Source organism: Effusibacillus consociatus (assembly GCF_042652925.1).
In the GTDB taxonomy this organism is placed as follows: domain Bacteria; phylum Bacillota; class Bacilli; order Tumebacillales; family Effusibacillaceae; genus Effusibacillus; species Effusibacillus consociatus.
Window position 1 is genome coordinate 55,650 of sequence record NZ_JBHSHC010000119.1, and the last position, 56,624, is coordinate 112,273.

The following is a 56,624-nucleotide window of genomic DNA, read 5'->3' on the forward strand; positions in this document are numbered from 1 at the left end:
CATTCCAAAATTTTCAAAGACCGTAAAAGCGGTTTGGCCCATTTGGTGATCTTTTACGGATTTATTATTTTGCAGTTTGGTGCCCTTGAAATTATTGTGAAAGGCTTCATTCCAGGTTTTCATTGGCCGTTAGGTCCGTTTCATCCCTGGTTTGGTTTGTCGCAGGAAATTACGGTCGCTGCAATTTTCCTTTCCGTAGGCTATGCCGCTTACCGGAGGTTTGGAGAAAAGCTGCGCCGGTTAAAACGCGGAGAAAAAACGACGATTCTTTATTGGTTTATCTTTACCCTGATGTTGAGTGTGGTGTTGACACTTGCTTTTGAGAAAATTTGGTTAGGACATGGCGCATCCGTCTACAGTCCCTTTTCCTCCTTCATCGCGGGATTTTTTGCAGGAATTGGCAGCAGTGCCGCATACTGGCTCTTTTATGTATTTTGGTGGGCGCATCTCCTCATTTTGCTTGCTTTCCTGCTTTATGTACCTCAGTCGAAGCACGCCCATCTGTTATTTGCACCATTTAATATCTTGCTTTCCAATATGGGTCCGCCGAGCAAGCCGAGCGTACTGGATTTCTCGGACGAAACGGTTGAAGAGTTTGGGGTAAACAAGGTAGAAGACTTCACCAAGGGGCAACTCCTCGACCTCTATGCCTGTGTGGAGTGCGGCAGGTGCACCAATATGTGTCCCGCCTCGAATACCGGAAAAATGCTGTCCCCGATGCACTTGATGACCAAGATTCGTGACCATTTGAACGAAAAAGCGGAGGCAATGCTTGGTCTGTCACCTTGGGCTCCCGGCAGAATCATGACCGCGCCCGCAGGCATGGTCCATGTTATGACCGAGGTTCCTTTTGCCCACGGAGAACCTGAAGGATTCGAACCCAGTCCTCATTTGCACACCGATATAACGCCCACGATGCATCGCCAGGAAGCGACATGGCAAGTGCAGGAAAGAGATATAAACGAAATTTCGTTAATCGGGGATGTGATTTCCGATCAGGAACTCTGGGCGTGTACAACCTGCCGGAATTGTGAAGATCAGTGCCCGGTCGGCAATGAGCATCTTGGACTCATCTACGGCATGCGCCGTCATCTGGTTATGACACAGGGAAGCATGCCTGCTGAGGTGACACGAACCCTAAACAACATTGAACGTCAAGGAAACCCGTGGGGGATCAATCGAAACGACCGTGTCAAGTGGCGGAACGAGTTTCCCGATCTTACCATTCCTACCGTAGATGAAGTGGACACATTTGAGTATCTTTTCTGGGTGGGGTCCATGGGTTCTTATGATAACCGAAACCGCAAAGTGATCCAATCCTTTGTGAAGATTATGAACGAAGCGGGCATTTCGTTCGCTATACTGGGGAATGAAGAAATGAACTCCGGCGATACTGCTCGCCGTGTCGGGAACGAGTTTCTATTCCAGGAACTGGCCCAACAAAATATTGAAATCTTTAAGGAGTACGGTGTAAAGAAGATCGTTACATGTGACCCGCACGCGTTCAATTCATTCAAAAATGACTATCCGGACTTTGGTCTCGAAGCGGAGGTCTATCACCATACGCAATTGGTCGATCGGTGGATCAAGGAAGAACGTATCAAGTTAGGCAACCGGGTTGAAGAACGGGTGGTCTATCACGATTCCTGTTATTTGGGCCGGTACAATGGCATCTATGATGCTCCTCGCAATATATTGAATGCGATTCCGGGTGTTGAATTGGTTGAAATGGAGCGCAATAAAGAAGACAGCATGTGCTGTGGAGCCGGGGGCGGCAGAATGTGGATCGAGGAGCATGAGGGTGTCCGCGTAAATGCAAAACGTGTCGAACAGGCTCTCGATGGGAAACCTTCCGTGATCGGAAGCAACTGCCCGTATTGTCTAATAATGATGGGGGATGGGATCAAACAGTTCGATGCCGATGAACAGGTTCGTGCACTTGATCTGGCAGAACTTGTTGAGATGTCCTTAATTAAAAAATCCACCTAAAAGCTAAAACAGTCAGTTTGTATTAGTGAATTTAGAAATTTTAAAAATGTAAGGGTTTACATTTTTAAAAAGGTTGTCTATAATCAAGACAATAAGTGAATAGATCTAGCTGTGAGAATATGAGAACAGCCGATATCTGAAGAGGAACCCCTTTTCCGTGGATGATATTGGCTGTTTTTTGTTTGTCTGAAAGGGGGTGGCAGTGGGCGCCATCAGTGGAGCTCATTTAAACCCGGCCGTGACAATCGGACTGGCTTCAATCGGAAAATTCCCGTGGAAACAGGTTCCTACTTATATTCTCGGACAAATGATTGGAGCATTCCTGGGGGCTGTTCTGGTGTGGCTGCACTATCTGCCGCATTGGGGTCAGACGGAAGAAAAAGATCTGAAATTGGCAGTCTTCTGTACAGGGCCAGCGATCCGCAGCACAGGAGCCAATCTGATTAGTGAAATCTTTGGTACTTTTATTTTGGTATTGGCGATCTTGGCTATCGGTGCTAACAAATTCACAGAAGGTCTGAATCCATTGATCGTAGGGTTTTTGATTGTAGCAATCGGTCTTTCTTTAGGCGGAACAACTGGATATGCCATCAATCCGGCGCGTGATCTTGGACCGCGAATTGCACACCTTGTACTCCCGATAGCAGGGAAAGGACATTCTGACTGGGGCTATGCTTGGATCCCAGTCGCAGGTCCAATCATCGGTGGTGTTTTAGGAGCACTTTTCTACGTGGCTGCTTTTGGTGCCTAAATCTTTAACCTAAGGGGGAATTACAATGGAGAAACAATACGTATTGGCACTTGATCAAGGAACCACCAGTTCTCGAGCGATTTTATTTAACAAAGCAGGGAATATTGTGGGGATTGCGCAAAAGGAATTTACGCAGATCTATCCAAAAGCAGGCTGGGTAGAACATGATCCGATGGAAATCTGGGGAACGCACGCGGGAAGTTTTGGAGACTACCGGGATTTGGCCGCAAGAGGTAGTTGCGATCGGAATCACGAACCAAAGAGAAACGACGATCGTTTGGGATAAAACCACGGGGAAACCGATCCATAACGCGATCGTCTGGCAGGATCGCAGAGCAGCAGGGATTTGTGATCAATTGAAGGACAAAGGGTTTGAGCCCTACATCCGCGATAATACAGGCCTTGTAGTGGACGCGTATTTCTCGGGAACCAGAGTAAAATGGATTCTTGACAACGTTGAGGGTGCCAGGGAAAAAGCGGCGAGAGGCGAGTTACTGTTTGGAACGGTCGATACATGGTTGATCTGGAATTTAACCAGGGGCAAAGTCCACGTGACCGATTACTCGAATGCTTCGAGGACGATGCTCTATAACATTAAAGAACTCAAATGGGATGAGAAAATGTTGAATGAGCTTGGCATTCCCGCTTCCATGCTGCCGGAGGTCAAGCCATCAAGTGAGGTTTATGGCGTTACCCATCCCGAAACCTTTGGTGGGGCAGAAATCCCAATTTCCGGGGTGGCAGGCGACCAACAAGCAGCGCTATTCGGACAAACCTGTTTTGAACCAGGAAAGGCTAAGAACACATATGGAACCGGTTGTTTCATGCTGATGAATACGGGTGAGAAGCTGATTGCTTCCAAATCAGGCTTACTTACAACAATTGCTTTGGGTTTGGACGGTAAAGTGGAATATGCACTGGAAGGAAGTATTTTTATTGCCGGTGCGGCGATCCAGTGGCTGCGGGACGGACTAAAAATAATCGGTTCGGCGCCTGACTCCGAGTACTATGCGGGTAAGGTGAAGGATACTGACGGGGTTTATGTCGTTCCGGCCTTTGCAGGACTTGGAGCTCCTTACTGGGATATGTATGCGCGAGGCGCTATTTTTGGATTAACAAGAGGTACCACCAAAGAACACATTATCAGAGCTACTTTAGACTCTCTGGCTTATCAAACGAAAGATGTCTGGGTGCAATGGAAAGCGATTCAGGAATTCGTCTGCAAGCTTTGCGGGTAAATGGTGGAGCAGTTGCGAATAACCTGTTGATGCAATTCCAAGCTGACATTTTGGGAGTCAAAGTGGAACGTCCGAAAGTAACAGAAACAACTGCTCTCGGTGCAGCCTATCTGGCGGGAATATCCGTCGGGTTCTGGAAGAAAGAAGAGTTGGCCAAGAATTCTCAATTGGACGCAGACTTTGAACCCCGTATGGATGAAGAAAAACAAGAAGCAAGCTTTATAAAGGGTGGAAAAAAGCGGTGAAGCGCACAATGAATTGGGAAAAAGACGAGGAATAGAAAGAATCACATAGCAGGTAAGGTCTGAGAAATTGAGAGACCGCATCATTGGAACTGTTAACTAAAAGACGGATTCCCTTGTTGGGGTCTTTCTTTATATCGGTACGTTTGAAAGGAGACGGCAATTTGTCGGAGATATTAAAAAGCCTGTTGGCTGTTGCCCAAATTTTGAATAAGGGTCTTGTCATTGATTGTATGGTTGTGATTACGGACACGGAGAAATATTTAGCCTATTATCCGGCTACTGCGTTCGATCTAAAGATCCAAGTTGGTCATCCTTTGCGACCGGGTGGGATTAACTATACGGCCGTACATGAAGGTAGACAAGTAATCAAGAGAGTTTCCCGGGATGTATACGGTGTTCCCTACATTGCTTCCGGTTTCCCGATTGTGGAGAATGGACAAGTTGTAGGCTGTCTGTCAACCGGTATGTCAATTGACTTGGAAGAACGGATCGAAAGTATGGCCAATCAACTTAATGAGGCAGTCGAGAGCATTGCGGGAAATGTCGAAAACCTTGCCAAGAGTTCGCAAGAACTTGCCTGTACGAGTCAACAAGTAAACGCATCTGCCAGTTTAGTCCAAACCAGAATCGAAGAAACCTCAGAAATGAGTGAATTGATTAAAAAGATTTCAAGTCAGATCAATATACTTGGTATCAATGCGGCAATTGAGGCTGCACGAGCAGGTGTGCACGGACGCGGGTTTTCCATCGTTGCAGAAGAAATTCGACGGCTGTCGGATACTACTTCCCATTCAACTAAAAATATTACACAGCTCTTAAATGAGATGAATCAGCGGATTTCAATGGTCGTAAGGGAGATGGAAAAGACAACAAATTATACGATTGAACAATCCACGGGTGTGCAGGAGCTGTTCTCCGTCATCCAGCTGCTCAAAAACATGACCCTGGAACTGAGCGATATAGCGAGAACAGATACTCGAATCGAATCTTAATTCCCGCTAAGTCTTAAAATCGCACCATTGGCATATAAATGTTGGGAAATTCCATCGAAGGATGTGAAATCCCTTGCAAGTTTATATTGCTCTTGACGGAGAGACCTTAAGAATCATCGCTTCAAAACTCCGTATTGAATTAGAGCAGCTAATGTCCCTCAACCCGGATATTACCGACCCTGATAGGACAATTGCAGGACAAAGAGTGAATTATCTAAATCTAACCGATATTCCTGTTTGCTTTCCCCCGCCTCCAACGACCGATCAGAAGCACTGGATCCCACTTACTCCATTAGAGGAAATGGAAAAAACAGATTATGATGTGCTGATTGTGGGAACCGGGGCGGGAGGAGGAGCTGCGCTCTGGAGATTATGTGATAAGTGGGCAAGAAGCGGCAGACGGATAGGGGTGGTCGAACAAGGGGATCTGTTGCTGCCAACCCATTCATTTAATGTTGCAACCATGAATGCACAACGGAAGCATAATTTTTTCTGGAATAACGTGAAACCACTGGGAAAATTCCTTCCTGACTTTCCGGGGGCCATGCAGCTATTTGCTTTAGGGGGAAGAACCTTGTTCTGGTGGGCGGTTACCCCCCGCATGCACCCGGTCGATATTGCTCAGTGGCCTGTTACCTTTGATGAGATGGAACCCTATTATAATATTGCTGAAGGGGTTCTGAACGTTTCGAGACTCTATTCGCAAGGTTCTAAGGTAACGGAAATATTGCTGACTCGCCTTCGGGAAAGGAGTTTTCCAGACGTAATAGAACAGCCGATGGCTGTTGATCTGTCGGAAACGAAATTTGGGCAACTCCGTGCAAACCCATTTTTCAGTTCCATCGTGTTCCTTGCCACAGCTTTAAACCGTCACCCCTTTGATCTTGCGGTTCAAGCACGGGCAACCCGGGTGCTATCTGAACATGGGCGAGCAGTCGGGATCGAGGTCATGACCCCTGAAATGAAGTCTTATGTGCTCAGAGCAAGGACCGTTGTGTTGTCGGGAAGCACATGGGAAACGCCACGTTTGCTGCTTTATTCCGGAATCGAAGGCAGAGCGATCGGGCAGTATTTAATGAATCACTCCAAAATCTTTGCAAGAGCAAAAGTGAAGCGTACCGATTTTCCTGAGGTATTGGGGACGCTCAGTATTTTGATCCCCCGTGCAGACAATCGTCCCTATCAGATCCAAATCATGGGCCCGCACTTCGAAAGATTTTACTGGCATCAGCCTTATGATGTAGAACCCCTGTTACCGGAAGTGGGTTTTGAAATCCATTCATTCGGTGTTGTTGAGCCGCGGTATGAAAACAGGATGTTCCTTGACCCCACTAGAGCGGATGCATATGGGGTTCCGGAAATACAAGTGAATTTCTCCTATAGTGAAAGGGACAAAGCAGTGATTCGTGAGCTTGCTGATGCGGTAAAACAAGCTGTTCACGACATGGGAGCATCGTTTGTTTTGAACAACGGGGAACCTGATCTTTGCTTAAGGGTTCCGGGAGACGATACACATGAAGTTGGTACTTGTCGCATGGGGGATGATCCTTCTACATCCGCAACAAACCGTTTTGGTCAAATCCATGGTATACCAAATCTCTATGTGGCCGACAACAGCGTGCTGCCTACCAGCGGAGCTGCAAATCCAACATTGACAACGATTGCCCTGGCGATTCGGACGGCGGATCATATTATCCATCAGTTGAGATAGCTGCCAATGAAAAAATTAGAGGGAACCGAAAAAACTTCCATTTGAAAATGGTATGCCATTCGGGAAAGTTTTGGTTATGGGACTGGTTGCTAGATGGTGTCCTCTTGATCCTCCTGTTTCCAATATCCCTCGTAATCGAAGTACTCCTGGCTGATTTGCTTTAAATCCCGCAGTTTCTCAATCAGCCCGTCAATGTCACAGGTATGAATCGTATCGGTAAGTTTGGTGCCTTCTTCCGTCTTTGAATGAAGGTGAATTTCCATACACCCGTCCCATCTGACATTTGCATCAAACCAGCCGTCCGGGTCATGCAGCTCAATCGCAACGGTTTGTCCATTATCTCCCAAATGTTGATTCGTTACCTGCCATAGCTGGAAGTTCAGTCCGCGCATATGCTCACCCCATCCACATTTTCCCCAAAATCAGCAATAATACTCGATCACTGGCCTTCCATCTTCCTTTGCGCCTGCAAATAGACATCGAGAGGTACTATTTGGTATCCTTTCCGCTGCAGATCGTCCAAAATCAGTGGAAGAGACTGAACGGTAAGCGTCCGGTCAAGCTCTCCGTCATGCGCGAGCAGGATCCCTCCGTTTCGCTCATCTATCAATTTCATTACTCTTTGTCTGACCTCTTCGGGTGTCTTTGTGCTGTGGTTTTCTACACAAACATTCCATAACACCATTTCTTTATTCATCTCTTCGACTGTGTCAGTGATGGCGGAACTCACTTCGCCACGCGGCGGGCGGAAGTAATGCGGAGTTGGAGTGCCCGGACCCAGAACGGTCAGGAGAGCCGTGTCGGTCTCCGACAGTTCCTTATACACCTCATCCCGTTTCAAATCTTCAAGGTGCGGATGAGTGAACGAGTGGTTGGCCACTTGATGACCGTTTTTCACGATTTCTCTTGTCAGATCCGGATGCTGTAACACATGCTCTCCAATCAGAAAAAATGTTCCGGTCAAATGTCGTTCCTTCAGCATTTGCAGGATAGCGGGCGTAAAGCGGGGGTCGGGCCCGTCGTCAAAAGTTAATGCGACCATTTTGTCGGGTATATGCGCTAAGGTGGATTGTGCATGAGGCGTTCGTTGTACGAGAAACAGCAGTACGGCGGCGACAAAAAGCAAACAGGCGAATAACGGCCACTTTTTCATAACGAACTTCCTCTCTGAAATTAATGGTTTTAATTTCACTTTACTTTTTACATAACAAAGCCGGCAAGCTGCAAAATTTGCCTGCAGCAAAAAGCCCACCTTGCTTGAAGGTGAGCTTTCGTCTGCTGTTTTATCGTTGTTTTTTCTTCTTGTAAAGTCCATAGAGAATATAAGCAATGGTCAGAAGAATTGCCCCATAAATTACGGGTTGGACATAAGGCTTCGCAATTTCGTTAATTTGTTTCCAATTGCTCCCCAGTTCTTTTCCCAAGTAAAGAAAAAAGATGGACCAGGGGATCACAGCGAGAGTGGTATAGCCGATAAATTTGATAAATGACATCTTTGCGATGCCGGCGGGTATTGAGATAGCATGCCGGACAACCGGTATGAAGCGGGCTGTAAAAATCACCCCGGAACCGTATCGGTTAAACCAATTTTCTGCCATGTCGATATGTTTCTTATGTATGAGGATATACTTTCCGTACTTCTCCAAAAACGGTCTTCCCCCATAATATCCCATCCAGTAGAGGAACAGCTGGGCCAGTACACCGCCGATTGTTCCGGCAATCACCGCACCCAAAAAAGAAATCTTTCCTTGTGACACCATGAAACCGCCGTAGGCTAACACGATTTCACTTGGAATAATTTCGATCATCAGACCAATTGCAATTCCAAGGTACCCTAAGTCTGTCAACGTGGTTAAGACAGTGTAAATGAATTCTTTCATTCTCTCCTCTTTTCATCCTCTCAATTATTGGCAAGGATTTTCTTTACTGCTCAGGTGCGATTTTGAAAATACTACACCCAGAAGTACTCCTCTAAGTGATTGTACTCACAATCCTTGTAAGTTGTCTACTGCTTTCGCTTGGATTCGCCGATAGGAGGAATTTGATGCGGGACGGGCTGATCTCAAAAGAACATCTGATTCTGATCATCACCGCCATCATAACGGGAACGTTGGCGAGATTCCTGACTTTGAAAGAGGACTACCGCCAGTACCCGACCTACCCGAACGGGTATCTGATCCATTTGCTGACTGGATTTGTCGCGGCTTCTCTGGGAGCGGTTGCGGTTCCGGCGATTATGACGAAAAATTTTATTGCGGTAACGTTTCTTTCACTTGCGATTCAGCAATTTCGCGATGTGCGAAAAATGGAGCGGGGAAGTTTGAAAGATCTGGAAAATACAGAGTTCACACAGCGTGGGGACGCGTACATAGACGGGATTGCAAAGACATTTGAAGCCCGGAACTATTTTGCGTTGGTAGTGGCTCTTTTTACAGGAATAGGGTTTCAAGTCAGTCGAAATTGGGTGGATCATATCGTCTGGCAAGCAGTAATTGGGACGGGTATGGGGGCTTTGGTATTTTTCTTCATCACCGGTTTTACCAAGGGACAGACAGTCGGGGATATTGCCGACGTTATACCTGCCAAAATTCAAATGAAGAACAACCAGTTATATGTGGAGGATATATTCGTGAGCAACCTGGTCGGAACGAAAGATGTGCAGAATTTCGTCGAAAAAGAGGGGGTGGCCGTATTGATCCGGCCCCATCACGAACTGTACCGAATCAGTTTGGAAGTAAACCTGTTTCGAGGAGATGTGTCGTAATGCGGCGCGATGCAACGAATCCGAATTATCAAATCCTGTCGATCGTTACGCCTGACGAATCAATCGTAAAGAACGGGAAGGCCACCATGTTTATCTGCAAGGATGAGCAGGAACAGGAAATTCTGGTCAAGGAAGTGGCAAATGCTTTACGCGGTGACGTTGCCAGGCTGTCAAACGGTGTTTATTTGGTTGTCAGAGCGTAACAGAGCAGTGCGCGAAAGATTCATCTTGGTGTATACTATGTATAAGGGCAAAAACTGAATGGAGGAATCGGGGTGCTGAATAACTCTATGGCTGAGCTTGGGTGTGATCGACCTGAAATCATTCTTAAGCTCGCCCGGAACCAAATTCCCGCCGGGGAAACGCTTTTAGGCAGCTTTTTATTCTGGCGGGAGTTCATGGAGCGCACTGACACTGCCATTGAAGTTGAATTTGTGTTAAAGGCTCAGCTGAATGACGAAGTAATCGAAGAAAAAATCGACGAGTTTCAGACCGAGAAACCATGGACTTCCGAAGATGGTCAGATTGTGGAGTTCAGTTTTTCGTATGAGATTCCCCAGTGGCTTCCTGTCTCCACGCACGCCATTCGCTACTATGTGCGACCGAAGCTGTCTTTGAATGAGCCGACACGTTCAGCAGAAGAGTTTTTAAACCTCGAAGCGATTATTGTTCAGCCGAATCAGGATCAAGTGCGTGTTCTACAAGCGCTTCATAAGCTGGGATTTCAAGAAAAATTGGATTCTCGCTACTGGAATGGAAGGTATCAAGAGTTTGACTTTACGGCGGGAAAAGAATCAAGCTTTGGTATCAGGGAGTTGACAGTCTTGTTCCATCCGGAACAGGACAGTACACAAGTGCACCTTTATCCGGACCAACGTGAACCGATCAGCTTTACACTGCCTGAGAACCAGGATCTGGTTGCTTCCCTCGGGAAAGTGTTCTTGCATCGATAAAATATATGCAGCAAGCGAAAGACCTGTTGAGGTCTTTCTTTTTTGTTGTTTCTCTCCCTATGCCCAGTCCCGAGCGAAAATCCCGGGTGCACCTCCTGTGTGCCAAAAGAGTACGCGATCGGTCGGCTGTATGGTTCCTTTTTTTACATAGTCGAGCAATGCCGCCATTGTCTTGCCCGTGTAAACTTGATCCAAAAAGATGCCTTCCGTCTTGGCGATCAATCGGACCGCTTCCAAACACTCGGGCGTTGTAATGCCGTATCCTCTTCCGAGGTAGTGGTCGTCAATTTGGATATCCGGTCGATTTCCCTTCGGAAATACAGGCAGCAGTTCATTTGCTTGGTCCATGCAGGATGCAACCAGAACTTTGCTTTTTTCTTTTAAAAGCCAAGTACTCACGCCAATCAGTTTCTCACATGAATCGATATCGTTCTGAACCGATTGCTGCCCCAATAATAACCCTGCATGGGTCCCGCCTGAACCGGTTGTAACAAAGATCCAATCGAATTGTAAACCGTGAGCTTGCGCTTGCCGGGAATATTCTTTGTAAGCATCGATGTATCCCAGTGTTCCTAACCCGTTTGAACCCCCAACCGGAATCAGATAAGGGTTGCGTGCTTGCTGCCGCAGCTCTTCGCAAACTTTGTTCAGGGCAGCAGACTGGTCTTCCGGAGTAAAGGATCCGCTGAAGACCAAACGGGCACCCAATAACTCATTCATCAACAGGTTTGCTTTTCGGGTTCCGGGGTCACGGCCGGCAAATACAAGGATCGGTTCGAGTCCCAAACGGACTGCCAGCGCTGCAGCAGCTCGCGCGTGGTTGGATTGGGGACCGCCGGTGGTCACAATGCAGTCAGCCCTTTGTTCCAAAGCATCCGCCAAAAGGTACTCCAATTTGCGGACTTTGTTTCCTGCAGTGGCGATGCATCCGGTCATGTCATCCCGTTTGATCCACACCTCTCTCCCGATAATTTCGGACAGCCTAACCAAAGGCTGCAAGGGTGTAGGGGTGAGGGCGAACGAAAGGGGATCTGGGTACAAGTGAGCAGACATGGAATCACCTCAGGATTCATTTGGGCAAAAAACCCCTGATCCGGATAATGGGTCAGGGGTGGGTTTCCACTTATTTGAGAGACTTCAGATATTTCGCAACTTCCGCTTCCTTGCCGTTTGCCAAACCTTTTGGCATAATGCCTCTGCCTTCCTTAAGAACTTTAGCGATGTCCTGCTCGCTCAGCTTTTGACCTGCTGCTACGAGGGATGGACCGACATTCCCCTTAAGGTCTGCGCCATGGCAGCTTGCGCAGTTCTGCTGCACAAAGCTTTTCATATCTGCGTTAGCGGTGCCGGAGGATTGCGTCTGCTTCTTGTCCTCCGCTGGCTTAGCAGAAGCTTCTTCGGTTTTGTGCATATGATTGAGACCATAGAAAATGATTCCAAGCCCGAAGAGGATCCCCAGTGTAGCAGGTACCGCTGCAACGAGAAGACCTTTTAAATACTGTTTCATGATCTGGTTTCAACCTCCCTTTCTACTTTTTCTATCCTATCATAAATCAAACCCGCTTGAAAATAGATCTGTTTACCTACCTAGGCAATAGTGTACAATAACGTTGAATAGATTGAAACGTAACATTTTGTGACAACCGGTGCGGAGTTATCATCAAACCGTCAGGGTTCACCGTGAGGGGGGAGAGTGGGTTCCCGTCACTGTCTTTTTTGAAACGAACGAGACGGGAGAGATCGATGTTCTTCGGATTCACTCCCGTTATTTTATCGAGGAATTCAAACGGAATGGAAAAAAGGAGAGAGCATGATGAGACTTCAAGGAAAAGTTGCCGTGATTACCGCTGCCAGCAAAGGATTGGGAAAAGGCATAGCACTGCGATTTGCGCAGGAAGGGGCCAAATTGGTGATTGCGAGCCGTGATGAGCAAAGCATTCAGGCGGCCGCAGAAGAAATTCGCAACATCACCGGGGCGGAGGTAACCGCTCTCGCAGTGGATGTGTCCCGTAAAGCCGATATCGAGAAATTGATTGGCACAGTCAGGACTACATATGGAACGGTTGATATTCTGGTTAACAACGCTGGCGGACCACCTGCCGGAACCTTTCTCGATTTTGACGATGAGGCCTGGCAAAATGCGTTTGAATTGAATTTGATGAGTGTCGTGCGGGTGACTCGCGGAATTCTCCCCATGATGATGCACAAAAACAGCGGTCGCATCATTAATATTACATCAGCAGGGGTCAAGCAGCCGATTCCAAACCTGATTCTGTCCAATTCAATCCGGGCGGCAGTCAACGGATTGACCAAAACTTTATCGCAAGAATTGGCTCCACACGGAATTTTGGTGAACAATTTGGCTCCAGGGCGAATTGATACAGACCGGGTGCGGGAATTGGATCAGATCGCTGCTGACAACACTGGTCTCGCTGCGGAAGCGGTGAAAGAAAACTGGACCAAACAGATTCCGGTTGGACGATACGGAACCGTCGAGGAGTTTGCCAATGTGGCGCTGTTCCTCGCCTCGGATGAATCGAGCTATGTAACCGGGCAAATTTATGTGGTGGATGGAGGGCTTGTCAAGGGGTATTAGAGTACTCGCCTTCTTAATGTCCTCATACGATAGAGTAACAGTCGGACATTAAATAAGGGGTGGCTCTATGAGTCAGAATACGCTCACATTCACATACTCCAAGAATACAGGGAAAAAGACACTGTTGGACCCGCCGCCTTTCCGGCATCCTGTAATTCCGAAAGCCTCCGATTCGGAAGAAGCCGAGCGGATGACGCTTCCGAGTATGGATTATGAGGAAGCTCTTCAGGAACTGGATAAGCTGATCGGCTTAGGACCTATTAAATCCACCATCCACGAATTGGCACATTACACGGCGGTGCAGCAGTTTCGCAAGAAACAAGGGTTTAAGACCCCGTCCATGAGTATGCACATGGCTTTTCTGGGCAATCCGGGAACCGGCAAAACAACGGTGGCCCGACTCCTTGCCAAGCTGTTCCATCGAATCGGGATCCTGAAAGAGGAAAAATTTCGTGAGGTAAGCCGTGTAAATCTGGTGGGAAACTATGTCGGGCACACAGCCAAAGACACGATGTCCGTTTTGCAGGAGGCGAAAGGCGGGATTCTGTTTATTGACGAGGCATATGCTCTCGTGCGGGACAACCCGAATGATTTTGGGATGGAAGCAGTCGAAACTCTCCTGAAATATATGGAGGATCATCGCGACGAAATTATCGTAATATTTGCGGGTTACCGGGAACCGATGTTAAAGTTTCTGGGCAGCAATCCCGGCTTGGGTTCACGCATCCCTTACCAGCTGCATTTTCCCGACTATACGGCAGAGGAACTCCTCCTGATCTCCAAGCATATCGCAAAAGAATACGATTATGAAGTCACTCTGTCGTATCAGAAAGCTCTGATGAATCTGTGTTTCCGGGAAAAACAAAAATACAATTTTTCAAACGCAAGGTTTATTCGAAATTGCATTGAAAAAAGCATTCGGAAACAAAACGCCAGACTTGCCAAACAAACTGGTTTTCACTTGGAAGAATTAAATATTCTTCAGGAAGAAGACCTGTAAGGATTCATAAATTTTTCTCCTTCTTTTCATCCTAAGAAAAGAAAAGGAGGAAAATGATCTATGAAATCCCGTGTTCTGGTTATAGTCATGTTGTTCATAAGTTTGTTATCACCTCGTTTGGTGTATGCTGAAACAAAGCATTCCGCATTAAAGGTCAACGAGATTCCTGTACAACTGCCTTTCGCTCCCCGTGGTGCGGGAGGAGATGTGCTGGTCGATGTAAATTCTCTCCAGGGAATCCTGCAGATTTCCGTTGAAGCTCGAGGTGAGGAGAGAATCATTCGATATGGTGATCACCAGTTGGAAGTGCAGCCGGGACGGGTAGCCGCTCTCTTGGATGGTCGATGGCTCGTGTTGAAAAATGCGCCGGTCGCCGAAATGGATGCCCTGCTGCTGCCCAACCGTCAATTGTTCGATCTGCTTACAATTCCTTACCGGATAGAAGATGGCAGCATCATTGTACAGACTCCGTCTGAATCTGTAACCAGGCTGCAGAAAGAGGTTGCCAAATTAGAAGGCGAAAAGCCGAAAATCGGGTTTATAGGTGTACTGCAGCCCAATCGTTGGATTGTTGCCATGCAGTCCGTCTCTGACGGGAAGCTTGTCGGATACGGCAATCTGTATGAAGCGGCAGGGGAAACAAATGCTAATGGTGCCCGTACATGGAAGTTGACAAAACTGCGTACCATATCGGATACCGCCGGCAGTGTACACCTCGAGTGGATGCCTAACGGAAGCATTTTCGAGAACATCGTCTCTGACAAAAGACCCGAGTTTATTTTTGTAGAGACGTGTAACTGTGCAGGACGGTATCAATATGGTACTATGTTTACCGTCACGGAAATGGGCTTGGTACCTGTATGGCATTCACAAGCCACCTTTGACCGTGTTCAGAAGACTGCTAAAGGATGGGTGATGGTCACCCATCGAAAAGACGCAATACCAACCCGTACCAGTGCAACAATGCCATTCTGGGAAATCCACGAAATGTGGAATGGGCAGTCGTTCGTGATCACCAAGCAGGAATACCGTGACCCTTTGAAATAACCCCTTTGCGCTGACAAAATTTGTTGGTACAATATGGGGGTCATAGAGATAGGGGGTACATGTGTAGTGAGTGACAACAAATTTTATGTCACACAGGAAGGACTTCGCAAACTTGAGGAAGAGCTGGAATACTTAAAAACAACAAAGCGCGCCGAGGTAAAGGAGCGCTTGAAAATTGCTCGTTCCTACGGTGATTTGAGTGAGAACAGCGAGTATGAAGCGGCAAAAGACGAACAGGGAATGGTCGAATCCAGGATCCTGCTGTTGGAAAACCAACTGCGCAACGCTGTTTTGATCCGGGAAGAAGATAAGGTTAAGGATGTTGTCAGCGTTGGTTCGACTGTCACGATTCGCGAAGTTCCAAATGGCGACGAGGAAGTGTATACGATTGTTGGACCGGCGGAATCAGATCCGCTTGAAGGACGAATCTCGAATGAATCTCCGATTGGGAAAGCATTGTTAGGGAAACAAAAAGGGGATACGGTCACAGTCCCGGCACCGAGCGGCGAAATGACGTTTGAAATTTTGAAGGTAGAATAGAAGGACGAATCCTCCGTATACATGGTAAAGACAAACCATGTAGGGAGGATTTTTTATGGCCAAATTGGGATTAAGTACGGGCAAATCGCTGGTACTCGCGCTGTCTATGGTTGTACTCGTAGGTGGAGCTACGTGGATGATGAATCAAGTGAGCGGCAAAGAACATGTCCTGCCGGGAAGCGCAGCGGTCAATTCCATTAAGGTATCGATGGTTACCAATGAAATCAAGTGGAGCAGTCAGGACGGAAAGCAAATGATTGAAGCGTATCGTTGGGATCCAGGATTCATTGTGGTAAATCAGGGGGATAGGGTGGTTCTTGAATTTTATGGAGTCAAAGGGGAAAGTCATCCATTCGTGATTGAAGGATACAATCTGAAGGGCCACGTCGGGCGGGGCAAGATCGAAACGGTCTCCTTCCATGCCGATAAGCCGGGTACGTTTCAAATCCGATGCTTAACCCACCTGGATCCGAAAACCCATGGCCCAATGGTGGCCAATCTTGTGGTACTGCCGAAATAGCGGAGGAGTTGATGGAACAACTCCCTTGAAAAATGAAATGGGAGTGACATATTTAATCGAATGTGTTATACTTAATCTCGAAGGAGGGTCAGGTATGACACAATATTTAGAACAACGGCAACAGGCAATGCGTTCGTTTGTGGAAACCTGCGAGCGGAAGTTTGGGATGACGAGTGAGGAATTCATTCGGTACTACAAAGAATTGGAAAGTTATGGAACAGAAGAAGAATATCGCTGGTGGGTATGCCTGTCTTTTTTGGGCGTTCGATGAAAGCGGTTTCGCCTTTTTCTGAATCTCAAGCTGCGGGGGCTTGAGATTTTCTTTTTTAGGAAGGGAATCGATTTATCGACAACGAATACAATATTCAATAACAAATTGTATGGGGCGGTATCCATGGATTATATTAAACGGACAAAACAGCGATATGACGAATTGGCCCGTTCTCACGAATGGAGACATACCGATTTGACCCCGGGATTGGTCGCGCGATTTACCGCAATGCTGCTCGGGGAACGCATCTTGGATCTTGGCAGCGGGGCCGGTCGAGATACGCTGACTCTCAAGAGGTACGGAGTCCATGTGCAGGGGATGGATATTTCAGAAGAAATGCTCGCCGTAGCAAAACAAACGGTCGGAGACCCGGACGTTGCTTTCACAAAAGGAGATTTTCGCAATTTGCCCTATCCGGACGATATGTTTGACGGAATTTGGGCCAACATGTCATTGCTTCACCTGATGAAAAAAGATCTTCCGATCGCCCTTTCGCAAGTGCGGCGTGTTTTAAAAGACACCGGTGTTCTGTACGCTTCGTTTTTGTCGGAAGGGGAAGACGGTTTCATAGACGGTCTGTACTACGCCTTCTATACTCCGCAGGAGCTGGATGAGATCTTTGAAAAAAGCGGGTTTACCATCTTCGATCAGGTCGTCAGCGATGACACGGTTCATTTGTTCGCCCGAAAAAACTGAATCGAAACGGATGCGAATCCCTAGAGAGTGAATATAACCGCTGCTAGGGATGTTTTTTGTAACTTTCTTGTTTGGGGATGCGTCTTACTTACACACAAGTTTTTACAAAGGGAGAAAGGATGGGCTGCAGTGAAGAAGAGTCTAGCCTTGTTTGCCACAATCGTCCTTGGGGCAAGCCTGTTGGGATGTTCGGAGAAGAGCACTTGGAACGGCCAGGTAGGTCAGGACCCACCCAGTCAAAATCAGAATCAAAACCAGACACCCAACCAAAACAATCAACCGCCTGCCCAAAATAATCAGGGGCAGCAGCCGACAAAGCCGGCTGACGACGGAGTGATTCGCGGATGGAAAACTGGTTCCGGACAATCGCTAACAGACAAAAAATTGAGAAATGATGCGTATGAAATCACGCATATTCAACGGCTAAATTCGGGCACCGGCTTTCAGGTAAAAGGAAAATTGCGGGCCTTTGAAGCGGTAGGAGCAGTGAGGTTACTGGGGCCGGATGGAAAAGGGATTGTTCAGCCGGATACCGGCCGGGAGGAAATAGTAATCATGGCTTCCGAAGGAGCACCGGCGTGGGGGGACTTCACGGCACAAGTCAAGTATCCCGATACTTTAAAAGGGAAAGTTGGAACACTTGAGTTTTATGTTCACAGCGCGAAAGACGGCTCGAAGCAGAATATCCTGTCCGTACAGATTGAACTGGAGTAAAAGCAGGCTTCTACTCCGACCATCTGCGTTTTGGTTTTTGTGCCAAGGTATTGCGATAAAATTCTTCCAACTCCTCGAAGGTGCGGATCGGCGGGGAGTTGATTTCTTTTTTCTGGAAGGTACAAGCTGTTTCTGTCAGAAGAACGTCTCCATACGGGCGGGAAAGCAGGGGTTGGCCATACTTACCGGCAAGCTTCTGGATCGCCTGCTCCATCTCCAATTTTTCTTCCATCATTTTCTCCAGCCGCTCTATATGTATTGCGTATCGGTCGAGCAGTTGAACTTCTTCCGGGTCATAGGCGCATTCGTCGTCCATAACGATTCCCTGGTAGATGAAAGGAGAAAGCATCAGCAGAAACAATACATCCTCCCGGTTGTGCTGCAGAATTTCGTCTCTCAGAGCAGGATTTCCGGTTTCGAGCCATTCCGCATATTTTGCGGGTACATAGCGGCCTGGAAGTTGATCCGGCCGCACAATTCCATAAAATCGTTCCACTACCTGAAGCGCAGCGGAGGGAATGACCCCGGCGGAACGCATCTTCTCTGCAATCTTGTACAGATCGAGACTTTGAACCGCGTTGATTTGAAATGGGATCCGGTATTTCTTGAATCGCTCATTCAGGAATGGAATGTCGAACCGATCGCCGTTCCAGGTGATGATTACATCCATTTCTTTCAGAACTTCTGCGATCCGTAAGAGCACTTCCCGCTCTTGGAACGGCTCATCGACCCAGAATTCGATAGGATTTTCTTTTGAGAGTCCAATACAGGCGCTCACAAGGTGGGAATTTGAATCTTCCCGGAGTCCGGTCGTTTCGATGTCGAATGTGCAGCCGCAGCGATTTTGCAAAGTGCGGGTGAGGTTTCGTTCCGGCGGAATGTCGATCTGGAAACCTTGACCGAAAGCTTCTTGTTCTAAGACGTGGATATAGTCGTCCGCCACATGCCAACACAGATTTTGCGAATCAAAATAGCAGCTCGGATATTTCTTAATGGCTTGTAATACACGCATGAACGGGTCACCTTTTTCAACATAGACGAGGACTCCGTTCCACCACTTCCGTACAATGGTCAATCTGTCCACCTGCTCTTGCATTTTCCACTAGCATATCACAGATCCTAAACTTGCAGGTATAACCGAAGTTCTTCGTAGTGGGAGTAGGCCACATCTTTATGTTGATACCAATGGTGTTTCACCTGATCGAGCGAGCGGTACTCATATATGGCCATACCGTTATATTCGGGACGGATTGCAACGAATCCGGTTTTGCTTTTGAACCAGTCTTCAAACAACAAAGTTTCGACGTTTTGCATTTTTTACCTCCGATGTAACGAATTTGTCACTAAAAATAGGATTGACATACGGACTCTGTACTAATACAATTTTCTCATAAATGAATTCACCAGCAGGTTGCATGACTGGCGGAAGTGGGATTACCACAAGGGAGTGCAACTGACGATATGGCCGACCGCCTGGGCCCCTTTTCTTGTAAGGGGTTCAGACGGTCTTTTTACAGGAAAGGGCTGGGACAATCAGGAGGGGTAAGAGAATGATTCGAGTACTTGTAAGCGATCCGATATCGGAACAGGGACTTGGGAAACTGCTCGAGGCCGACGATATCCAAGTCGACATTAAAACGGGTCTGCCAGAAGAAGAGCTTTGCAGCATTATTGGCGAGTATGACGCACTGCTTGTCCGTTCACAAACCCGCGTGACCTCCAAAGTATTGGACCATGCCGGACGTCTCCGGGTAATTGGCCGTGCCGGGGTAGGCGTAGACAATATTGATGTTCCAGCGGCTACTCAGCGCGGGGTGGTTGTCATTAACGCTCCGGACGGAAACACCATCTCGACCGCAGAGCATACATTTGCGATGATGATGGCAATGGCGCGCAAGATCCCGCAAGCCTATGCTTCTATTCATCGTGGAGAATGGGATCGGAAGACGTTTGTCGGGGTTGAATTGAACAACAAAGTGCTTGGGATTATCGGTTTGGGCCGCATCGGCGCGGAAGTGGCCAAGCGGGCGCAAGCTTTTGGCATGAAAGTGCTGGCGTATGACCCGTTCTTATCCCCGCAGCGTGCCGACTCTCTTAACGTAAAGCAGTGCACGGTGGATGAGATTGTGGTAGCGGCTGATTTTATCACTGTTCACACACCGTTGATTAAAGAGACCAAACATCTGCTTGCAGAACGCGAATTCGGCATGATGAAAGATGGAGTCCGCATTCTCAACTGTGCACGGGGCGGAATCATCAAAGAAGAAGCGTTGGTGGAAGCATTACAATCGGGCAAAGTGGCAGGCGCGGCATTGGACGTGTTTGAAGAAGAACCGCTCGCCAAGGATCACCCGCTAAAAGACTTCCCGAATGTGGTATTGACCCCGCATCTTGGAGCATCCACTGAAGAGGCACAGATTAATGTCGCCATCGACGTTGCGGAAGAAGTTCTGAAAGTGCTGCGGGATGAACCGTTCAAGAATGCGGTCAACCTGCCGTCTCTCCCGGCCGATAAGCTGAAGCAAGTGGAGCCTTATCTGGCGCTTGGAGAGAAACTTGGGAAGCTGGCAGCTCAATTGGTTGACAATCCGGTAACAAAAATTGAAATCACATATAGCGGTGATATCAGCAACTTGGAAGTGGCACCTGTATCCCGCACAATTTTAAAAGGAATCCTGTCCTATCACCACGGGGCTGAGGTAAACTTCGTCAATGCGCCTCTCGTGGCGGAGCAATCCGGCATTCAGGTGGTAGAATCGAAGACAGGCAAGCACAGCGTATTTACCAATTTGATCGGACTTGAGGTTACCACCCCGCATCAAACAAGACGGGTTGCAGGTACTCTCAACAACGGATTCGGTCCGCGCATCGTTCGTCTGGACGGATTCGCAATTGATGCTTCTCCGGAAGGCCGCATGATTGTGACATCCCATGTTGACCAACCGGGTATGATCGGAAGAATCGGGATGATTTTAGGGGACGCCGGCATTAATATTGCAACCATGCAGGTGGGCCGCAAGGAAGTCGGTGGGAAAGCGGTTATGGTGCTTGGCATCGACAATCCGGCTACCCCGGAAGTGGTTCGTGAGATCGCGGAAATTCCTTCCATCCTTGAAGTGTTCCATGTCGAACTGTAAAGTTGAACCTGTGTATCCGGATTTGGCGCCTGTAACAGGCGTCTTTTTTCGTGTACAATTACTAGAGTATAGTGACTTACATCAATGGAGATGGCGCGGTTGGAAACTTGGAAGCGGAATTTGTACATGATGTGCTTTGTTCAGTTCGGAGCGGGGATCAGTCTCAGTTTTATTTTTTCGTTTATACCCTTGTATTTGCCGCATCTTGGCGTGACAGATACTCACGAAATCGCAATTTGGTCAGGAATCCTGATGGCTGCGGCGCCGTTTTTTGCGGCTTTTCTAGGACCTGTCTGGGGGAACCTCGGGGATAAACATGGCCGCAAGTTGATGGTGGAACGCGTATTGCTCAGCAATATATTTGTATTGATTGCAATGGGATTTGTAACCGATGTCTACCAGTTCCTCGGACTGAGGATTCTGCAGGGGATGCTCGGCGGATTCCAGTCTGCTGCAATCGCAATGGTTACTTCTTTTACTCCGAAAGAAAAAACCGGATCTGCACTTGGAATCTACCAGACCGCCACGATTGCAGGAACCGCAACCGGACCGTTCATCGGAGGTCTTTTGGCGGACACGCTGGGGTATCGGTTCCCGTTTTTCTTTATGTGCCTGATCAGTTTAACCTCTTTGGCAATCGTCTGTTTCTTCGTGCAGGAACCGCCGCGAACGGAAACGATGAAGAAGAATGAGCCTTTTTTAAAGAGCTTATCGGCGATCACTCACATTCCCGGATTATTGCCGATGGCCTTCATTAATTTTCTCATTCAATTTGGATTGATGATCGCGGCCCCCATTGTCCCGCTTTATATCAAATCGATGGCGGCTTCCGATGCCTATGTGGCGACACTGACAGGTATCATTCTGGCACTGGCGGGAGGAGCGGCGGCCATTTCCTCCATTACGGCCGGCCGAATCGGGGATCGGATTGGACACCGGGTCGTATTGATCACGTTAACGTTAGGGACTGCATGTATGTTTGGACTTACAGCGTTAACTTATACGATTGTTGCTTTTGCCGCGACGAGAATTGCGGCCGGTCTATTTATCGGCGGCTTGATGCCAACCAGTAACGCTCTGATCTCCCGCTTTGTGACGGAAGAGAAACGGGGAATGGCATACGGTGTTACCACCAGCATGACGTTGTTCGGAACGGTGGCGGGGCCGTTAACCGGCGGTTGGTTATCAGGGACAATCGGGCTGCAGGCGACTTTTTATGTTACGATGGGGATGTTTTTTGCAGCCGCCTTATGGGTATGGACTCATAATCCGCACCCGGAGGATGGGGAGGTCGTCTGATGATCGACACACACTACCATTTGGATCAGTTGGATAAAGAGTCATTACATAGAATGCTTGTTGAGGCCAGCGAAGGTGGAATCGAAACGATTATTGCGCCGGCGATGGGGTTGGAATCGGGAAGAAAGCTGCTTGATATTCAGTCTCGATACCCGAACTTCATCAGGGTCGGACTGGGGATTCATCCGGAAAGGTCAGATTTTTTCGGAGGGGATCAACGGAATCGGGAACGATTGTTTCAAGAGCAAAGGGAACTTGCGAATCTGGTTTCGATTTATCGAAATCAAATATGTGCGGTTGGTGAAATTGGGCTGCCGTATTATTCTATGCCTGAGAAGGAGAGGCTTCCCGAGAACGTGCCTGCATTATCATGGCAGATTTTCGAGGAGAGTTTGGCGCTGGCGAAGGATTGGGATCTGCCTGTGATCTTGCATGCAGTGCATTCCATGGCACGGCCCTGTCTGGAACTGCTGTTGCAGTTCAACATTAAAAAGGCTGTGTTTCATTGGTTAAAAGCACCTCTTGACGCGGTCGATAAAATCGTATTCCATGGGTATTATATTTCGTTCACTCCGGAAGCCGTTTACCGCGAACGAAATCAAATATTGGCAAGTCGGGTTCCGCTGGATCAAATTTTATTGGAAACGGATGGACCGTGGCCCTATGAGGGACCGTTTGCCGGGAAGAAGACACATTCTCTGTGGATTCGTGAAGTGGCTGATGTTGTAGCTCACATTCATAAAAAGCCAATCGATCAGGTGTTGGCATATACAGCCGATAATGCTCGGAAGCTTTTCCGGGTGTGAGAGGAGAAACCAAATTGCATTTTGTGTTTTATGTTTTGCTGCTGTGTACCAGTATTCTTTGGGCAGGGAACTTTGTCGCCGGCAAATTCCTGGTCGATCACGCTTCTTCGCTTACGCTTACGAATATGCGATGGGGGCTCGCCATTTTATTCCTCATCCCGATCGTTTGGAAATTCGAGAAGCGTCTGCTTCCTCCCAAAAAGGCGCTGCTGCCGCTTTTTCTTATGGGATTGACGGGCGTGGTATTCTTTAATATTTTCATGTTTTTGGCCTTGGAACGGACATCCGCTGATAACGTGGGTCTCTTATCCGCTTTGAATCCTGTTGCGATTGCGATTGTTTCTTTTTTTGTTTTAAGAGAAAAAATGTCGTTTCGCCAAACGATAGGGATGATCGTCTCGTTGATGGGTGTTGTGGTGGTAATCTCCCATGGAGACATACAAAGATTGCTTCACTTCCGGTTAAATACAGGAGATCTATTCATGTTGGCCGCTGTGGGAACTTGGGGATTGTATTCGGTGGCCGGCAAGAAGGCGATGCAGTATGTTTCTCCTTATATGTCGACCCTATGGGCGGGCATATTCGGGGTGATTACACTGCTGCCTTTTAATCTGCCTTCGTTTGCCGTAAACAATCCCGATTCTGCGTTCTGGATCGCTACTGTATATGTAAGCATAGGGGCTACCGTACTCGCGATGGTTTTTTGGAATCTGGGTGTGCAGCGAGTGGGGGGAACTCATTCCGGGATGTTCCTGAACTTCAATCCGATTTTTACTGCGATTCTTGCCTATTTGTTTATCGGAGAACATATGACAGCCGTTCAGGTAGCTGGCACCGTTCTCGTAATTAGCGGAGTGTATTTATTCTCAACGAGAAAACGGGTTCGAGCTTCGGTTGCAAAAGAGCAAAATTTGACCGCTTGACGGAGGATCTGAATGGGATTTCTTAGACAACTTTTTGCTTTTGGCTATCAACAAGCGATGTCCTGCATATTTCCCGTAATGATCTTCCTGACGCTTGGAGTTTCCAAGATAGTGGAGCTCCCGTTTTTGCACCGGTATGATCTGATTCTGCCGATCTGTATTCTGGTCCAAATCGGATTGTACCTGACGGGTTTTGAGACAAAGGATGAGTTGAAGGTCATTGCCGTATTTCACTTGATTGGTTTATTACTGGAGATTTATAAGGTTCATATGGGATCCTGGTCGTATCCGGAAGAAGCATGGACAAAGGTATTTGGGGTACCCCTGTACAGCGGTTTTATGTATGCGAGTGTAGCCAGTTACCTGTGTCAGGCCTGGCGGAGGCTGCAAATCCGGCTTCATAATTGGCCGGGATCTATTTGGACGGTTCCGCTCGGGGCTGCGATCTATTTGAATTTCTTCACTCATCACTATCTATGATCTTCGATGGGTGCTGACAGCGGTGCTGTTCGCGGTGTTCTTTAAAACCTATGTGAAGTACACGGTTCTTGGGGTAACACACCGGATGCCGCTTGTGTTGTCGTTCTTTTTAATAGGGTTCTTCATCTGGGTGGCGGAAAATATCGCAACATTTCTTGGAGCCTGGCAGTACCCAAATCAGCAGAAGGCATGGAGTCTGGTACATCTGGGGAAAATCAGCTCTTGGTTCCTGCTGGTGATCATCAGCTTTCTGATCGTCGCCCAATTGAAGCATGTGAAAGAGGCGTTGGTTGGCGGGAAAAATATATCATTATATTGACAATATTGTGACAAGTGTATAAACTAAAGATAGACTTCGATATCTAGTAATATGATCGGAGATTCTAGCAAATGAAAGTGTTTACGACCACAATAGGCCAGTTGAAACAGGAACTGATAAAAGACTACAACGAAGTGAATCTTCAACTATTTGAAGTAGGTGTACGACAGCAGCGAGTAGACATCATATCCGATAAGATTCTTTTTATGACGGTCCACCACCGGGTATCGGCAATACGATCTGTCGACCGCAAGAATCGAGAAATAACCCGTTTAATGGATGTACTGTTAATCGATGAGTTTAAGAGGCATCTTAGACTGAGCATTGAAAACAAATATGGATTCAAGGTAGTCACCATTCTCAAGGATTACGATCCGGAAACCGAATTAGCGGCCACGGTAATCGTATTGGACCGGGAAGTGGAGACCTACCTCAAGGGTAAAAGCTGACTGGATGAATGAACTCTGATTTGATGAGTGCAGGATAGCCGTCAGTACGGACAGACGCAAGAAGAGTATTGGCTCTTTTTGCTTGCTCGTACTGACGGCTGTCTTTTTTATTGAAATCTTGAAGGAGGAATGGATGTGACAGTAGTAAACGAGGTGGTAATGGCACTTGATCACCTTACCGGGGGGAGAGTGGTTCATTCGCCGAACTGGAATTCGCAGATGAAACATCCGTTTGTTATCTGGAAAAATTCCGGGATATCAGGAAAAGAGATTCTGGAAAAACCGGGGCTGGTCTATGGGGACCTGAACCGGACGGTGAAAAAATTAGCGGTTTGTATGACGTTATCGGAACATGATATTGAGCTTGCTTTGGCCACTGGTGTGGATGCGATTGTGGCGCATCATCCGATTGCGGATGCGGCAAGTTCTGGAGGAGTTACACTGAAAAATTATCTAAGTTTATATGACATTGCGGTGCTTGAACTGCATGAAGCTTTTCACGGTCTGCACCCCGGGATTCCGTTTCTGCACGGCCACAAGGTGATTTTTAAGGATGTTCATTATGGCGGCAAGGAAGGGAATGTTTTGTTCGCAGGAACCGTATTGCCGGAGGTGCGGGTATTGGGAGATATTTTGTGGCGGATTGATTCTTTCATGGGAGGCGATGACGAAGAAATACTTTTAAAAACAGAACAGGAAATTCGCGGAATTTCGTCGATCGCAGATGCATCGACGGTGACAAGAGGACGTATTGTGCTTGGGACGGCAGAGACACCGGTTAAAAACATTTTACATATTTTCCCCCATACCGGTTTTTCAACTTGTGATCTGCGCAGGGCTAAAGAGCAGTTCCCTGAAACGGATACGGTGGTGGCATCTATCAGTCGCGTTCGCGATGAGAGCGAGCTTATCCGGGAGGCAAGCAATCTCGGACTTAACTTTGTAATTGGCAATAGTCACGTTCTTGAAATCTATGAAAATGGCCTCCCGCTCGCATATGCATTGGATGAGCTGTTACCTGAAGTAGAGGTGGTGGTGTTCCGGGAAAGAGTGACTTCCATTCCGGTGCGGGAAATGGGGGGAGCGCGATTAAAAGAATATGCCAAAACGATGGCAACGAATTATTTGGTAAAAAAGGTCAGGGTCTAAAACAAAAGGGGGTCAATTGCAATGTCAAAAGTGGAACAACATATTCGAACAGGTTATGAGGTGCCGGTGGAAACTGAAAAACGGGCGATTACACCCATCGAATGGATAGGATTAGGATTAGTGGCAATTGTGACCTTGTTGCTGATCGCTAAACCCGATCTGCTTGGGGGAGTTTTTACCGCGATGCTGAACAAAGTCAAGCCGATAGTGGTGGATGTGTTCTTGATGGGAACCGTCGGAGTTGCGATAATTCTTAGTGTGATGACCGGAAGAATGCTGGAACGTATGGGTTTCACGGATGCTTTAATGCGGCTGGACGGATTGGCGGCCCAATCCTCAAACAAGCAGGAGCTACTAAAGATGAACAGAAAATTGCAATTGCCACCATGGTGCAGTCACAACAGTCTTTCTCCTGTTTTATGCTTGGTTTAATTGCTCTTTCCACAGCGGGGATTCAATCATTTCCAATTGTGTTTCTTGCAGTTTTTGCTCCGATTGTGGTCGTACCGTTTGTTTTAAGCAAAACAATTTACCGGAACACAAAAGCTGTTCCATTAAAGGATTTGCCTTGTTTTACACCGCGTACTCCTTTTTTTACCACTTTGTTTAATGGGGCCAAGGAAGGGGCCGAGCTTCTGTTTCTGCTGGTAATTCCGGCTGCCGCAGTCATCTTTGGGATCATAGGGGTATTGGATTATGCCGGCCTCTGGAAGCCGATTGAGACGGCCATGACTGCCTCCTTGGGGGTAATTGGGGTGGAGCCGAAAACGGGTATTACGGCCATAATGGCATCTCCTATCCTGGCCATGGCACAGTTGAAAGAAGTAGCTGCAAGTACAGATCCTCGACTGGTGGTGGGGGCTTTCGTCCTGGCGGCATCCGGACTTCCTTTATCCGACATATTCGGACAGATTCCAGCGATATGGTCGGCTAATTCCGATCTGACTCCGCGGGAAGCTCTGGAGGCGGCGGTTTTGGGTATGGTGATGCGAATTATTACGGTTGTAATAATTGCATTTGGTGTAACTCCTATGCTTACTTAGTCAGTTGATTTATCAGCGCCGCCCGAGGGGCGGCTTTTTTGTGTGCGAGCGCGCCGTATTTGTGACATTTCGCCCGTCTCCCCACACCACTTTCCAGTCATTGATGTCCGGGTTGGTGTGGGTTCCCGGAGCTGACCTGGAATGATGCCCCCTTAACAGGCAAAAGAGCGAATTTTACGACAACGATGTGCCATTTGGATTATAATGGGGGGAGGGAGGAGAGGCTCTATGAACCATCACAAATGGCTGCACGGTGAGGTTGAAAAGTGGAAGGAAGAGGGACTGGTTAATGAAACGGTTGTTGAAAGCCTGAAATCGCGCTATCCTGTTACTTCCATTGAGTCTGCCGGACTTATGATGTTTTTTGCCGCCCTGTTGGTCGGAATCGGCGGAATCTTCTTTATTGCTCACAATTGGACAGAGATGCCGAGTCTTTTGAAGCTTGCAATTATCTTTGCGGGAATGATCGTATTTTATGGAGCGGGTGAGTATATAAGGGCATCCGGAAGAACTGCAGTTGGTATCTCTCTGATTTTCCTGGGCACTTTGACATTTGGAGCGGGAATCTTTCTAATCGGGCAAATGTTTCACATTGTTGCTTATAACGCAGGTGCTCTGCTTGGATGGTCAATTGCAACCGCTTCGATTGCTTGGATCTACCGGAATCCTTATCTCATGATGGCTGCGGTTGTTCAGTGGGCGTTTGCCACTTGGTTTCAGTTTGAGGAGTATAGTCGGAATCCACTGTTGTTTCTGCTCGTATCTTTCGCTTATTTTTGGATTGCGTTTCATTGGAAGTCACGTCGAATTCTGCTGCTGGTGTTAGCCGGGTTAGTGCCGGGTGTTCTATCTGTACTTTTTTACTACGATGCTTCCCAACTTTGGGCGTATCCAGTACTGCTGCTGGTATTTGGATTGTCTCTATTATTCCACAATTCCTCATTTCCCCAAATGTTCCAATATCCAATGCTGCTTTCCGTCTACGTTGCCGTGATTGTCCAGTCCACTTTGTTCCGTGAAAATTGGATTCGAATCGAACCGTCACCCACACTGTATATTGCAGCCGGAGTGCTTCTGATTGCGATCATCGCTTATCTTTGGCAGGAGAAAATGTTAAATCTGCTGCCCGCAGCCGCAATTTTCTTACCGACAGCCGAGTTGGAATATGCGGAATTCGTTAATGCCGCTTTAGCAATCGCTGTTTCGATCTTTTTTATCTCTTTGGGGGAACGTCGGAAAGAAAAGGCTTGGATCAATCATGGCACCCTTTTGTTTCTGATTAGCGTATTTTTCCTGTATGTAATGAATGTATGGTCCTTCCTTGATTCTTCTTTGTTCTTTGTCATTGGCGGCATTCTGTTATTTGTCCTGGCGATCTTTATGGAACGGCGAAGACGCAAACTCTTATCTGTAATCCGGGAGGTGGAGTAGATGAGAAAGAAGCTCACGATTCTGGTCCTCCTGCAATGTTTGGTCCTTTTGTTCATAGCCGGTCAGCATTATACTGTCGCTTGGTTTGGAAAAGAGATCCTGTTGAAAACCGTTCCGATTGATCCCAGAGATCCTTTTCGCGGTGACTTCGCACAACTTGGCTACGAAATTTCTCAGATCCCTGCTCCGAACGAAGATGTGGAGTGCAAGAGAGGCTGTCAGGTGTTTGTACTGCTTGAGAAGCAGGGGGAATTTTATGCTTATCAGGACGCTTCTTTTACAGACAAGTTCGCTCCCGCTGACAACCAAGTGGTGATCAAGGGGAAAACATATTATTCTCCTAGGGAGGCGGAAGGAAAACTTCATGTTACCTATGGCATAGAACAGGTCTTTGTCCAAGAAGGGCACGGGAAGCCTTTGGAAGACCGAGATGCCACAGTAACGGTTGCGGTGAAAGTGCTGAACGGAAAGGCAGTACTGCAGCGAGTCTATCTGAACGGACAATTGTATCGGTGATACAACACTTAAGGGGGCGATCTGCTCCCTTAATTTTTTTTACTCAGCAAATATAGATTGACAACTCTGTAGGGTTGGAAATATTATGGGTGTAAGTTAACGTTAACGTCAACCAATGGAGGTTGGAAATGTCATCGGAACGTCTCTATTCCATAAGCGAATTAGCATCCATGTTTGACATCAGTCCCAGAACGATTCGTTATTACGAGGAGGCCGGTCTGCTGGCTTCGGAAACACGGGAGAGCCCCACACAACACAGGTACTATACAAACGCGGAACGACGACGGCTCAAGTTAATCTTGCGCGGCAAAAGGCTTGGTTTCAGTTTGCAGGAGATTAAAGAAATGGTGGATTTGTATGAATTGAATCCGACAGGAGAAGCCGAAAGGCGCCGCATCCTGGAATACGCGGATCAGAAACTGCAGGAGATCGAAGAACAAATCGCCGAGTTAGAAATGCTGAGAGCGGATATTTTGGCAAACAGAGAAAGGTTCTTACAGGACCCGGCAAAGAAAGAATGAAGAAAATGAATCATTCCGGGTGTGGAGGGAACGGACAGAAGAGGGGAGGAGAAGGTATGTTAAATTACGCAAAATGGGAAAGCGGGAATGAAGCCAACTGGTATACTGACGATCCAATTTTAACGAGGTACGCAGAACGGTACTTACCTGAAGCTGTATTCAAGTATGTGGAACAGGCATTTCAAGAGACCGGTGAACTTGCAGCGGGACCTGTGGATCGCAGGGCGATACATACTGATCGTGAGGGAGCGCCCAGGCTGATCCGGTACAATCGAAAAGGAGAAGAAATCAACCAAGTCTGGTATAACGAAGGATATCTTCAAACCATAAAAGACGGTTACGGAACGGGCGTGGTGTCCTATCGTTATGATCAGAACGGACCCGAGAAGATTCCGTTTCTGGTGAACTCGATTCTCCTCTATTTGCTTTGTGAAGCTGAAACAGGTTTTACCTGCCCAGTCGGTCTGACCCAATCTGTCGCTTTTGTTCTTGAAAAATTCGGTTCAGAGCAGCAGCGAAAAGATTATCTGTCGAGACTCGCCTCTACAGATCCGACCAACTTTGCACAAGGTGCCACATTCCTAACCGAGATTCAAGGCGGTTCCGATGTAGGAGCAACCAGAACTGTAGCGGTAAAAAACGGTGATAATTATTTGCTGACGGGAGAAAAATGGTTTGCCAGCAATTGCGATGCTGAAATAAGCATCACGCTCGCCCGTGTTAACGACAAGCCTTCAACAAAAGGGCTGGGGTTGTTTCTTGTCCCGCGGACACTTCCGGACGGTTCAAGAAACAAAGTCACCATTCGCAGATTAAAGGATAAGCTGGGGGTTCGTGCGGTAGCGAGCGGCGAACTGATTTTGAACCAAGCGGTTGGATACTTGATCGGGGAAGAGGATCAAGGATTTAAATATATGGCAGAAGCACTGAACGTGTCACGTTTGGGGACTGCGCTTGCAGGATTGGCAATCGCCAGACGGGCGTTCCTGGAAGCGGCCATATACACCAGTCACAGAGAAGCGTTTGGAAGACTTATTAATAGATTTCCAATGGTGCAGGAAACTCTGGTTGATATGATCACTGAGATTGAAGCAGGGTGGGCCGTTGCAAGCCGGATGATCAATCTGTTTGACCGTGTTCATACATACGGTGCCGGCAATGCGGAAGATCATAATCTGCTCCGAATGTTATTGTCACTCGCCAAGTACCGCTGCAGCGAGTTGGGGGTAACTGCTGCAAAGCGTTCCTTGGAATTGCATGGAGGGAACGGATATATTGAAGAGTACGTAACCCCTCGATTGCTGCGTGATGCTGTGGTGAACCCTGTTTGGGAAGGGACAGCCAATATTCAAGCTTTGGAAGTCTTGAAAACATTGCAAAAAGGCGGTGGCAATCTCTTTATCACTGACCTTAGGAATACACTGGCCAGTATGGAAAACCGTAAACTAACTGATCTTGAGCTTCGCCTGACCAATGAAGTCGACCATGTAGAACAAGTCGTATCACACGTTATGGAGCAAGACGCCTTCACCCAAAGTGCACTTGCGAAAAAGTTGGTCGATTTGATGTATGATGTTTACTCGGCCGTACACTTGCTTGAAGAAGCGCAGTATGATCTTGACCGGTCGGGTGATGGCCGCAGGGTTCTGGCCGTGGAACATTGGATTCGTATGATGCTTGAACCAAGCCGTGACCGGGGAATTCTATCGACACCTATCATACGAAATGAGGCGTTTCGTTCTCTAGTGATGTTCGAAAAGTGGAGCAGGTAAGAAAAAACGTGAAAAAAGAGCACCCGCCCGGGCGCCCTTGCGCTATTCCAATTGAAACCGGTTCGCTATCTGGTGAATCTTGTCAGACACTTCACGTAATTGTCGTGTCTGATCATCCAGGTGTTCCGTTGCGCTATGCTGCATTTCTCCGGAAGCCGTAACCTCCTGTGCGGCTGAAGTGAAAGAGTGGGAAATTTCCCGCACCGATTCAATCTGTTTCTCAATGGAATCAACAGCCTGCAAGATTTCTGTCATCACCTTTGAAGTGCGGGCAGTTTGCGAGGCGGCACTGGATGACTTGTCTGTAAGGACTTGAATTAAAGCATGCAATTCATCAACCAGTTTCAGGCCTTCGTCAACCTCTTGTCGTTCTTCTTTCACAAGAATCGCCGCTTCATTGGATTTCTGGCCGATGGTTCCTGCCAGATGCATCACTTGGGAAGCTACTTCATCAGAGCGGGAAGCCAGTTTTCGCACTTCATCAGCCACAACCGCAAACCCTTTGCCTTCTTCGCCCGCTCTGGCGGCTTCGATTGCTGCATTTAATGCCAACAGATTTGTTTGTTCAGCAATCTCCCGGATATCCCGAATCATATGCCGGATTCCGGCGGCTTGTTGTTCAAGTTGCTGCATTCCGGATTCCACGGTGAAACCGGCCTGCTGAATTCGAAGCATTTGAGAATGAAGGGTTTTGGTTTTTTCCATACCGGACAATGCTGAACTTTCAGCCTCTTGAGAGAGTGTGCTGGCCTCTTCAAGCACCGGTCCGGTCTGGCGGATCTTGTGGGTAATTTCTTTTGTGACTTTCTCCGTTTCCTCGATTAACTTTGTTTGTTCAGTTGCCCCGCTGCTAATCTGTTGCAGACCTGCTGACAGTTGTTGCGAAGCCGCCAACAGGTCGCGAACCATATCTCGCTGTTTGGTGCTGATTTCGTGAGTAGAACCGGAAGCTTTGGCCAGTTCGGTGAGAATGCTGTGCATCCCAATCACCATCTTATTGATTTCAAAAGACATTTGCCCCAACTCGTCCCTTCGTGTTGTCTCAACTCTTGCCTGGAGCTTGCCGGAAGAAATTGATTTGGTAACAGAGATCCAATTCTTCCAGTTCAGAAGAAACGTGCGGAAGGTTAGTTGGCCCATTAGAAGGGCGAAACCAACTGCAGCAATTGAAAAACTGGTGCGTGTGAAAACGGAATCGCCCATCCACATTCCACCGGTCGCTACCAACGCCGGAAGGAAGGAGGTGGCAAGCATTCTCCAGCGGAATGAAAGAGAGGGGACCACGACTCCTAAACGCAAGCTGTAAGCCGGCTTTCCGTTAACGTGGATCGGTGCTGAGGCATCAATTAGGATCTCACCGGTGTTTCGCGGATAAATCTGTGTAAGCGGTTGCAAAGTTTCGGCCGCTTTCAGACCCACAAGGTCGTTAAACCGGTTTCCTTCCCGCAAACGGTTCGTATGTAAGAGGCTAAGTCCATCTCGTGATACGAGAACGAAATATTCGTCTTGTGCAAGGAGCCGATCATAAAGAATACGGAGTTCGGAACTGGATTCCTCAAGAGAGCGTGCAGCCAATAGTCGCTCCGTTTCTTTGGCAGCCTCCTGAACTTTGGCTAGGGCTTTTTTTTGAAGTCTGGAACTTACTTGCATCAATACGCCTCTCCTCTCAATTGCACGAATATAGCTCATCTAATAAATTCTTCAAAAATTTAAATATTCCTGTCGATTTCTATCGATTTCAAAAGCAAAAAAATACCCCCAATGGCAGGGGGGAAGACTCGGTCGGAATTAAGTTATTACATCCCAATATACTTCGCGTAAAGAGTTCTTGCCAATGTCGGATCGTTCGTTCCCTGTACAAGAACCCGGCCATCCGGGAAGATCACCAGACGCTGCTCTCCGGTTTGAAAGCGAAGGAGAAACTTGTTGCGCTCTATTGTTCCCAGTGCAGAAAGCCTTTTTTCTAAGAGATCGAGGTCCAATTTCATATCTTCCGCCGGGGATATTTGCACCGTGTCCCGTCCGCACAAACTGGTGGGTTCAATACCGGAGCGCGGTTCCAGGTATTCAAATTGGCGCTGGCCGCAGCAAGGACAATCAGCACGTCTCGCGCTCGATACGTTCACTTCTGTCAAATAATGATCCCAGATGGATACATTGAGCATGGAGGGACGCAGCGACTCATGATCCCCAACAAGGATCTTCATTGCTTCGACAGCCTGGAAAGACGCGATGATATGAATCAGAGGTCCGATCACACCTGCTGTATCACAAGTTTGCGTTGTGCCGGGGGCAGGGGCGGATTCGAATAAACAGCGCAAGCAGGGAGTAGTTCCCGGACGCACCGTAACGGTCATTCCATGGGCACTAACCCCGCCGCCGTACACCCAGGGAATTTCGTGTTTCACGCAAACATCGTTGATCAGAAAGCGAACTTGAAAGTTATCGGTCCCATCGAGCACCAAATCCGCGTCAGATAATAGCTTTTCTGCATTTTGCCAGGTTAGATCCGTTACATGGGGTTCTACGACAACACCTGAATTGATTTGCCCCAGTTTCTCAGCAGCGGCTACTGCCTTTGGAATGCCTTCCCGTGCATCGTTTTCATCATAAAGCATCTGTCGCTGCAGGTTGCTGGCTTCCACAAAGTCCCTGTCGATAATCCGAACAAATCCAACGCCTGCTCTGACCATGTGGTTGGCAAGAACTGTCCCGAGCGCTCCCATTCCAACGATTGCGACACCACTGTTAAGAAGTTTTTGTTGGCCTGCCTCGCCAATCGGGGCAAACAAGATTTGTCTTGAGTAACGAGTGTGGTCCATAATGAAATCCCTCCCCCGAAAAATTGGCTTTTTACTCCATCGGATTGGTCAGCGGATTCCAAGGGCCTTGCTGATGGCCTTTCCATTCGGATCCGTCTTCCCAGACCTCTTTTTTCCAGATGGGTACAATTTGCTTTAAACGTTCAATCGCGTACCGGCCCGCTTCAAACGAGGCTGCCCGATGAGGGGTTGCCACCGCAATCACCACGGATGCCTCCTCAATATCGAGTTTTCCGATTCGATGGCTCATGGCGACTTGGGTTCCGGGCCATTTTTCCTCGATTTCGGCCGCGATCTCGGCCATCTTCTTGACGGCCATTTCCGGATAAGCTTCGTATTCAAGAAAAACGGTCCGCTGCCCGTGCGTAAACTCGCGCACAGTGCCGACAAAAGTTAAAATGGCGCCCGCATAGGGATTGGACACTTTTGTGATCAGAGCATCGGCAGAAAGCGGCTCTGTGGTTATTTCGAACCGCGGATCGGCACCGGATCCTCCGGATACAGGGGGAATCACGGCCAACTCGTCGCCGCTTTTTATTACAGCAGAAGAGTCTGCGTATTCATGATTCACCGAAAAGAAGCTCTTGGCCAGGAGATCGGCCGCATGGGGAAAAATGGCCTGCAGCTTGGCCCGAAGATCGGCAACCGTGGTCCCTTCCGGCAACTCAACCGTATATTCTCGATGTCCGGCAGCTTCCGCAACACCGGCAAAGAATCGAATTGTTAGCGTCATTCTATTCACCCCGATAAAAACATATCATACAAGCAGGAGTCTTGCTATTCCTTATGGTATAATACTTTTAAGAAAAAGAATATCTCCGAATTCGTTTTCCTAAAGTGCGGACGTTCACCATGGAATTCGGATCGACAGGGATACAGGGGAAACGCTGTGTCCTCCCACTTGGAAAGGAGATTTGAACAATGGAACCATTGTCAATGGCAGCCGGTTCAAACAGTCGCTTGCTTATGGACAAGTTTGGAAGGGTACATGATTATTTGCGCATTTCTCTGACGGACCGGTGCAATTTGCGCTGTGTCTACTGCATGCCGGCAGAGGGTATGAAGTTTATGGAGAACGAGAAGCACCTTACTTTTGATGAGATTGAAGCTGTTGTCCGTGTCGCTGCCAAGCTCGGGGTGCGTCGTTTGCGGTTGACGGGCGGCGAACCGCTGGTTCGGCCGAACGTGGAAGAACTGGTGGAACGCTTATCTGCAATCGCGGGAATTGAAGACATCGCTTTGACCACGAACGCAATCTTTCTTGCGCAAAAAGCGGATGCACTGAAAAAAGCGGGCATTACCCGAGTGAACATTTCGCTCGATTCGATGAAACAGGAGCGGTTCGGGAAAATCACCCGCGGCGGCGATGTGAAAAAGGTTCTTGCGGGACTTGAAGCAGCTTTTCGTGTCGGGTTTCACCCGATCAAGCTGAACGTGGTCTTGATGAAGGGTTTTAATGAGGACGAAGTCGATGATTTTCTGCGGATGTCGATTGATCGGGACATCAACATCCGGTTTATCGAATATATGCCAATTGGGCATGATGATGATGGATGGCGGGATTTGTATCTGCCATTGGAATATGTGAAAGAGCGTTGTGAAGCATTGGGGCTTGCTCCTGAATCGACCGAAGCTGTTTATGGAAATGGTCCGGCGGAATACTTCAAGCTTCCGGGTGCCAAAGGCACCATTGGTTTGATCCATCCCGTCAGCGATCATTTCTGTGAGAAGTGCAACCGACTGAGGCTCACAGCGGATGGGAATATTAAGCCATGCTTGTTCTGGCAGGACGAATTTAATGTTCGCAAGTATATTGGCGATGATCAGGCACTGGAAGACTTGTTCTTCCGAGCACTGGACATTAAGCCTGAGAGCCATGAGATGGCAAAAGTGCTGTTTCAGGAAGAATTGAGCCATGAGCCAACCGTTCGCCGAATGTCTCAAATCGGCGGATAATCTCGCATCAGTAAAGTTTACCGTGTAAGGAGAGACGTCATAGTATGAGCAGGGATTTGACACATTTTAACGAACAAGGACGTGCCCATATGGTTGACGTCACAGATAAACAGGTTTCCCAGCGTACTGCGACCGCGTACGCAAGGATTTTGATGGAACCTCAGACACTTACCCGGATTCGGGAAGGGAAGATGGCAAAAGGGGATGTGCTGGGAGTTGCTCAGGTGGCCGGCATTATGGCTGCGAAGAAAACCTCTGACATTATCCCGATGTGCCATCCTTTACCGCTGACGAAAATCGATATCCGATTTGAAGAACATCCTGAAGTCAATGCGCTTGATATCTATGGGACGGCAAAGGTATCCGGAGTAACCGGGGTCGAAATGGAGGCTTTAACGGCTGTTTCGGTGGCTGCCCTAACTGTCTACGACATGTGCAAGGCGATTGATAAAGGAATGGTCATTACCACCGTTTGCCTGCTGGAGAAAACAGGCGGCAAAAGCGGAGATTTTGTGCGTGGCGGAGGCAGTATATGATGATGAAATTGCGGCTTTTCATAGCCGTTTTTCTTTTTCTGGGAACTTTGACTTCCGCAGGATGTTCCTCGGAACAACAACTGAAGACAGGGCAATTTCCTGATCGTCTTGAACATATGGAACAGATGACAAAGGGATTTATCCCTCGTGTCCCGGGCTCTGGGGGAGAACAGAAGGGATATCAATTCTCTGCAGTTACGGATCAGAACCGGATGAATCAGGTAATGGAGCGAATTTGGGATAACTCCCAGTCTTTGGGGCCCAAATATGACCCGAAAGAATTTGACTTTGCAAAATACGATTACATTATCGTATCCAGCAAACCAAAAAGCAGCAGTGTGAAGATTCGATTGAAGTCCGCTTTACAAACCCCCGATGGGACGCTGCGGATTGCAATTCAGGAAATTCGTCCGGATATGCAAACCGATGACTTCGATAGAGAGATTCAGATCTACAGAATTTTGAAGACTTATAATATCAAGAACGCAGAACTTGCAAATATTGAAACGATAAAGCCAAATGCAACGCATTAACTGTTCCAAGAGTTCAAGATTCATGTAGTGGAACAGAATTTACATTTGTCTATTTATTTACGAAACAAATGGCCTGCTCTGTTCTTTGGAGAGCGGGCCATTTGTTCGCTTCAGATTAATTTAATCTTTTACATTCTCATCTGTCACATCGACAAGCTCACCTCTGAGCACCGGGGCAGCGTTCGCTATATTTTGCGGCACTACACCCCCGCCCTCATTTTCCATCCGGTCCTTTTCTTCTTTTATATCGTTCTCTCCTGCATAATGCACATCATCATACATGATGGTACCCTCCCTGATGCTGGAATTCCTAATTAAATTGCCCTAAAGCGAATAAGATATGTATCTGGAAATCCATACTAATTCCAAAGAATAAAAATCCAAAAACAGGAAGGGCAGGATGGGGATGGCGATTCTCCCTCAGCGAGTACGAATCGAGCAGGTTCGGACAGCCGGACTTGTACGTTGTGACCCAAAAACCAAACATTTGATTCCACGGCTCCAACACGGTGAAATCGCAATACTGGCCCATGAGGATCTGGATGAAATTGCGGCCAAAGGACTGATTGAAACTCGAGTGGCTGCAGTTGTCAATACTCGTTGTTCGATGACGGGGCGCTACCCAAACCGCGGCCCGTTACTTTTGCTGCAAGCGGGAATCCCTTTGCTCGATCTGGAGGAAGGGGAGCCTGACGATGGAGAGCCAAGCCTGTTTGAAGTGGTGCACGACGGAGACTTTATGACCATCATCGATGGTTCCCTGTACGTTCGGGACCGGTTTGTGGGACAGGCTCAAGTTTTGACAAAATCCGAGATTGGGAAGCGGATGGCATTTGCCCAGACCAACTCGTCGACTGAACTGCACAGATTTTTGGATAATACGCTGCAGTACGCAAGTCTTGAGAAAGATTTTTTTCTGGGAGCCCTGCCCTCTCTCAACCTGCGGACAAAAATCCAGGGAAAGCATGTATTGGTTGTGGTTCGAGGCAGAACTTATCGAGAAGACCTGCAGGCGATTTTTCATTATATCAGGGAGCAAAAACCGGTATTAATCGGTGTGGACGGGGGAGCGGATGCGCTTTTGCAAGCCGGATTTCGTCCCGATGCAATTGTCGGAGATATGGATTCGGTGACCGACTCAGCTTTGACATGCGGGGCGGAGCTGATTGTTCACGCTTACACTGACGGCAGTGCTCCCGGGCTGAAACGGGTCCAGAGACTCGGGGTAAAAGCTCACAAATATCCTGCGCCCGGAACCAGTGAAGACATTGCCATGTTAATCGCCCATGAGTTGGGGGCGGAGTTGATTGTGGCTGTTGGTACACATACGAACATGGTCGACTTTCTCGAGAAGGGCCGCAAAGGGATGTCCAGTACCTTATTAACGAGAATGCGTGTGGGTCCCAAACTGGTAGACGCCAAGGGGGTCAGCCAACTGTATCAAACCCGCGTATCCTGGAAAGCATTGCTGGTGGTGGTACTGGCTACCTTGATTCCTGTAACGATGCTTGCATCCGTGAATCCGGTGGTTCGAAATATTCTCCGGATTCTGTATTGGAAGATGAAACTGATCTTTACATAAAGGGGGTGGCCGGATGTTTGGATTCCGCTATCACCTGGTCACGATTATCGCGATTTTTATGGCATTGGGAATTGGGATACTGCTTGGCGGATCGATTGATCAAGATCTGTTTCCAAAAGAACAGGTCGCACTTTTTAACCGGCTGGAAGAAAAATATAACGCCTCGCGGGCAGAGAACACCAAGTGGAGCCGAAAGGTCTCAGAGCTCAATCGGCAAACGAGCCAGTTGGATCAGGCCCTCCAACAGTTGGGCAATCTTTACGTCAGAAATAAGCTTGCCGGAAAGAAGATTGTCTTGGTTCAGTTTGAAAAAGGGGACTCCGCCAAAGTGTTCGATTGGCTGCAGAGTGCGGGAGCCCAGATCCAGGCCACGGTGAAGGTCAGGGACACGGAAGCATTTCTGGGCACTTCCGCACTGCCTGTGCTGGCTCAAGGACTCGGAACTTCGGGAGAAACCAGCGAAGCGACACTGTTTTCCCTCTCCGCCAAGTCTTTGGCAGCAAGCATTACCGGCGCAACGTCGGCCAGTTGGCCGGAGTTTCTGAAAAACAAAGGGTGGATTGACATTCAAGGACATCTGGGTACCCGTCCCGATGTGGTGATTGTACTCGGGGGAGTCAATAAGAATACACAATCAAGATTGCAATGGTTTGATTCCCCGTTTCTAAAAGAAATTCGCAAGCAGAACATAAGAGTTGTCGGGACGGAACGATCCGATTCGGAATCCAGCATTGTTCCGGTCTACCGCAACTTGGGTGTCCCGACAGTTGACAATTTGGATCAGGCAAGCGGTCTGCTTTCCCTGGTTGAACTGATCAACGGAAGAGAAGGGAACTATGGAATCAAGCAGCATTCGGTATCCTTGATTCCCCAATTGGGCAGCCCGACAGCAGGAGGGTCCTTGGAGGTGCAGCAGCCGTGACAGTAGGAGTGATTATCCCAGCCTTAAACGAAGCGGGGCGAATTGGGAAAACGGTACAGGCGATTCGATCACTGCCGGAAGTAAGTCAGATTCTGGTGGTGGATGACGGTTCGACAGATGAAACAGTTTCGGAAGCGCTTCGTGCAGGTGCCCGGGTCGTATGGCACAAGGAAAATTATGGAAAAGGACAAGCGCTGCGGACCGGATTGCAGTCCATGAAAAGTGAAATCATTGCGTTTGTTGATGCCGACATTGGAGAGTATGCAGACGAATTGCGCAAGTTAATCGCTCCTGTGCGAGAAGGACAAACAGACATGACGATCGCAGTATTCCCTGCTGTTGAGGGGAAACAAGGTTTGGGGATTGTAAAAGGTCTGGCAAAATGGGGGATTCGGCGGTTGACCGGGTTCTCCACAGCAGCTCCTTTATCGGGACAGCGTGTGCTTCGCAAGGAATTGATTTCATATCTGCACCTCGCGGATGGATACGGTGCAGAAGTTGCCATGACGATTGATGCGCTGCGGGCCGGCTATCGGGTGTTGGAGGTTCCGGTCGCCATGCACAATCGTGAGTATGGGAGGACGCTGCGAGGTTTCCTGCACAGAGGGAAGCAATTTTTGCATGTAGTGAGAGCTCTTCTTGAACGGTGGAAGGATTCGACTGAACTTCCCCGCCCGGAAGATTCAACATCCAGTTGGAGGTAAAGGAATGGGGGGGATGCAAACGAATTTGGCAGGATTCATTCTCTCGGCAGCAGGCTGCCTCTTATGTGCGGGAATGACGCGTATGCTGATTCCCTCTTTTTGCGAGATGGCCCGAACTGCAAATTGGGTTCGCCCCAACTATAAAGGCGATTTGATTCCGGTTGGTGTGGGAGCCGTCATGCTGCTGGCGTTCGTGGCGGTTGGTGTGCTGATGCTGGCTGCTGAGAAGTTTGTTCAACTTGACACTCGCATGCCGGAGATTCTCCTCCTGGCATTCGGGATGTCGTTTCTGGGACTGTTGGACGACACTCTTGGATCGCGGGACATCGGTGGTTTTAAAGGGCATGTGCGAAAATTGAGCAGAGAAGGCGAACTTACTACAGGTTTCTTGAAGGCCGCGGGTGGGATTTTGCTGGCATTTGGCACTGTCATTGCCGGAATTCCCGGTGATAAGTTTGCTATGGCTGCTGTACCCTGGCTCTCCATTCTTGCTGATACGCTGATTATTGCGCTGATGGCAAATTGGATCAACCTGCTGGATGTCCGTCCCGGAAGGGCATTAAAAGGGGGATTGCTAAAAATCCTTATTTTATTGCCGTTTGTGAGTCCTGGGTTGTCCGTATCTTTAATGATGGCAGCGGGCGTGGTGGTTGCCTACTTTCCGGCGGACCTCCGTGCAAAGGCGATGATGGGGGATGTCGGGGCCAATTTTATCGGTGCGGTATTGGGGTACCTGATTGCTCAGACATTTGATCTTGGTGTGAAAGCCATATTGCTTTTGCTCTTGGCCGGACTGCATTTCTATACGGAATCCCGTTCGCTGTCAAAGGTAATTGAGAAGAATAAGTGGCTTTCCTGGGTGGATCATTGGGGGAGAGAAGAGGCGCGTTAAAAAGACGCGCCTATTGCCGGTTGTTCTTCTCCTGCTCCTGCCGGATTTTCCAAGCGGGCTTTCGGATCAGGCCGCGCTTCTTGTCGCGATAATAAATAAATCCGCCGAGAAAAAAGAGTCCGCCTGCCATGAGAATGCTTCCGATCAGTATACGCCACCAGATCACTGACGATGGATCTGCGATATTTTCCATGACGGCGACTCGTATCATGTTGAGCCCGTACCCTGCCAGAAGAAAAATGGAAATCAATATGATCCATGAAAGTAAGCGAGCCATGGGAACCTCATCCTTTCTAACGCCTTCAATATACATGATTGAATAGGCTTGCACAAGACAAAGTGGTAGAATGGAGTGTGAAGATTATTTCCTGCAAAAAACTTCAGAGATAAGACCGGGTGAGATGAATGAAGCAAGTATTGCTGATCGGAGCCGGAAAAGGCGGCTCGTCTATTCTGCAGGCATTTACAGAAAGAGAGAAGATCCAGGTGATCGGGGTAGTGGATGTGGATGATCAGGCTCCGGGCATTCAATTGGCCAAGCGGCTGGGAATCCCGACAGCCCAAGATTTTGAATCTTTTCTGACGGAAGACGTACACCTTGTGATTGAAGCAACCGGCTCAGAAGAAGCATATCAAAAACTATCCGAACAAAAGTCGGAAGAAACAATCCTGATCCCGGGCGATATTGCACAGCTGATTATGGAGTTGATCGAGGATAAAGAAGAATTGATCCAGCGGCTGACGGAACAGCGTCATGAGTTGGCGGTGATTTTGAACTCCACCCATGACGGCATGATTGCGATCGATCAAAACGGGATCATTCGATTGTTTAATGCAGCGGCGGAGCGAATAACCGGCATTCGTTCCCAGAATGCAATCGGCTATCCGGCCAAAGAGATTATTCCTAACACACGTCTCCACCTGGTTCTAAGATCAGGACAGGCGGAGCTGAATCAACTGCAGTGGCTGGAAGATACCAGGATCATTACCAACCGGGTTCCGGTAACGGATGGGAACGGGAAAATTTTAGGTGCAGTCGCGGTTTTTCGGGATGTCACCGAAATACAGGATCTCGTCGAAGAGGTTTCCAACTTAAAGGAAATCCGATCCATGCTCAGTGCAATCATTCATTCCACGCAGGACGCAATTTCCGTGGTTGATGAAAAAGGGTACGGAATCTTGATCAACCCCGCGTACACGCGTCTCACGGGACTTACTGAAAAAGATGTGCTCGGTAAGCCTGCTACGGTGGACATAGCGGAAGGCGAGAGTATGCACATGCGTGTGCTTCAGACCGGACAGCCCGTAAAAGGAGCTCAGATGAAGGTCGGTCCGAACAGAAAAGAAGTGTTGGTGAATGTGGCGCCGCTTTTTGTGGAAGGGGAGTTGAAAGGCAGTGTGGGGGTGATACGGGATATCTCGGAGATCAAAAGGCTGTCGGAAGAGCTGGATGAAGCGAAGAAGTTGATTCGGAAATTGGAAGCCAAGTATACGTTTGACGATATTATCGGCACTTCCGGCGAAATGCAGATGGCGATTGAACAGGCCAAAATTGCCGCACAAACACCAGCCACCGTGCTGCTAAGAGGGGAGTCCGGTACGGGAAAAGAATTGTTTGCGCATGCGATTCACAGTGCGTCCGTTCGGCGCTATAACCAGTTTGTTCGGGTCAACTGCGCAGCGATCTCAGAGTCCCTGCTCGAAAGCGAGCTGTTCGGGTATGTGGAAGGTGCTTTTACCGGAGCGATGCGAGGGGGAAAGAAAGGGTTGTTTGAAGAGGCCTCCGGCGGAACCATTTTTCTGGATGAGATCGGAGAACTGTCGGTCAGCACACAGGCGAAAATATTACGGGTCCTGCAGGAAAAAGAAATTTTGCGTGTTGGATCATCCAAACCGATTCCTGTCGATGTACGGGTAATCGCCGCCACCCATGTCAATTTGGAACAGGCGATCCGAAGCGGCCGGTTCCGTGAAGATCTCTACTATCGGCTCAATGTCCTGCCGATCGTAATCCCTCCTCTGCGAGCGAGAAAAACCGACTTATTGCCTCTATTCCACAAGTTGATCCGTAAGTTTAACCAAGAGTACGGACGAAATGTAGAACGGATTTCGGACGGTGTAGTGGCAAAAATGATGGGCTACGATTGGCCCGGTAATGTTCGCGAACTTGAAAACGTAATGGGACGGGCGATTATCAATATGCGGTTCACTGAAACGGTTATCGAAGAACAGCATTTGCCGGAACTCCAGCAAAACCGCACACAGGAAATGAAAAAGGGGAACCCGGAAGCCGGCCAGCTCCTGAAAACCTTGGAGGACGTTGTATCCGAAGTGGAACGGAATCACATTTTGCGGGTGTTGGAAGCGAGTTCGGGAAATAAGACAAGAGCAGCTCAAATACTTGGAGTTTCAGTCCGTCATCTCTATAACAAGCTTGAGAAATACGGAATATGAAAATTTGTTCACGAAATTTATTTCATGAATTGTGAACAAAAGTTCACAATCTACCCGATTTCAGTGGATTTTGTGGCTGAAATTGCTTTCAAAGAGTGTTGGCATAAACCTTGCATAAGATGTATCTGTAGAGTATTCCAATTCGCTTTGCCTCTTTTCTCACATAAAGGAATATGATAAGGTGTAGCTATCAACACTTGATATTATTACCTGATCATAATTCCTCGAAATTTCTTTAAGGGGGACCCGTTAATGAAAATCTTCGAGTACATGCAGAAATACGATTACGAACAGCTGGTGTTTTGCCAAGACGAAGCTTCAGGTCTGAAAGCGATCATTGCGATTCATGACACAACGTTGGGACCGGCGCTTGGCGGATGCCGGATGTGGACATATGCAACTGAAGAAGACGCGATTGAAGATGCATTGCGTCTGGCCCGCGGAATGACCTATAAAAACGCGGCAGCCGGATTAAACCTCGGGGGCGGCAAGACTGTCATCATTGGCAACCCGAGGACGGATAAGAGCGAAGCCCTTTTTCGTGCATTGGGACGTTATGTGCAGAGTTTAAACGGACGATACTTTACTGCAGAAGACGTGGGAACAACGGTGCATGATATGGACATCATTCACCAGGAGACGAAGTTTGTCACCGGTGTGTCGGAAACATTCGGATCGTCGGGGAATCCCTCGCCCATGACTGCACTTGGCGTGTTCCGCGGGATAGAGGCAACAGCGAAGGAAGCATTTGGCTCGGATTCGCTTGAAGGAAAGACCGTTGCGGTGCAGGGTGTCGGGAACGTCGGGTATTATCTCTGCAAGCATCTGCACGAGGCGGGCGCTAAATTGATTGTCACCGATATCAACGAAGAGAATTTAAACCGGGTGAAAAATGAGTTTGGTGCGCAAGTGGTAGCTCCAACCGACATTTTTGGAGTGGAATGCGATATTTTTGCACCTTGCGCGTTGGGTGCCGTGATCAATGATGAGACGATTCCGCAATTGAAATGCAAAGTGGTGGCAGGATCTGCGAACAATCAGCTGAAAGAAGATAGACATGGAGACAAATTGCAGGAACTTGGCATCTTGTACGCCCCGGATTATGTAATCAATGCGGGCGGCGTAATCAACGTGGCCGATGAATTGGAAGGATACAATGCAGAGCGGGCTCGCAAGAAAGTCGAGAACATTTACAATATCCTGCTGAATGTTTATGAGATTGCAAAGGCGGAAGGAATTCCGACATACAAGGCTGCAGATCGTCTCGCTGAACAGCGGATTGACACTCTGCGCCGTACAAGGAGCAATTTTCTGCTGAACGAACGGAGCCTTCACAGCAAGTAATTTTGATTTCGAGCGGGAGGAACTTATGGCGGAACAATATGATCTTCTGATTCTGGGTGGCGGAACCGGCGGCTATGTAGCCGCCATTCGCGCCGCTCAATTAGGACTGAAGGTGGCGGTCGTCGAGAAGGAGAAGGTTGGAGGAACCTGCCTGCATAAAGGCTGCATGCCTTCCAAAGCGATGCTGAAAAGTGCGGAAATGCTGCACGCGGCAAGGAAGCTGGATGAGTTCGGTGTTTCTGTAGGCGACGCCACACTGAATTTTGCAAAAGTGATGGAGCGAAAAGACAAAATTGTGGCTCAGCTGCACAAAGGGGTTCAGCATCTCCTGAAAAAGAACAATGTGCCGGTGATCGAAGGTTTTGGCCGGGTCATGGGACCTTCCATTTTCTCACCGCGTGCCGGTGCGGTTCGGATTGAAAGGCCGGATGGGGAGTCTGAGATTCTGGCTCCGAACAATGTAATCATTGCAACCGGTTCCCGTCCCAAAGCGCTCCCAGGGCTTGCATTTGACGGAGATAAAATTATCAATTCGGATCACGCTTTGGAATTAACGGACGTTCCCCGTTCGATGATTATTATTGGAGCCGGCGCTATTGGCGTGGAATGGGCGTCCATGATGAACGATTTCGGTTGTGAAGTGACACTCGTGGAATATATGCCCCATATTTTGCCGCTTGAAGACGAAGAAATCGCAAAAGAGCTGGCTCGCAACTTCAAGAAACGCAAGATGAACATCCTGACAAATGCGAAAGTTTTGCCGGAGACGGTTCAAATCGAAGGCAATGAAGTGACCGTTCAAGTTCAGCAAGGCGATAAAACGGAAACTCTGCGTGCGGAGAAAATCCTTGTTGCGGTGGGACGCGAGGCGGCTACTGACAACATTGGGCTCGAAGCTACGGAAGTTCAAGTGGAGCGCGGATTTATTAAAGTAAATTCGTTCATGCAAACTGCAGAGTCCAATATATTTGCAATCGGGGATGCAATTGGCGGCCTGCAATTGGCACATGTGGCCGCTCATGAAGGAATTGTCGCGGTAGAGAAGATTGCTGGACTCGATCCCCATCCGATCAATTATGATCACGTACCAAGGTGTACCTATTCTCGTCCTGAAGTGGCAAGCGTAGGAATTACCGAGAAACAAGCACGGGAACGAGGTCACGAAGTAAAAGTGGGGAATTTCCCTTTCCGTGCGATTGGAAAAGCGTTGGTCAACGGCGAGGTCGACGGCTTTGTCAAGATAATTTCCGATGCAAAGACGAACGATTTGCTGGGTGTACATATGATAGGCCCACATGTAACAGATATGATTTCGGAAGCGGGACTTGCGATGCTGCTGGATGCAACCGCTTGGGAGGTTGGAGTGTCAATTCACCCTCATCCGACGCTCTCCGAGGCGATAGGGGAGGCCGCATTGGCTGTGGATGGAAAAGCAATCCACTACTAAAAATATAGAATTAAATCTTCCGAACGGGGAGGAGTTAGAATGAGTAAGCACGGAGTTAAAATGAGTAAGCACGAAGAGTTGGGTCTTTCAAAAGAGCAGCTGCTGGAAATGTATTATTACATGCTGTTGGCCCGTCGGCTGGACGAACGGCAATGGTTGTTAAACCGTGCGGGTAAGATTCCATTCGTGATTTCTTGTCAAGGACAGGAAGCTGCTCAAGTTGGTGCCGCTTATGCGCTTGACCGGCAGAATGATTATGTATGCCCTTACTACCGCGATTTCGGGATCGTCCTCGTGTTTGGTCAAACTGCACGGGATACGATGATGTCCGCTTTTGCAAAGGCTGAGGACCCGAATTCCGGCGGACGCCAAATGCCGGGGCATTTCGGGGGCAAAAAATACCGTGTAGTAACTGGTTCCTCTCCCGTTGCAACACAAGTTCCACATGCAGTTGGGATTGCCCTCGCAGCCAAAATGCGTGGAGAACAAACTGTCGCATTTACGTCACTGGGGGAAGGTTCTACCAACCAGGGAGATTTCCATGAGGCGTGCAACTTTGCGGGTGTACACAAGCTGCCAGTGATTTTCTATGTGGAAAACAATAAATACGCAATCTCAGTTCCCAGCAGTAAGCAGCTCGGTTGTGAGAACGTAGCCGATCGCGCAATTGGCTATGGTTTTCCCGGCGTGATTGTAGACGGAAACGATGTGTTGGAAGTGTATCGTGTCTTTAAGGAAGCGCGTGAACGTGCGATCCAAGGGGAAGGACCAACGTTGATTGAAGCTAAAACCTATCGCCTGGTTCCACATTCTTCTGACGATGATGACCGGAGCTACCGTTCTCGTGAGGAAGTGGAAGAAGCGAAGAGAAAAGATCCGATCCTCACGTTTAAGGACTACCTTTTGCAGCAAGGGGTTCTGACAGAGGAACTGGTTAACCAGTACGAAGAGCGTGTCATGAAAGAAGTGAATGAAGCAACAGAAGCGGCGGAGAAAGCTCCGTATCCGGAGCCGGACAGCGCGTTGCTCCATGTATACGCGGAGTAAGGGGGAGCGGGAGATGGCGATCAAAACTTATATTGAAGCAATCACAGACGCAATGGCGGAAGAAATGGGAAATGACCCCAGAGTATTCGTACTCGGCGAAGACGTGGGTGTTCGCGGCGGGGTGTTCAGGGCTACCTCGGGCTTAATTGAGAAGTTCGGCGAATCCCGCGTCATGGATACTCCCCTCGCGGAATCGGCAATTGTTGGTGTTGCGGTCGGGGCTGCCATGGTTGGCATGCGTCCGATTGCGGAAATTCAATTTGCTGACTTTATCATGCCGGCTTACAATCAGATCGTTTCCGAGGCTGCCCGAATTCGCTACCGTTCCAACGGAGATTGGACTTGTCCACTCACTATCCGTGCACCGTATGGCGGAGGGGTCCATGGAGCACTCTATCATTCTCAGAGTGTCGAGGCACTTTTTCATCATGTGCCGGGCTTGAAGATAGTTACCCCATCCACTCCTTATGAAGCAAAGGGGCTGCTGAAAGCGGCAATCCGGGATGAGGACCCAGTCCTTTTCTTTGAACATAAACGCTGCTATCGGTTGATCAAGGGAGAAGTACCGGAAGAAGACTACGTATTGCCAATCGGAAAGGCAAATGTGAAGCGTGAAGGAACCGATATCACAGTGTTGACATACGGCTTAATGGTTCACTTCTGTCTGGAAGCGGCAGAAGCATTGGCACAAGAGGGGATTTCCGTTCATGTGGTCGACCTTGTAACATTGAAACCGCTGGATGTGGAAACGATTCTGCAAGCGGCAAGAAAAACGGGCAAGGTCCTCATTGTGCACGAAGATAACAAGTTTGGCGGCATTGGGGCTGAAGTATCTGCCATTATTTCGGAAGAGGCCCTGTTTGATCTGGATGCACCGGTTATGCGCCTTTGCGGCCCGGAGATTCCGGCAATGCCATACAGTCCGCCGCTTGAGAAGTTCTACCTTTTGACACCGTCTAAGATTGCGGATGCAATGCGAAAATTGGCTCAATTTTAATTCGGGATAAAAGTCGCGTTTAAGGAGGTAGCGGGATGGCGGAGATCAAAATGCCGCAGCTTGGAGAATCTGTCACGGAAGGTACGATCGGAAAATGGCTCAAACAGCCTGGCGATCGGATCAATAAATATGACCCGTTGTGTGAAGTCATCACAGACAAGGTAAATGCAGAAGTTCCCTCCGACTTTGAAGGGGTATTAACCACCATTCTCGTTGGAGAAGGGCAAACTGTGCCCGTCGGGACCGTTATCGCTGTCATTGACGAGGCGGATGCCGGAACGACGGGTGAGGCTGCGAAGGCGGCAAATGATACACCACAAGCACCTGTTGAGGCGGCAGTGAAGGCGGATGCGGGAGTAGTGAACGCCCAACAGGAGAAGCGGAAACCTGCCGATGAAGCGCGAGGAAGATTTTCTCCGGCGGTCCTGCATTTGATTCAAGAACATGATCTGGATCCGGCCTTGCTTACCGGTACAGGGGCAGGCGGTCGTATCACCCGCAAGGATGTGCTTGCTTTCATTGAACAAGGAGGTGCGGGCAAACGGCTAACCAAGACAGAAGAGGATCTGTCCTCCGTTGCTGCACCGACTATGCCCGGTACAGGACCTGTGCCGGTTCAGGTTGCCGCTGAAAAGGCTGCCGCTCCTCCGGTGAAGCTGACGGCAAATGCACAGACTTTAGAAAACGGGGACACCGCAATCGACGTCACTCCAATTCGTCAAACCATTGCGAGGCGTATGGTGGAAAGCAAGCATACAGCTCCACACGCATGGACCATGGTCGAAGCGGATGTTACCCATTTAGTGAAATTTCGGGAATCTGCAAAAGATTCATTTAAGCAAAAAGAAGGAATTTCTTTGACGTTCCTGCCGTTCTTTATCAAGGCGGTCGTGGAAACACTGAAAGAATTCCCGATCTTGAACTCGACATGGGCGGGAGATAAGATTATTATTAAGAAACGGATTCATATTTCAATTGCAGTAGCGACTGACGATGCGTTGTTTGTTCCTGTAATCAAAGATGCTGACCGTTTGTCGATAACGGGGCTTGGTCACGCAATTCACGATCTGGCGAAGAAGGCACGTGCCGGAAAGCTTACTCCTGACGATATTTCAGGCGGAACGTTTACGGTCAATAACACCGGAGCGTTTGGTTCGGTTCTGTCTCAGCCGATCATCAATTCACCCCAAGCGGCCATTCTTTCAATGGAATCAATCGTGAAGCGCCCGGTTGTGCTTGATAACGAGGCGATAGCGATTCGCTCGATGATGAACCTATGTTTGTCTCTCGATCACCGTGTCCTTGACGGGCTTGTCTGCGGCAAGTTTTTGGCGGCAGTGAAGCGACGCTTGGAATCGTTTGATGGGAGCAACGTAAGTTTATATTAAATGGTCGAAGCTGCCGGAAACGCGCTTCGATTCGAAGGGGTGCAAACCGCATCTCGACGGCAAGCCGTCGATTGCACTGTGGAGGTGTAGAGAGTGGAAGAACTCAATATTTTGAATAACCCGGAACCAGAACAAGAGAAACCGCTCCGTAGACCCGAATGGTTGAAGATTCGGCTCAATACAAACCAGAATTTTACTGAGCTGAAAGAACTGATGCGGGGTAACAGATTGCATACCGTATGTGAAGAAGCGCGCTGCCCGAACATATTTGAATGTTGGGCGAACCGGACAGCCACATTTATGATTTTAGGCTCGATCTGTACACGGGCCTGCCGTTTCTGCGCCGTTACTACCGGAATGCCGACTGAGTTGGATTGGGAGGAACCCGCCCGTGTTGCTGAATCTGTTGAAGTAATGGGATTGCAGCATGTGGTTGTTACCTCAGTGGCACGGGACGATTTGAATGATGGCGGAGCGGCGATCTTTGCCGCAACCATTCGTGCCATCCGTGAAAAACGACCCATGTGCTCCGTGGAAGTATTGATTCCCGACTTCCAAGGAAATTGGGATGCATTAAAGGTTGTAACGGATGAGCGGCCGGATATTCTGAACCACAATATTGAAACGGTTCGCCGTTTGTCGGATAAAGTGCGTGCGAAAGCGAAATATGATCGTTCGCTGGAACTCTTGCGGAGAGCGAAAGAATTCCAACCGGATATCCCCACCAAGTCCAGCATTATGCTTGGGGTTGGGGAAACGTACGAAGAGGTCCTGGAAGCGATGGATGATTTGCGTTCCGTCGATTGCGACATCATGACGATCGGGCAGTATCTCCAACCGACGAAAAAGCATCTTGACGTGGTGAGATTCTGGACTCCGGAAGAGTTTTCTTCTCTGAAAGAAGAAGGAATGAAAAGAGGATTCAAGCATGTTGAATCCGGTCCTTTGGTTCGAAGTTCCTATCACGCGCATGAACAGGTTCAGCACGCGGAAGCAAATGTGAGATAAGGAGCCCCCCTCGCGGATGCGGGGGGTTCTTTGATGATATTTTCGGGTCCCCACGAAAGTACTCGGATTATGCTTCAGCGCTTTGCGTCACTTTCGTGGGTGTATGTTTGGAGGGGTTTGCATGTTCACCACTTGTAAGGTGATTGATCTGGGATGGATTGAATACGGACCTGCTTCCGAGCTGCAGAAACAAGCGGTTCAAGAAGTCATGGCGGATAAATCAACGAGCCGCATCTATTTGTTGGAACATCTGCCCGTCTACACAATTGGACGAGCCGGCGGCGAACACAATGTACTGGTAGATGAGACACAGTTAAAGGAATTAGGGATTTCGAAGTACGAAGTGGACCGCGGTGGAGATGTCACCTATCATGGGCCCGGTCAGCTGGTCGGGTACCCGATTTTGCCTTTAACCCGTTGGGGCAATGACGTTCGCCAATATGTACGGATGCTTGAAGAAGTGGTGATCCGATTTTTACGTGGATATGGAATTGAGGGTGGTCGAATTGAGGGATTGTCCGGGGTTTGGGTGGGACCGGAGAAGATCTGCGCAATTGGCGTGAAAGCTTCACGGGACAGGCATGGCAAAAGTTTTATTACGTCACACGGATTTGCCTTAAATGTACAGCCGAACCTGAGCCACTTTGCCAACATTATTCCTTGCGGAATCGTGGATAAGGGTGTAACTTCGATGAAGAAATTGCTAGACCGAGAGATTGCCATGGGTGAAGTAAAACAAGGGTGGGTCCAAGCGTTTGAGGAAGTGTTTGAAGTAAAATGTGAATGGGACTCAAGTGATGTTTAAGCCTTCTGCTTACGCTTCAGTACGAAAATTTCTTTTTCATGTTCGCCGGTCTTGTGGACGAGAAATTCTGCGGATTGAGACACCTCATTTAACAGCGTTTTGATTTCCGCAACATTCTCTTTGAGGACGGAACCATCTTCTTTGAGGACTGTGACGTCTCCCTGTAACTGGCGAACATCCATGGTTAGAGCCTCAATTTTTGCATTTGTGATCTTTTGGTTCTCCAGAATGGTACTCAACATAGTCTTGATTTCGTTCATTTGTTTCACCTCACGACTCAATTTTTGGTGATTCAATTTTCCAATTTCACTATATCATAGAAGGGTGCAGCCGAGCACCCTTTTTGTGCGTTAGGGTAAGGATTTCCGGGTGGATCAAAAATTTTTTCGAATCTAGTGTGACTATTTTCGCTGACAGGCGTATTACAGGATGAAGGTGGAGAGGAGGGATCCGGTTGTTCTCCGGAGGAAAAAAACGCGGGTGGGGATTCGCGCGAAAAAAAGAGGAAATGGGCAACGCAAAGGAGACCCCTCAGGATCCGTCGGAACTGTTTACGTCTTTATACGATCAGTATTTTGATAAGGTCAACCGGTATTTGCGCTACCGGATCGGCAACCTGTGGGACGCGGACGATGTCACCGCGGTGGTTTTTACGAAAGCCTATGAAGCTTGTAAACGAGACGGGATTTCTGAACATTTCGGCCCCTGGATTTTCCGGGTGGCCCAAAATGCCTATGTTGACTATCTCCGAAAAAGAGGCCGTTCTTTAACCGTCGATCAGGAACTCCACGCGGAAATCTCGGATGACAGCTGGCAAACGGAAGAAGAGGTCATGATTCAGGAAAATACAAGAACACTGCATGAAATGCTGGCACAATTACCCGATGAGTATCGGGATGTGGTAAGTCTGAAATACATAGCCGAATTGAAGATCAGCGAGATTGCAGATGTTCTCGATAAAACCGAGGGTGCGGTGAAAACTCTTTTGTACAGGGCGATTCGAAAACTTCGAGGCATCTATGAAGAGGCTGAAAGGAGGGAACGCGATGAATAACGAACTGTGGGACCGCAACGAGATGCTTCCCCCGCAATTGGTACAAGATTTGTCTTCTTTGCGAGAATCCATTCAAACGAACGAACTGCTGCGCGCAAAGCTTCGGAAACAATTGCTGTCCGATATTTCTTCAGCGGCAAGTGATCGCCCTGGCCCGGTGGAAGCGGAGAATCAAAGCAAACGGAGTTGGAAATGGGGGGCAATTGCGACGGGAGCGGTTGCTTTGATCAGTTGGATCACCTACAGCTTTGCTGGCTCGTCTGATACTTCAGAAACAGCCAACCATGTCGAGGTTGTTCAACAACGGCAGATTTTTGCGATGAACTCCGATTGGGGTACGTCCGAGATACGTGTAAAATATACAGTTAGGGCTGGATAATAAATCCAACCCCACGGTTATGTTAATATGAGTTCACAGTCTAATGGTTGTGGAACGGTATTCAAATCAATTACATAATCACCAAACCGCTTGATGTGACTGGTCATATAAGGGCTTAAATCCGCAATATCCTTACTGTCTATTCCATAACCTTGCCGGGACAGTTCACGTAGAATCGCGGTAAGATCCACGACATTCTGAAAAATGACGGCATTTGCAACCAGATCGTTATATTTGATCACTTTTTCCTGTTCCTTCGGATCATTGTCAGAAATAGTCCCTTCCCCGCCAAAGAAAAGCCACTTCGCAAACCCATTATAGGCTTCGGCTTTATTGGTTGTCGCTGTGATTTGCTGTCGCAGTTCCATATCCGAAATGTACTGTAGTAGATAGATGGTACGGACCACCCGACCAAGTTCTCGGAAAGCTTGGTATAACCGATTCTTACGGCTATAGGTGCCCAATTTACGAAGGAGAACGGCGGAGGATATCTTGCCGGCCTTGATCGAGAGTACGACTCTAAGCAGGTCCTTCCAGTGCGTTTTTATCAACTGCCAGTTGATCGTGTCGCTGAATAAACTGTCAATGTGCTTATAAACGATATCTTTAGTGGGCCGGTAAAACTCGAGTTTTTTCAAGTTTCGTATCCGCGGCATTAATTTAATCCCGAGCAAATATGCTAGGGCGAAAACCGGCGTGGATTGCCCTTGAGTATCTGCGTGTACGGTGTCCGGCTGAATATCGGACTTATTTCTTAAAAGTCCTTCGATGATATATACCGCTTCCCATACACCACAAGGTATAAAGTGACTGAACAGGGCAATGTAGTTATCCGCGACATGGTGGTAAGCAATTCCCCCATATCCACCGTAGCGAATGTGGTATTCGGCCAGCAGATTTTCCTCGTAAATGTCGTATTGAGTCCCGTCGGCAGCGGCCGTTTTTCCGCTTCCCCATAGCTTAGGAAGATCAAACTGGTAGTATTGATTGATAATATCTTTGATAGCTTCGTCTAGTTTCTTTGCTGTGAAATGGCGCTGATTTACAAATGAGAGAGTTCGCGGAGTCGCTAATCCCCGCATATGGCGTGCGGCCTGGGCGGGACCCAGGTTACATCCGTAAGCAAAGGTGTTAAGAATGTATCGTTCTTGGGGATGCTCCAGTTTGGGATCGGAGCCGGAAAGCGGACCAAAATGCCGAGTCCAGTTGATCCAATGCTCCACGTTACAAAGTATGTCGATGATGTTGCGTTCCGGCATACGCTGATGGATTAAGGTTTCTAAGTGCTTGAGTGGAGGGCTGGGTTCCTGACGTTTCGGTCGTTTTAAAACCGGTTCTCCTTCCTCGTTGATCTCCACGATCTGCTCACAATCCGGATAGACCTGGTCAATTGAGTGGCACGTTTCTATCATCAAATTTCTCAATTGATTCACAAATTCTTCTGCATTGTCGGCAAAGTCCATTTCGTTACAAAAGTCGGCCAGCATCGGCCATATTCTTCCCAGGTCAACAATTGTTCCCGATAGTCGGCATAAGTATCCGACCCCTTCACACAAACATCTCCGGACTTGAGTTCTGCCGCCAAATATGAAAACACGCACACTTCCAGATGCCGACGAGCGACCTGCCAGCCTGTGTGCTTGCGTACCCGGATGGTCCGTTGCCACAGTTCAGAAGCAAACGAGAGATCTACCTCGTCCGGAAGCCAATCGGCGCGGCGATGCCGGTGTTCCATGACGAAATCTAAAGCCTTCATTAATCTTGGATCTTGGCTGGTGGACTCCATCTGGAGAGAGTCAAGAAGCCGGAACAATACGGGTCTATGGCTCCGGAAAAACTTTACAATCAGCGGGAAGTAGTTATTCCCGTTGTAGGAAGCCACAGCTTCGCAGTCATCAAGAAGTGCAGGAATACTCCCATGGGAAGCCAGAGCCTCTTTAACCAAACGGCCGGCTTGATCATCTTGGGGGTCGTCCTGCAAGACTTGCAATACCTCCGTGAAAGCCGAAACCAGGTTTTCGGTCTTCTCCCGATGTTTTTCCCGTACTCGTTCCAGTTCCTCCTTTCCGGAATTGTGCAGGCTCCCCATTCTCTTGATGAACAATGTCCCGAGATTGTCACGTGTATTTACTTGTACACGGTAAATCATCAAAGCAGCAGTGTATAGCGCTTGGAAGGAGAGAAATCTTTTAGCTCCCTTGCGTCTAAAACGTTGGCTTGAGCAGCAAAATGTTTCACTTTGGCCGGAGGAATTCCCTCTAAATAGCGTCCAACATCACCGAAGGAAGACAGCCAGACAAGATGGTCCAACTGTTCTTTTATTTCTGAAAGCCTCGCTTGTTTTGGCAACTGTTTTAACCGGTTGTAATCGCTAAAATGTTGATCGATTCCTCTTTCTAACAACCCGTCAAGCCGTTTAATCTCTTGCATCGTTAGCCGATTCGTCACCTGTTGAAAGAATCGCTGATTCACCATGGTTCGAATATGTCCAGCTAACCGATCGAGTGTGCTAAACGCCGGGAGTTCATAACACTGATGAATCAATTTCGCAATCGCCACGTTGATCAGGTCAGCTGGGTGATCCATCACTTCAGCTGCTTTTTGAACTGCCTCTAGGACGATTCGTTGAGCTTCCTTCCCATAGGGAATGATTTTGCGGAAGGTCCGAATGTGAGCTTGGTGTTCATACCGGGTTCGGGGTTTGTCATATCCGGGAGAGACATCAGATGGAAGGTTCATCTTTCTTCGGATATGGTCCACCACCATAGGTGGAACCTCTTCTAGTTTAGGGAAGTAGCCTAGCCGTTGGGATGTTTTAAGTAGGATCATGGCATTTAACAGGTGTATGGGGCCACGCGCAATGGTATGAACAAACTGCATTT

The 56,624-nt window shown here is 48.3% G+C and carries 56 protein-coding genes, 4 pseudogenes and 2 riboswitches (2 of these 62 cut by a window edge); of the genes and pseudogenes, 46 read left to right on the top strand and 14 right to left on the bottom strand.

Going from position 1 to position 56,624, the window contains the following annotated elements; genetic code table 11:
* The 5 genes and pseudogenes from ACFO8Q_RS17590 to ACFO8Q_RS17610 all read left to right on the top strand — a co-directional run.
* Positions 1-1,989, top strand: partial view of a (Fe-S)-binding protein gene (locus tag ACFO8Q_RS17590; protein ID WP_380027384.1) — the 3' portion only. It extends 174 nt beyond the left edge of the window; 1,989 of the gene's 2,163 nt are visible here — the last part of the coding sequence; its start codon lies beyond the left edge, outside the window; the stop codon is at positions 1,987-1,989.
* Positions 1,990-2,188: 199 nt separating this feature from the next.
* A pseudogene (locus ACFO8Q_RS17595) lies at positions 2,189-2,740 on the top strand (MIP/aquaporin family protein); the annotation flags it as partial.
* Positions 2,741-2,765: 25 nt separating this feature from the next.
* Positions 2,766-4,258 (top strand): annotated as a pseudogene (gene glpK, locus ACFO8Q_RS17600) (glycerol kinase GlpK).
* A 126-nt stretch (positions 4,259-4,384) separates the two neighbouring features.
* Positions 4,385-5,215 carry a methyl-accepting chemotaxis protein gene (locus ACFO8Q_RS17605; RefSeq protein WP_380027386.1) on the top strand — a complete coding sequence of 277 codons (831 nt, stop codon included), beginning with the start codon at positions 4,385-4,387 and terminating at the stop codon, positions 5,213-5,215.
* A 73-nt stretch (positions 5,216-5,288) separates the two neighbouring features.
* A complete protein-coding gene (locus ACFO8Q_RS17610) occupies positions 5,289-6,926 on the top strand; it encodes a GMC oxidoreductase (RefSeq protein ID WP_380027388.1) in 1,638 nt (545 codons plus the stop codon).
* An 89-nt stretch (positions 6,927-7,015) separates the two neighbouring features.
* On the opposite strand, the gene ACFO8Q_RS17615 is transcribed toward ACFO8Q_RS17610, so the two are convergent.
* From ACFO8Q_RS17615 to uptA, 3 genes are all read right to left on the bottom strand, one after another.
* Positions 7,016-7,318, bottom strand: a complete 303-nt coding sequence (locus tag ACFO8Q_RS17615; RefSeq protein ID WP_380027390.1) for a hypothetical protein — start codon at positions 7,316-7,318, stop codon at positions 7,016-7,018.
* A 47-nt stretch (positions 7,319-7,365) separates the two neighbouring features.
* The gene (locus ACFO8Q_RS17620) at positions 7,366-8,079 is read right to left on the bottom strand and encodes a polysaccharide deacetylase family protein (RefSeq protein WP_380027392.1); all 714 of its coding nucleotides are present in this window, start codon (positions 8,077-8,079) and stop codon (positions 7,366-7,368) included.
* A gap of 130 nt (positions 8,080-8,209) precedes the next feature.
* Positions 8,210-8,806, bottom strand: coding sequence for an undecaprenyl phosphate transporter UptA (gene uptA, locus ACFO8Q_RS17625; protein WP_380027394.1), 597 nt, complete (start codon positions 8,804-8,806; stop codon positions 8,210-8,212).
* 164 nt (positions 8,807-8,970) lie between these two features.
* On the opposite strand from uptA, the gene ACFO8Q_RS17630 reads away from it, so the two are divergent.
* From ACFO8Q_RS17630 to ACFO8Q_RS17640, 3 genes are all read left to right on the top strand, one after another.
* The gene (locus ACFO8Q_RS17630; protein WP_380027396.1) at positions 8,971-9,690 is read left to right on the top strand and encodes a YIEGIA domain-containing protein; all 720 of its coding nucleotides are present in this window, start codon (positions 8,971-8,973) and stop codon (positions 9,688-9,690) included.
* Entirely contained in the window at positions 9,690-9,893 is a 204-nt protein-coding gene (locus ACFO8Q_RS17635) for a capping complex subunit for YIEGIA (RefSeq protein WP_380027398.1), read from the top strand. The genes ACFO8Q_RS17630 and ACFO8Q_RS17635 overlap by 1 nt, the downstream gene beginning before the upstream one ends.
* 72 nt (positions 9,894-9,965) lie before the next feature.
* Positions 9,966-10,643, top strand: a complete 678-nt coding sequence (locus tag ACFO8Q_RS17640) for a sporulation protein (protein ID WP_380027400.1) — start codon at positions 9,966-9,968, stop codon at positions 10,641-10,643.
* Between the two features lie 57 nt (positions 10,644-10,700).
* Here the strand turns inward: ACFO8Q_RS17640 and ACFO8Q_RS17645 are convergent, their stop codons facing one another.
* Positions 10,701-11,696 carry a D-cysteine desulfhydrase family protein gene (locus ACFO8Q_RS17645; protein WP_380027403.1) on the bottom strand — a complete coding sequence of 332 codons (996 nt, stop codon included), beginning with the start codon at positions 11,694-11,696 and terminating at the stop codon, positions 10,701-10,703.
* Positions 11,697-11,766: 70 nt separating this feature from the next.
* Positions 11,767-12,150: a c-type cytochrome gene (locus tag ACFO8Q_RS17650; protein WP_380027405.1), complete on the bottom strand. Its 384-nt coding sequence runs from the start codon at positions 12,148-12,150 to the stop codon at positions 11,767-11,769.
* 306 nt (positions 12,151-12,456) lie between these two features.
* Here ACFO8Q_RS17650 and ACFO8Q_RS17655 point away from each other — a divergent pair, with 306 nt between their 5' ends.
* The 8 genes from ACFO8Q_RS17655 to ACFO8Q_RS17690 all read left to right on the top strand — a co-directional run bounded on the left by ACFO8Q_RS17655 (position 12,457) and on the right by ACFO8Q_RS17690 (position 18,027).
* Complete coding sequence (locus tag ACFO8Q_RS17655) at positions 12,457-13,239, top strand: SDR family oxidoreductase (protein WP_380027407.1); 783 nt, start codon at positions 12,457-12,459, stop codon at positions 13,237-13,239.
* A gap of 67 nt (positions 13,240-13,306) precedes the next feature.
* Positions 13,307-14,239: an AAA family ATPase gene (locus ACFO8Q_RS17660; protein WP_380027409.1), complete on the top strand. Its 933-nt coding sequence runs from the start codon at positions 13,307-13,309 to the stop codon at positions 14,237-14,239.
* 60 nt (positions 14,240-14,299) lie between these two features.
* Positions 14,300-15,286 (top strand): hypothetical protein, encoded by a 987-nt coding sequence (locus ACFO8Q_RS17665; protein WP_380027411.1) that lies wholly within the window; start codon positions 14,300-14,302, stop codon positions 15,284-15,286.
* Positions 15,287-15,319: 33 nt separating this feature from the next.
* Positions 15,320-15,826: a transcription elongation factor GreA gene (gene greA, locus ACFO8Q_RS17670; protein WP_380027413.1), complete on the top strand. Its 507-nt coding sequence runs from the start codon at positions 15,320-15,322 to the stop codon at positions 15,824-15,826.
* A 55-nt stretch (positions 15,827-15,881) separates the two neighbouring features.
* Positions 15,882-16,346: a cupredoxin domain-containing protein gene (locus ACFO8Q_RS17675; RefSeq protein WP_380027415.1), complete on the top strand. Its 465-nt coding sequence runs from the start codon at positions 15,882-15,884 to the stop codon at positions 16,344-16,346.
* Between the two features lie 94 nt (positions 16,347-16,440).
* Positions 16,441-16,617, top strand: coding sequence for a hypothetical protein (locus tag ACFO8Q_RS17680; RefSeq protein ID WP_380027417.1), 177 nt, complete (start codon positions 16,441-16,443; stop codon positions 16,615-16,617).
* Between the two features lie 123 nt (positions 16,618-16,740).
* Complete coding sequence (locus tag ACFO8Q_RS17685; protein WP_380027419.1) at positions 16,741-17,313, top strand: class I SAM-dependent methyltransferase; 573 nt, start codon at positions 16,741-16,743, stop codon at positions 17,311-17,313.
* 129 nt (positions 17,314-17,442) lie between these two features.
* Entirely contained in the window at positions 17,443-18,027 is a 585-nt protein-coding gene (locus ACFO8Q_RS17690) for a Gmad2 immunoglobulin-like domain-containing protein (protein ID WP_380027422.1), read from the top strand.
* A gap of 10 nt (positions 18,028-18,037) precedes the next feature.
* Here the strand turns inward: ACFO8Q_RS17690 and ACFO8Q_RS17695 are convergent, their stop codons facing one another.
* The gene (locus ACFO8Q_RS17695) at positions 18,038-19,102 is read right to left on the bottom strand and encodes a ribonuclease H-like domain-containing protein (protein ID WP_380027424.1); all 1,065 of its coding nucleotides are present in this window, start codon (positions 19,100-19,102) and stop codon (positions 18,038-18,040) included.
* A 44-nt stretch (positions 19,103-19,146) separates the two neighbouring features.
* Positions 19,147-19,341, bottom strand: a complete 195-nt coding sequence (locus ACFO8Q_RS17700) for a hypothetical protein (RefSeq protein WP_380027426.1) — start codon at positions 19,339-19,341, stop codon at positions 19,147-19,149.
* A 91-nt stretch (positions 19,342-19,432) separates the two neighbouring features.
* Positions 19,433-19,513: riboswitch (ZMP/ZTP riboswitch) on the top strand.
* A gap of 64 nt (positions 19,514-19,577) precedes the next feature.
* On the opposite strand from ACFO8Q_RS17700, the gene serA reads away from it, so the two are divergent.
* From serA to ACFO8Q_RS17765, 13 genes and pseudogenes are all read left to right on the top strand, one after another.
* Positions 19,578-21,164, top strand: a complete 1,587-nt coding sequence (gene serA / locus ACFO8Q_RS17705; protein ID WP_380027428.1) for a phosphoglycerate dehydrogenase — start codon at positions 19,578-19,580, stop codon at positions 21,162-21,164.
* Positions 21,165-21,263: 99 nt separating this feature from the next.
* Positions 21,264-22,463: an MFS transporter gene (locus ACFO8Q_RS17710; RefSeq protein WP_380027430.1), complete on the top strand. Its 1,200-nt coding sequence runs from the start codon at positions 21,264-21,266 to the stop codon at positions 22,461-22,463.
* On the top strand, positions 22,463-23,269 hold the full coding sequence (locus tag ACFO8Q_RS17715) for a TatD family hydrolase (RefSeq protein ID WP_380027432.1): 807 nt from the start codon (positions 22,463-22,465) through the stop codon (positions 23,267-23,269). Before ACFO8Q_RS17710 ends, ACFO8Q_RS17715 begins: the two co-directional genes overlap by 1 nt.
* A gap of 14 nt (positions 23,270-23,283) precedes the next feature.
* On the top strand, positions 23,284-24,192 hold the full coding sequence (locus ACFO8Q_RS17720; protein ID WP_380027434.1) for a DMT family transporter: 909 nt from the start codon (positions 23,284-23,286) through the stop codon (positions 24,190-24,192).
* Positions 24,193-24,204: 12 nt separating this feature from the next.
* Positions 24,205-24,991 (top strand): annotated as a pseudogene (locus tag ACFO8Q_RS17725) (DUF817 domain-containing protein).
* 71 nt (positions 24,992-25,062) lie between these two features.
* On the top strand, positions 25,063-25,440 hold the full coding sequence (locus ACFO8Q_RS17730; protein ID WP_380027436.1) for a Na-translocating system protein MpsC family protein: 378 nt from the start codon (positions 25,063-25,065) through the stop codon (positions 25,438-25,440).
* 135 nt (positions 25,441-25,575) lie between these two features.
* Entirely contained in the window at positions 25,576-26,589 is a 1,014-nt protein-coding gene (locus tag ACFO8Q_RS17735; RefSeq protein ID WP_380027438.1) for a Nif3-like dinuclear metal center hexameric protein, read from the top strand.
* 21 nt (positions 26,590-26,610) lie between these two features.
* Positions 26,611-27,021: a hypothetical protein gene (locus tag ACFO8Q_RS17740; protein WP_380027440.1), complete on the top strand. Its 411-nt coding sequence runs from the start codon at positions 26,611-26,613 to the stop codon at positions 27,019-27,021.
* Positions 27,009-27,632 carry a hypothetical protein gene (locus ACFO8Q_RS17745; RefSeq protein ID WP_380027442.1) on the top strand — a complete coding sequence of 208 codons (624 nt, stop codon included), beginning with the start codon at positions 27,009-27,011 and terminating at the stop codon, positions 27,630-27,632. The genes ACFO8Q_RS17740 and ACFO8Q_RS17745 overlap by 13 nt, the downstream gene beginning before the upstream one ends.
* A 228-nt stretch (positions 27,633-27,860) precedes the next feature.
* On the top strand, positions 27,861-29,063 hold the full coding sequence (locus ACFO8Q_RS17750) for a DUF2157 domain-containing protein (protein ID WP_380027444.1): 1,203 nt from the start codon (positions 27,861-27,863) through the stop codon (positions 29,061-29,063).
* A complete protein-coding gene (locus tag ACFO8Q_RS17755; RefSeq protein WP_380027446.1) occupies positions 29,064-29,579 on the top strand; it encodes a GDYXXLXY domain-containing protein in 516 nt (171 codons plus the stop codon). It abuts the gene before it with no gap.
* A 128-nt stretch (positions 29,580-29,707) separates the two neighbouring features.
* Positions 29,708-30,100 (top strand): MerR family DNA-binding protein, encoded by a 393-nt coding sequence (locus ACFO8Q_RS17760; RefSeq protein WP_380027448.1) that lies wholly within the window; start codon positions 29,708-29,710, stop codon positions 30,098-30,100.
* 56 nt (positions 30,101-30,156) lie between these two features.
* Positions 30,157-31,872, top strand: a complete 1,716-nt coding sequence (locus tag ACFO8Q_RS17765; RefSeq protein WP_380027449.1) for an acyl-CoA dehydrogenase family protein — start codon at positions 30,157-30,159, stop codon at positions 31,870-31,872.
* Between the two features lie 42 nt (positions 31,873-31,914).
* Here the strand turns inward: ACFO8Q_RS17765 and ACFO8Q_RS17770 are convergent, their stop codons facing one another.
* The 3 genes from ACFO8Q_RS17770 to moaD all read right to left on the bottom strand — a co-directional run bounded on the left by ACFO8Q_RS17770 (position 31,915) and on the right by moaD (position 35,427).
* Positions 31,915-33,522 carry a methyl-accepting chemotaxis protein gene (locus ACFO8Q_RS17770; protein WP_380027451.1) on the bottom strand — a complete coding sequence of 536 codons (1,608 nt, stop codon included), beginning with the start codon at positions 33,520-33,522 and terminating at the stop codon, positions 31,915-31,917.
* A gap of 146 nt (positions 33,523-33,668) precedes the next feature.
* Positions 33,669-34,694, bottom strand: a complete 1,026-nt coding sequence (locus ACFO8Q_RS17775) for a ThiF family adenylyltransferase (protein WP_380027453.1) — start codon at positions 34,692-34,694, stop codon at positions 33,669-33,671.
* Positions 34,695-34,725: 31 nt separating this feature from the next.
* Positions 34,726-35,427, bottom strand: a complete 702-nt coding sequence (gene moaD, locus ACFO8Q_RS17780) for a molybdopterin converting factor subunit 1 (RefSeq protein ID WP_380027455.1) — start codon at positions 35,425-35,427, stop codon at positions 34,726-34,728.
* Between the two features lie 71 nt (positions 35,428-35,498).
* Positions 35,499-35,622, top strand: a riboswitch (molybdenum cofactor riboswitch).
* On the opposite strand from moaD, the gene moaA reads away from it, so the two are divergent.
* The 3 genes from moaA to ACFO8Q_RS17795 all read left to right on the top strand — a co-directional run bounded on the left by moaA (position 35,616) and on the right by ACFO8Q_RS17795 (position 37,719).
* Positions 35,616-36,650 (top strand): GTP 3',8-cyclase MoaA, encoded by a 1,035-nt coding sequence (moaA, locus tag ACFO8Q_RS17785; RefSeq protein ID WP_380027457.1) that lies wholly within the window; start codon positions 35,616-35,618, stop codon positions 36,648-36,650. Its footprint overlaps the riboswitch before it by 7 nt.
* A gap of 44 nt (positions 36,651-36,694) precedes the next feature.
* Complete coding sequence (gene moaC, locus ACFO8Q_RS17790) at positions 36,695-37,186, top strand: cyclic pyranopterin monophosphate synthase MoaC (protein ID WP_380027459.1); 492 nt, start codon at positions 36,695-36,697, stop codon at positions 37,184-37,186.
* Positions 37,183-37,719, top strand: coding sequence for a hypothetical protein (locus ACFO8Q_RS17795; RefSeq protein ID WP_380027461.1), 537 nt, complete (start codon positions 37,183-37,185; stop codon positions 37,717-37,719). Before moaC ends, ACFO8Q_RS17795 begins: the two co-directional genes overlap by 4 nt.
* A gap of 120 nt (positions 37,720-37,839) precedes the next feature.
* On the opposite strand, the gene ACFO8Q_RS17800 is transcribed toward ACFO8Q_RS17795, so the two are convergent.
* Complete coding sequence (locus ACFO8Q_RS17800) at positions 37,840-38,001, bottom strand: hypothetical protein (protein WP_380027463.1); 162 nt, start codon at positions 37,999-38,001, stop codon at positions 37,840-37,842.
* Positions 38,002-38,125: 124 nt separating this feature from the next.
* On the opposite strand from ACFO8Q_RS17800, the gene steA reads away from it, so the two are divergent.
* From steA to ACFO8Q_RS17820, 4 genes are read left to right on the top strand one after another with little or no spacing between them, the layout of a single operon-like run.
* On the top strand, positions 38,126-39,301 hold the full coding sequence (steA, locus tag ACFO8Q_RS17805) for a putative cytokinetic ring protein SteA (protein ID WP_380027466.1): 1,176 nt from the start codon (positions 38,126-38,128) through the stop codon (positions 39,299-39,301).
* A gap of 13 nt (positions 39,302-39,314) precedes the next feature.
* Positions 39,315-40,223: a copper transporter gene (locus tag ACFO8Q_RS17810; protein ID WP_380027468.1), complete on the top strand. Its 909-nt coding sequence runs from the start codon at positions 39,315-39,317 to the stop codon at positions 40,221-40,223.
* On the top strand, positions 40,220-40,927 hold the full coding sequence (locus ACFO8Q_RS17815; RefSeq protein ID WP_380027470.1) for a glycosyltransferase family 2 protein: 708 nt from the start codon (positions 40,220-40,222) through the stop codon (positions 40,925-40,927). The genes ACFO8Q_RS17810 and ACFO8Q_RS17815 overlap by 4 nt, the downstream gene beginning before the upstream one ends.
* A 4-nt stretch (positions 40,928-40,931) precedes the next feature.
* On the top strand, positions 40,932-41,819 hold the full coding sequence (locus ACFO8Q_RS17820; protein WP_380027472.1) for an MraY family glycosyltransferase: 888 nt from the start codon (positions 40,932-40,934) through the stop codon (positions 41,817-41,819).
* Between the two features lie 10 nt (positions 41,820-41,829).
* On the opposite strand, the gene ACFO8Q_RS17825 is transcribed toward ACFO8Q_RS17820, so the two are convergent.
* Positions 41,830-42,096: a DUF2627 family protein gene (locus tag ACFO8Q_RS17825; protein ID WP_380027474.1), complete on the bottom strand. Its 267-nt coding sequence runs from the start codon at positions 42,094-42,096 to the stop codon at positions 41,830-41,832.
* Between the two features lie 128 nt (positions 42,097-42,224).
* Between ACFO8Q_RS17825 and ACFO8Q_RS17830 the strand changes: the two genes are divergently transcribed.
* The 8 genes from ACFO8Q_RS17830 to lipB all read left to right on the top strand — a co-directional run bounded on the left by ACFO8Q_RS17830 (position 42,225) and on the right by lipB (position 52,309).
* Complete coding sequence (locus tag ACFO8Q_RS17830) at positions 42,225-44,273, top strand: sigma 54-interacting transcriptional regulator (protein ID WP_380027476.1); 2,049 nt, start codon at positions 42,225-42,227, stop codon at positions 44,271-44,273.
* Between the two features lie 252 nt (positions 44,274-44,525).
* On the top strand, positions 44,526-45,617 hold the full coding sequence (locus ACFO8Q_RS17835) for a Glu/Leu/Phe/Val family dehydrogenase (protein WP_380027478.1): 1,092 nt from the start codon (positions 44,526-44,528) through the stop codon (positions 45,615-45,617).
* Positions 45,618-45,642: 25 nt separating this feature from the next.
* Positions 45,643-47,064: a dihydrolipoyl dehydrogenase gene (gene lpdA, locus ACFO8Q_RS17840; protein WP_380027480.1), complete on the top strand. Its 1,422-nt coding sequence runs from the start codon at positions 45,643-45,645 to the stop codon at positions 47,062-47,064.
* A gap of 39 nt (positions 47,065-47,103) precedes the next feature.
* Positions 47,104-48,111: a thiamine pyrophosphate-dependent dehydrogenase E1 component subunit alpha gene (locus tag ACFO8Q_RS17845; RefSeq protein WP_380027482.1), complete on the top strand. Its 1,008-nt coding sequence runs from the start codon at positions 47,104-47,106 to the stop codon at positions 48,109-48,111.
* 13 nt (positions 48,112-48,124) lie between these two features.
* The gene (locus ACFO8Q_RS17850) at positions 48,125-49,108 is read left to right on the top strand and encodes an alpha-ketoacid dehydrogenase subunit beta (RefSeq protein WP_380027484.1); all 984 of its coding nucleotides are present in this window, start codon (positions 48,125-48,127) and stop codon (positions 49,106-49,108) included.
* A gap of 35 nt (positions 49,109-49,143) precedes the next feature.
* The gene (locus ACFO8Q_RS17855) at positions 49,144-50,496 is read left to right on the top strand and encodes a dihydrolipoamide acetyltransferase family protein (protein ID WP_380027486.1); all 1,353 of its coding nucleotides are present in this window, start codon (positions 49,144-49,146) and stop codon (positions 50,494-50,496) included.
* Positions 50,497-50,589: 93 nt separating this feature from the next.
* Complete coding sequence (gene lipA / locus ACFO8Q_RS17860) at positions 50,590-51,504, top strand: lipoyl synthase (protein ID WP_380027489.1); 915 nt, start codon at positions 50,590-50,592, stop codon at positions 51,502-51,504.
* Between the two features lie 121 nt (positions 51,505-51,625).
* The gene (gene lipB, locus ACFO8Q_RS17865; protein ID WP_380027491.1) at positions 51,626-52,309 is read left to right on the top strand and encodes a lipoyl(octanoyl) transferase LipB; all 684 of its coding nucleotides are present in this window, start codon (positions 51,626-51,628) and stop codon (positions 52,307-52,309) included.
* Here the strand turns inward: lipB and ACFO8Q_RS17870 are convergent.
* On the bottom strand, positions 52,306-52,569 hold the full coding sequence (locus ACFO8Q_RS17870) for a hypothetical protein (protein ID WP_380027493.1): 264 nt from the start codon (positions 52,567-52,569) through the stop codon (positions 52,306-52,308). The two genes, lipB and ACFO8Q_RS17870, sit on opposite strands and share 4 nt — an antisense overlap.
* 194 nt (positions 52,570-52,763) lie before the next feature.
* Here ACFO8Q_RS17870 and ACFO8Q_RS17875 point away from each other — a divergent pair, with 194 nt between their 5' ends.
* Positions 52,764-53,363 carry an RNA polymerase sigma factor gene (locus ACFO8Q_RS17875; RefSeq protein ID WP_380027495.1) on the top strand — a complete coding sequence of 200 codons (600 nt, stop codon included), beginning with the start codon at positions 52,764-52,766 and terminating at the stop codon, positions 53,361-53,363.
* Positions 53,356-53,742: a hypothetical protein gene (locus ACFO8Q_RS17880; protein ID WP_380027497.1), complete on the top strand. Its 387-nt coding sequence runs from the start codon at positions 53,356-53,358 to the stop codon at positions 53,740-53,742. Before ACFO8Q_RS17875 ends, ACFO8Q_RS17880 begins: the two co-directional genes overlap by 8 nt.
* 17 nt (positions 53,743-53,759) lie before the next feature.
* On the opposite strand, the pseudogene ACFO8Q_RS17885 reads toward ACFO8Q_RS17880, so the two are convergent.
* Positions 53,760-56,624 (bottom strand): annotated as a pseudogene (locus ACFO8Q_RS17885) (Tn3 family transposase); it runs 91 nt beyond the window's last position.

Bases quoted from the DNA above. Each gene is read 5' to 3' on its own strand.
- steA (WP_380027466.1), top strand. From the start codon at position 38,126: ATGGCGATTCTCCCTCAGCGAGTACGAATCGAGCAGGTTCGGACAGCC.
- ACFO8Q_RS17800 (WP_380027463.1), bottom strand. From the start codon at position 38,001: ATGTATGATGATGTGCATTATGCAGGAGAGAACGATATAAAAGAAGAA.
- ACFO8Q_RS17850 (WP_380027484.1), top strand. From the start codon at position 48,125: ATGGCGATCAAAACTTATATTGAAGCAATCACAGACGCAATGGCGGAA.
- ACFO8Q_RS17650 (WP_380027405.1), bottom strand. From the start codon at position 12,150: ATGAAACAGTATTTAAAAGGTCTTCTCGTTGCAGCGGTACCTGCTACA.
- ACFO8Q_RS17880 (WP_380027497.1), top strand. From the start codon at position 53,356: ATGAATAACGAACTGTGGGACCGCAACGAGATGCTTCCCCCGCAATTG.
- ACFO8Q_RS17700 (WP_380027426.1), bottom strand. From the start codon at position 19,341: ATGCAAAACGTCGAAACTTTGTTGTTTGAAGACTGGTTCAAAAGCAAA.
- greA (WP_380027413.1), top strand. From the start codon at position 15,320: ATGGGGGTCATAGAGATAGGGGGTACATGTGTAGTGAGTGACAACAAA.
- ACFO8Q_RS17755 (WP_380027446.1), top strand. From the start codon at position 29,064: ATGAGAAAGAAGCTCACGATTCTGGTCCTCCTGCAATGTTTGGTCCTT.
- serA (WP_380027428.1), top strand. From the start codon at position 19,578: ATGATTCGAGTACTTGTAAGCGATCCGATATCGGAACAGGGACTTGGG.
- ACFO8Q_RS17645 (WP_380027403.1), bottom strand. From the start codon at position 11,696: ATGTCTGCTCACTTGTACCCAGATCCCCTTTCGTTCGCCCTCACCCCT.
- lpdA (WP_380027480.1), top strand. From the start codon at position 45,643: ATGGCGGAACAATATGATCTTCTGATTCTGGGTGGCGGAACCGGCGGC.
- ACFO8Q_RS17630 (WP_380027396.1), top strand. From the start codon at position 8,971: ATGCGGGACGGGCTGATCTCAAAAGAACATCTGATTCTGATCATCACC.
- moaA (WP_380027457.1), top strand. From the start codon at position 35,616: ATGGAACCATTGTCAATGGCAGCCGGTTCAAACAGTCGCTTGCTTATG.
- ACFO8Q_RS17615 (WP_380027390.1), bottom strand. From the start codon at position 7,318: ATGCGCGGACTGAACTTCCAGCTATGGCAGGTAACGAATCAACATTTG.
- ACFO8Q_RS17835 (WP_380027478.1), top strand. From the start codon at position 44,526: ATGAAAATCTTCGAGTACATGCAGAAATACGATTACGAACAGCTGGTG.
- ACFO8Q_RS17810 (WP_380027468.1), top strand. From the start codon at position 39,315: ATGTTTGGATTCCGCTATCACCTGGTCACGATTATCGCGATTTTTATG.
- ACFO8Q_RS17685 (WP_380027419.1), top strand. From the start codon at position 16,741: ATGGATTATATTAAACGGACAAAACAGCGATATGACGAATTGGCCCGT.
- ACFO8Q_RS17770 (WP_380027451.1), bottom strand. From the start codon at position 33,522: ATGCAAGTAAGTTCCAGACTTCAAAAAAAAGCCCTAGCCAAAGTTCAG.
- ACFO8Q_RS17795 (WP_380027461.1), top strand. From the start codon at position 37,183: ATGATGATGAAATTGCGGCTTTTCATAGCCGTTTTTCTTTTTCTGGGA.
- ACFO8Q_RS17870 (WP_380027493.1), bottom strand. From the start codon at position 52,569: ATGAACGAAATCAAGACTATGTTGAGTACCATTCTGGAGAACCAAAAG.
- ACFO8Q_RS17775 (WP_380027453.1), bottom strand. From the start codon at position 34,694: ATGGACCACACTCGTTACTCAAGACAAATCTTGTTTGCCCCGATTGGC.
- uptA (WP_380027394.1), bottom strand. From the start codon at position 8,806: ATGAAAGAATTCATTTACACTGTCTTAACCACGTTGACAGACTTAGGG.
- ACFO8Q_RS17660 (WP_380027409.1), top strand. From the start codon at position 13,307: ATGAGTCAGAATACGCTCACATTCACATACTCCAAGAATACAGGGAAA.
- ACFO8Q_RS17635 (WP_380027398.1), top strand. From the start codon at position 9,690: ATGCGGCGCGATGCAACGAATCCGAATTATCAAATCCTGTCGATCGTT.
- moaD (WP_380027455.1), bottom strand. From the start codon at position 35,427: ATGACGCTAACAATTCGATTCTTTGCCGGTGTTGCGGAAGCTGCCGGA.
- ACFO8Q_RS17655 (WP_380027407.1), top strand. From the start codon at position 12,457: ATGAGACTTCAAGGAAAAGTTGCCGTGATTACCGCTGCCAGCAAAGGA.
- lipB (WP_380027491.1), top strand. From the start codon at position 51,626: ATGTTCACCACTTGTAAGGTGATTGATCTGGGATGGATTGAATACGGA.
- ACFO8Q_RS17740 (WP_380027440.1), top strand. From the start codon at position 26,611: ATGTCAAAAGTGGAACAACATATTCGAACAGGTTATGAGGTGCCGGTG.
- ACFO8Q_RS17680 (WP_380027417.1), top strand. From the start codon at position 16,441: ATGACACAATATTTAGAACAACGGCAACAGGCAATGCGTTCGTTTGTG.
- ACFO8Q_RS17620 (WP_380027392.1), bottom strand. From the start codon at position 8,079: ATGAAAAAGTGGCCGTTATTCGCCTGTTTGCTTTTTGTCGCCGCCGTA.
- ACFO8Q_RS17765 (WP_380027449.1), top strand. From the start codon at position 30,157: ATGTTAAATTACGCAAAATGGGAAAGCGGGAATGAAGCCAACTGGTAT.
- ACFO8Q_RS17730 (WP_380027436.1), top strand. From the start codon at position 25,063: ATGAAAGTGTTTACGACCACAATAGGCCAGTTGAAACAGGAACTGATA.
- moaC (WP_380027459.1), top strand. From the start codon at position 36,695: ATGAGCAGGGATTTGACACATTTTAACGAACAAGGACGTGCCCATATG.
- ACFO8Q_RS17715 (WP_380027432.1), top strand. From the start codon at position 22,463: ATGATCGACACACACTACCATTTGGATCAGTTGGATAAAGAGTCATTA.
- ACFO8Q_RS17820 (WP_380027472.1), top strand. From the start codon at position 40,932: ATGGGGGGGATGCAAACGAATTTGGCAGGATTCATTCTCTCGGCAGCA.
- ACFO8Q_RS17830 (WP_380027476.1), top strand. From the start codon at position 42,225: ATGAAGCAAGTATTGCTGATCGGAGCCGGAAAAGGCGGCTCGTCTATT.
- ACFO8Q_RS17665 (WP_380027411.1), top strand. From the start codon at position 14,300: ATGAAATCCCGTGTTCTGGTTATAGTCATGTTGTTCATAAGTTTGTTA.
- ACFO8Q_RS17675 (WP_380027415.1), top strand. From the start codon at position 15,882: ATGGCCAAATTGGGATTAAGTACGGGCAAATCGCTGGTACTCGCGCTG.
- ACFO8Q_RS17760 (WP_380027448.1), top strand. From the start codon at position 29,708: ATGTCATCGGAACGTCTCTATTCCATAAGCGAATTAGCATCCATGTTT.
- ACFO8Q_RS17825 (WP_380027474.1), bottom strand. From the start codon at position 42,096: ATGGCTCGCTTACTTTCATGGATCATATTGATTTCCATTTTTCTTCTG.
- ACFO8Q_RS17745 (WP_380027442.1), top strand. From the start codon at position 27,009: ATGCTTGGTTTAATTGCTCTTTCCACAGCGGGGATTCAATCATTTCCA.
- ACFO8Q_RS17845 (WP_380027482.1), top strand. From the start codon at position 47,104: ATGAGTAAGCACGGAGTTAAAATGAGTAAGCACGAAGAGTTGGGTCTT.
- ACFO8Q_RS17750 (WP_380027444.1), top strand. From the start codon at position 27,861: ATGAACCATCACAAATGGCTGCACGGTGAGGTTGAAAAGTGGAAGGAA.
- ACFO8Q_RS17855 (WP_380027486.1), top strand. From the start codon at position 49,144: ATGGCGGAGATCAAAATGCCGCAGCTTGGAGAATCTGTCACGGAAGGT.